The 42985-nt window shown below is 71.8% G+C and carries 43 protein-coding genes and 2 pseudogenes; 24 read left to right on the top strand and 21 right to left on the bottom strand.

Going from position 1 to position 42985, the window contains the following annotated elements; translation table 11 throughout:
• Window positions 1-174 precede the first annotated feature (174 nt).
• Window positions 175-651: a hypothetical protein gene (locus J7E97_RS07560; RefSeq protein WP_215023683.1), complete on the top strand. Its 477-nt coding sequence runs from the start codon at window positions 175-177 to the stop codon at window positions 649-651.
• 165 nt (window positions 652-816) lie between these two features.
• Here the strand turns inward: J7E97_RS07560 and J7E97_RS07555 are convergent, their stop codons facing one another.
• Window positions 817-1467 carry an HD domain-containing protein gene (locus J7E97_RS07555; RefSeq protein WP_215023681.1) on the bottom strand — a complete coding sequence of 217 codons (651 nt, stop codon included), beginning with the start codon at window positions 1465-1467 and terminating at the stop codon, window positions 817-819.
• 240 nt (window positions 1468-1707) lie between these two features.
• Between J7E97_RS07555 and J7E97_RS07550 the strand changes: the two genes are divergently transcribed.
• From J7E97_RS07550 to J7E97_RS07540, 3 genes and pseudogenes are all read left to right on the top strand, one after another.
• Window positions 1708-2016, top strand: coding sequence for a MiAMP1 family antimicrobial peptide (locus tag J7E97_RS07550; protein ID WP_215023679.1), 309 nt, complete (start codon window positions 1708-1710; stop codon window positions 2014-2016).
• A 92-nt stretch (window positions 2017-2108) separates the two neighbouring features.
• Window positions 2109-2358: pseudogene (locus J7E97_RS35620) on the top strand (SDR family NAD(P)-dependent oxidoreductase); the annotation flags it as partial.
• A gap of 190 nt (window positions 2359-2548) precedes the next feature.
• On the top strand, window positions 2549-3832 hold the full coding sequence (locus tag J7E97_RS07540) for a hypothetical protein (RefSeq protein WP_215023677.1): 1284 nt from the start codon (window positions 2549-2551) through the stop codon (window positions 3830-3832).
• A gap of 173 nt (window positions 3833-4005) precedes the next feature.
• Here J7E97_RS07540 and J7E97_RS07535 read toward each other — a convergent pair whose 3' ends face one another.
• The 4 genes from J7E97_RS07535 to J7E97_RS07520 form a co-directional block, all read right to left on the bottom strand.
• The gene (locus tag J7E97_RS07535) at window positions 4006-4608 is read right to left on the bottom strand and encodes a TIGR03086 family metal-binding protein (RefSeq protein ID WP_215023675.1); all 603 of its coding nucleotides are present in this window, start codon (window positions 4606-4608) and stop codon (window positions 4006-4008) included.
• A gap of 561 nt (window positions 4609-5169) precedes the next feature.
• Window positions 5170-5916 carry a hypothetical protein gene (locus tag J7E97_RS07530; RefSeq protein ID WP_215023673.1) on the bottom strand — a complete coding sequence of 249 codons (747 nt, stop codon included), beginning with the start codon at window positions 5914-5916 and terminating at the stop codon, window positions 5170-5172.
• Window positions 5917-6175: 259 nt separating this feature from the next.
• Window positions 6176-10570: a hypothetical protein gene (locus tag J7E97_RS07525; RefSeq protein WP_215023671.1), complete on the bottom strand. Its 4395-nt coding sequence runs from the start codon at window positions 10568-10570 to the stop codon at window positions 6176-6178.
• Between the two features lie 7 nt (window positions 10571-10577).
• On the bottom strand, window positions 10578-11153 hold the full coding sequence (locus tag J7E97_RS07520; protein ID WP_215023669.1) for a hypothetical protein: 576 nt from the start codon (window positions 11151-11153) through the stop codon (window positions 10578-10580).
• Between the two features lie 202 nt (window positions 11154-11355).
• On the opposite strand from J7E97_RS07520, the gene J7E97_RS36585 reads away from it, so the two are divergent.
• Entirely contained in the window at window positions 11356-11478 is a 123-nt protein-coding gene (locus J7E97_RS36585) for a hypothetical protein (RefSeq protein ID WP_285427954.1), read from the top strand.
• 578 nt (window positions 11479-12056) lie between these two features.
• Here the strand turns inward: J7E97_RS36585 and J7E97_RS07515 are convergent.
• The gene (locus tag J7E97_RS07515) at window positions 12057-12833 is read right to left on the bottom strand and encodes a maleylpyruvate isomerase family mycothiol-dependent enzyme (RefSeq protein ID WP_215023667.1); all 777 of its coding nucleotides are present in this window, start codon (window positions 12831-12833) and stop codon (window positions 12057-12059) included.
• Window positions 12834-13113: 280 nt separating this feature from the next.
• On the opposite strand from J7E97_RS07515, the gene J7E97_RS07510 reads away from it, so the two are divergent.
• The 3 genes from J7E97_RS07510 (at window position 13114) to J7E97_RS07500 (ending at window position 15886) form a co-directional block, all read left to right on the top strand.
• Window positions 13114-14100, top strand: a complete 987-nt coding sequence (locus J7E97_RS07510; protein WP_215023665.1) for an NAD-dependent epimerase/dehydratase family protein — start codon at window positions 13114-13116, stop codon at window positions 14098-14100.
• Window positions 14101-14324: 224 nt separating this feature from the next.
• Window positions 14325-14732, top strand: a complete 408-nt coding sequence (locus tag J7E97_RS07505; RefSeq protein ID WP_215023663.1) for a YciI family protein — start codon at window positions 14325-14327, stop codon at window positions 14730-14732.
• 8 nt (window positions 14733-14740) lie between these two features.
• Entirely contained in the window at window positions 14741-15886 is a 1146-nt protein-coding gene (locus tag J7E97_RS07500; protein WP_215023690.1) for an RNA polymerase sigma factor, read from the top strand.
• A gap of 152 nt (window positions 15887-16038) precedes the next feature.
• Here the strand turns inward: J7E97_RS07500 and J7E97_RS07495 are convergent, their stop codons facing one another.
• Window positions 16039-17757, bottom strand: coding sequence for a peptide-N4-asparagine amidase (locus tag J7E97_RS07495; RefSeq protein WP_251054042.1), 1719 nt, complete (start codon window positions 17755-17757; stop codon window positions 16039-16041).
• Window positions 17758-17985: 228 nt separating this feature from the next.
• On the opposite strand from J7E97_RS07495, the gene J7E97_RS07490 reads away from it, so the two are divergent.
• Window positions 17986-19125, top strand: coding sequence for an ABC transporter substrate-binding protein (locus tag J7E97_RS07490; RefSeq protein ID WP_374224122.1), 1140 nt, complete (start codon window positions 17986-17988; stop codon window positions 19123-19125).
• Between the two features lie 151 nt (window positions 19126-19276).
• Entirely contained in the window at window positions 19277-20365 is a 1089-nt protein-coding gene (locus J7E97_RS07485; protein WP_215023661.1) for a YihY/virulence factor BrkB family protein, read from the top strand.
• A gap of 300 nt (window positions 20366-20665) precedes the next feature.
• Here J7E97_RS07485 and J7E97_RS07480 read toward each other — a convergent pair whose 3' ends face one another.
• A complete protein-coding gene (locus J7E97_RS07480; protein ID WP_215023659.1) occupies window positions 20666-20908 on the bottom strand; it encodes a protealysin inhibitor emfourin in 243 nt (80 codons plus the stop codon).
• Between the two features lie 351 nt (window positions 20909-21259).
• Between J7E97_RS07480 and J7E97_RS07475 the strand changes: the two genes are divergently transcribed.
• Window positions 21260-22318: a vWA domain-containing protein gene (locus J7E97_RS07475; RefSeq protein ID WP_215023657.1), complete on the top strand. Its 1059-nt coding sequence runs from the start codon at window positions 21260-21262 to the stop codon at window positions 22316-22318.
• 186 nt (window positions 22319-22504) lie between these two features.
• On the opposite strand, the gene J7E97_RS07470 is transcribed toward J7E97_RS07475, so the two are convergent.
• Complete coding sequence (locus tag J7E97_RS07470) at window positions 22505-23206, bottom strand: NUDIX domain-containing protein (protein WP_215023655.1); 702 nt, start codon at window positions 23204-23206, stop codon at window positions 22505-22507.
• 59 nt (window positions 23207-23265) lie between these two features.
• On the opposite strand from J7E97_RS07470, the gene J7E97_RS07465 reads away from it, so the two are divergent.
• Window positions 23266-24024, top strand: a complete 759-nt coding sequence (locus J7E97_RS07465) for a DeoR/GlpR family DNA-binding transcription regulator (protein WP_215023653.1) — start codon at window positions 23266-23268, stop codon at window positions 24022-24024.
• 282 nt (window positions 24025-24306) lie between these two features.
• Here the strand turns inward: J7E97_RS07465 and J7E97_RS07460 are convergent, their stop codons facing one another.
• Window positions 24307-25539: an FAD-dependent oxidoreductase gene (locus J7E97_RS07460; protein WP_215023651.1), complete on the bottom strand. Its 1233-nt coding sequence runs from the start codon at window positions 25537-25539 to the stop codon at window positions 24307-24309.
• A 172-nt stretch (window positions 25540-25711) separates the two neighbouring features.
• Here J7E97_RS07460 and J7E97_RS07455 point away from each other — a divergent pair, with 172 nt between their 5' ends.
• From J7E97_RS07455 to J7E97_RS36580, 3 genes are read left to right on the top strand one after another with little or no spacing between them, the layout of a single operon-like run.
• The gene (locus tag J7E97_RS07455) at window positions 25712-26314 is read left to right on the top strand and encodes a hypothetical protein (RefSeq protein WP_215023649.1); all 603 of its coding nucleotides are present in this window, start codon (window positions 25712-25714) and stop codon (window positions 26312-26314) included.
• Between the two features lie 59 nt (window positions 26315-26373).
• Window positions 26374-26634, top strand: coding sequence for a hypothetical protein (locus tag J7E97_RS07450; protein WP_215023647.1), 261 nt, complete (start codon window positions 26374-26376; stop codon window positions 26632-26634).
• Window positions 26631-26978 (top strand): DUF6233 domain-containing protein, encoded by a 348-nt coding sequence (locus J7E97_RS36580; protein ID WP_215023645.1) that lies wholly within the window; start codon window positions 26631-26633, stop codon window positions 26976-26978. The genes J7E97_RS07450 and J7E97_RS36580 overlap by 4 nt, the downstream gene beginning before the upstream one ends.
• An 88-nt stretch (window positions 26979-27066) precedes the next feature.
• Here the strand turns inward: J7E97_RS36580 and J7E97_RS07440 are convergent, their stop codons facing one another.
• Window positions 27067-28002, bottom strand: coding sequence for a LysR family transcriptional regulator (locus J7E97_RS07440; RefSeq protein WP_215023643.1), 936 nt, complete (start codon window positions 28000-28002; stop codon window positions 27067-27069).
• Between the two features lie 153 nt (window positions 28003-28155).
• On the opposite strand from J7E97_RS07440, the gene J7E97_RS07435 reads away from it, so the two are divergent.
• Window positions 28156-29466, top strand: a complete 1311-nt coding sequence (locus tag J7E97_RS07435) for an MFS transporter (protein ID WP_215023641.1) — start codon at window positions 28156-28158, stop codon at window positions 29464-29466.
• Here the strand turns inward: J7E97_RS07435 and J7E97_RS07430 are convergent.
• Both J7E97_RS07430 and J7E97_RS07425 read right to left on the bottom strand, forming a co-directional pair.
• Window positions 29378-30034 (bottom strand): fasciclin domain-containing protein, encoded by a 657-nt coding sequence (locus tag J7E97_RS07430; RefSeq protein ID WP_215023639.1) that lies wholly within the window; start codon window positions 30032-30034, stop codon window positions 29378-29380. The genes J7E97_RS07435 and J7E97_RS07430 overlap by 89 nt on opposite strands.
• A 112-nt stretch (window positions 30035-30146) precedes the next feature.
• Window positions 30147-31736, bottom strand: coding sequence for a molybdopterin-dependent oxidoreductase (locus J7E97_RS07425; RefSeq protein WP_215023637.1), 1590 nt, complete (start codon window positions 31734-31736; stop codon window positions 30147-30149).
• Between the two features lie 245 nt (window positions 31737-31981).
• Between J7E97_RS07425 and sigK the strand changes: the two genes are divergently transcribed.
• Window positions 31982-32566 (top strand): ECF RNA polymerase sigma factor SigK, encoded by a 585-nt coding sequence (gene sigK / locus J7E97_RS07420; protein ID WP_215023635.1) that lies wholly within the window; start codon window positions 31982-31984, stop codon window positions 32564-32566.
• Complete coding sequence (locus tag J7E97_RS07415; protein WP_215023633.1) at window positions 32563-33363, top strand: anti-sigma factor domain-containing protein; 801 nt, start codon at window positions 32563-32565, stop codon at window positions 33361-33363. Before sigK ends, J7E97_RS07415 begins: the two co-directional genes overlap by 4 nt.
• 143 nt (window positions 33364-33506) lie before the next feature.
• Here J7E97_RS07415 and J7E97_RS36575 read toward each other — a convergent pair whose 3' ends face one another.
• Together J7E97_RS36575 and J7E97_RS07410 are read right to left on the bottom strand one after the other, a co-directional pair.
• On the bottom strand, window positions 33507-33638 hold the full coding sequence (locus J7E97_RS36575; RefSeq protein ID WP_285427953.1) for a hypothetical protein: 132 nt from the start codon (window positions 33636-33638) through the stop codon (window positions 33507-33509).
• 93 nt (window positions 33639-33731) lie between these two features.
• A complete protein-coding gene (locus J7E97_RS07410) occupies window positions 33732-33989 on the bottom strand; it encodes a hypothetical protein (protein ID WP_215023631.1) in 258 nt (85 codons plus the stop codon).
• A gap of 174 nt (window positions 33990-34163) precedes the next feature.
• On the opposite strand from J7E97_RS07410, the gene J7E97_RS07405 reads away from it, so the two are divergent.
• A complete protein-coding gene (locus J7E97_RS07405; protein WP_215023629.1) occupies window positions 34164-34976 on the top strand; it encodes a class I SAM-dependent methyltransferase in 813 nt (270 codons plus the stop codon).
• Between the two features lie 99 nt (window positions 34977-35075).
• On the opposite strand, the gene J7E97_RS07400 is transcribed toward J7E97_RS07405, so the two are convergent.
• The 3 genes from J7E97_RS07400 to J7E97_RS07390 all read right to left on the bottom strand — a co-directional run bounded on the left by J7E97_RS07400 (window position 35076) and on the right by J7E97_RS07390 (window position 37478).
• Window positions 35076-36020: an LD-carboxypeptidase gene (locus J7E97_RS07400; protein WP_308346422.1), complete on the bottom strand. Its 945-nt coding sequence runs from the start codon at window positions 36018-36020 to the stop codon at window positions 35076-35078.
• A gap of 153 nt (window positions 36021-36173) precedes the next feature.
• Window positions 36174-36941: a YitT family protein gene (locus tag J7E97_RS07395; protein WP_251054037.1), complete on the bottom strand. Its 768-nt coding sequence runs from the start codon at window positions 36939-36941 to the stop codon at window positions 36174-36176.
• 132 nt (window positions 36942-37073) lie between these two features.
• Complete coding sequence (locus J7E97_RS07390) at window positions 37074-37478, bottom strand: hypothetical protein (RefSeq protein WP_215023626.1); 405 nt, start codon at window positions 37476-37478, stop codon at window positions 37074-37076.
• 181 nt (window positions 37479-37659) lie between these two features.
• On the opposite strand from J7E97_RS07390, the gene sigJ reads away from it, so the two are divergent.
• Complete coding sequence (gene sigJ, locus J7E97_RS07385; RefSeq protein ID WP_215023624.1) at window positions 37660-38730, top strand: RNA polymerase sigma factor SigJ; 1071 nt, start codon at window positions 37660-37662, stop codon at window positions 38728-38730.
• A gap of 14 nt (window positions 38731-38744) precedes the next feature.
• Here the strand turns inward: sigJ and J7E97_RS07380 are convergent, their stop codons facing one another.
• Both J7E97_RS07380 and J7E97_RS07375 read right to left on the bottom strand, forming a co-directional pair.
• On the bottom strand, window positions 38745-38969 hold the full coding sequence (locus tag J7E97_RS07380; protein ID WP_308346421.1) for a hypothetical protein: 225 nt from the start codon (window positions 38967-38969) through the stop codon (window positions 38745-38747).
• Window positions 38970-38991: 22 nt separating this feature from the next.
• A complete protein-coding gene (locus J7E97_RS07375) occupies window positions 38992-39225 on the bottom strand; it encodes a hypothetical protein (protein WP_215023621.1) in 234 nt (77 codons plus the stop codon).
• Between the two features lie 395 nt (window positions 39226-39620).
• Here J7E97_RS07375 and J7E97_RS35610 point away from each other — a divergent pair.
• From J7E97_RS35610 to J7E97_RS07360, 4 genes and pseudogenes are all read left to right on the top strand, one after another.
• Window positions 39621-39956: pseudogene (locus J7E97_RS35610) on the top strand (CopD family protein); the annotation flags it as partial.
• A 402-nt stretch (window positions 39957-40358) separates the two neighbouring features.
• Window positions 40359-40805 carry an SRPBCC domain-containing protein gene (locus J7E97_RS35605; RefSeq protein WP_251054044.1) on the top strand — a complete coding sequence of 149 codons (447 nt, stop codon included), beginning with the start codon at window positions 40359-40361 and terminating at the stop codon, window positions 40803-40805.
• Complete coding sequence (locus J7E97_RS07365; protein ID WP_215023618.1) at window positions 40805-41170, top strand: helix-turn-helix transcriptional regulator; 366 nt, start codon at window positions 40805-40807, stop codon at window positions 41168-41170. The genes J7E97_RS35605 and J7E97_RS07365 overlap by 1 nt, the downstream gene beginning before the upstream one ends.
• 67 nt (window positions 41171-41237) lie before the next feature.
• Window positions 41238-41378, top strand: coding sequence for a hypothetical protein (locus J7E97_RS07360; protein WP_251054036.1), 141 nt, complete (start codon window positions 41238-41240; stop codon window positions 41376-41378).
• A gap of 203 nt (window positions 41379-41581) precedes the next feature.
• Here J7E97_RS07360 and J7E97_RS07355 read toward each other — a convergent pair whose 3' ends face one another.
• Window positions 41582-42799 carry an IS701 family transposase gene (locus J7E97_RS07355; RefSeq protein WP_308346420.1) on the bottom strand — a complete coding sequence of 406 codons (1218 nt, stop codon included), beginning with the start codon at window positions 42797-42799 and terminating at the stop codon, window positions 41582-41584.
• Window positions 42800-42985: the final 186 nt, after the last annotated feature.

Raw genomic sequence — 42985 nt, 5'->3', positions numbered from 1 at the left:
TCTTCGGCGGCCTGGGCGGCGGTGGCGGCGCCGGAGGCGGCAGCATCTTCTAACCCCTGAACCCCGGAACCGGATCGACGGGGTGGAGGCCCCCGGGCCTCCCCCCTCCCCCCACCCTTTCTCAGCCCCGTTCCCACAGGCAGCACCCCGTGATCACGAAATTGGAGAAGTCTCATGTTCACAAGCTCCTGGCAGCGTCCGATCATCCTGGCCGCCGCTTCCCTGGCCTTCTTCACCGGTACGGCGTGCGCCGCCCAGGCCTCGCAGTCCCACACCCCCACGGGCGCTGTCTCCTCGGCTCCGGCCGGCGACTCCACGCACTGCGCGGCGGGCGGCGAAGGCGGCAAGGGCGGAGAAGGTGGCAAGGGCGGCAGGGGCGGCCGGCCCGGCGAGCCCGGTGAACCCGGCAAGCCCGGCCGAGCCGGCTGCTTCCGCTTCGAAGACCTCCCCGACAAGACCGCGTCGGAACTGACGGTCGTGGACCGCGTACGCATCGTCGTGACCCTGATCGCCGACGACTCCGACAAGACAAGGGACAAGATCATCAAGAAGTACAAGATCTCCGAGAAGCAGCTCGACACCTGGAAGAAGAACTACGTCGACGGCGACTGGTTCGCCCTGATGGGGATCAACTCCCCCATCCCCACCTGAGCAGAGGTACGGGGCCTCTCGCACAGGATGCGCAGGGTGCGGCCCGGGGTCGGAGCGTCGGTGATGCGGTTGGTCAGCCGGAGCTCCGGCCCCGACCCATGACTCCATTCGCCGTCGGCCACACCCGGCCCCGCCCGCCACGGCCGAGGCGCAGGCCCTCGGGGGCTATTCGGCCCACGGGGAGTCCAGGACCGTGCGTACGAAGTTCCCGCGCTCGAAGCCCGGCACGTAGTGCGCGAGTACGTCGGCCTTGACGTTGCCGAACGTGGTCTCCGGTTTGGGCCGGATCCCGTCGGCGAAGGCCTGCAGGATCCGCTCCTTGAAGCCCGGGCGCGGGTGCAGGGCGACGACCGCGGCGCGGTCCGCCTCGTCGACGTCGTGGTAGCCGATGCCGAGGACGTCGTACTCGACGCCCGCCGTCAGCAGTGCCACCTCAGGCTCCATGAACTCGGGGATGCCCGGGGTCGTGTGCAGGGCGATGGCGGTCCACACGCGCCGGATGTCGTCCTCGGGCAGCTGGTGCGTCCGCAGGAAGCGGCTGGCCGCGTCGGCGCCGTCGACTTCGAAGCGTCGCCCGCTGCCGCGGAACGGCTCGCCGAGGCCGAGGTCGTGGAACATGGCGGCGACGTAGAGCAGTTCGGGATCGAAGCTGCGCTCCTGGTCGCGGCCTCGGAGGCTGCCGAAGAAGTACACGCGGCGGGAGTGGTCGTAGATCAGGTCGCTCACACTGTCCCGTACGAGCTCGGTCGCCTCTCGCGCGAGCTTGGAGTCCGGCACGCGCACTGTGGCGGGTACGGAGAATCCGTTTCCAGTCACTCTGATCACCTGGTCCTTTCGGCTGCCCTACCGGCCCCTCCGGCGGCACCTCCAGTCTCCGAGCCGAAAGATCGCCACACCATGACTATCCGGCTACGTATCCCACAGATACGGACAGCACCGAAGCGCCCGTGCGACTGCTCAGACGGTGGGAAGCGCGTCGTCAGCCGTGCACTGTGGGTAGCTGATTCACTACTCTCTGCATCGTTGTGTTGTCGATCAACGCTCAGGAGTCATGTCGTGAAGAGGTTTCCCGTCGCCCTGGCCGCCGCGGCCATGTCGGTCGTCGCTGCCGCCGGCAGTGCCGCGGCGTCACAACTCGTCGTCTACGAAGGCGAGGGCTACTCGGGGCGCAGCCACGTCATCACCGCCTGCGGAGCCTCCAATATCCCGTACCACGGGTCGTACAAGTGGTACGGCGACGGCCAGTCCGGGCGCATGTACAACCAGCCCAACGCTCAAGGCGTCGCCCACTTCACGCTCCCGTCCGATCGCAACGCGGGGCAGCGCACTCCGATCGGCTGGCGGAGCATTTTCATCGTCTGCTAGCCGCTGCCCGTGGGGGCGCCCCGGCCTTGCCCGGCCCTGGGAAACATCGGTACAACCATGGGCGCCTCACACGCCAAGGCCCGGACGCTCCCGTGCTCAAGACACACGGCCGGCTGGACGTCCTGGTCAACAACGCCGGCATAGTGCGCAGCGGCGCCCTCGGCACGCTGACGCCACAGATGATCTCGGCCGGTCTACCCGGCGACCAAGACCGCCCTGGAGCCGCTGCCCCGCAGCTGGACGGTCGAGTTGGCACCCCGCGGGATCCGAGTGGCGGCGGTTGCCCCCGGCGCGATCGACACCCCCATCGGTGAGGGCCCCCAACGACTACCGCATCTACGACGAGCGGGCCGTGGTGCGGGTTCGTAACATCCGCTACCCGCTGGTGGGTCACGTCTCGCTGCCGTTTTCCAAGGCCCGCAGCCGACTCGTACGCCTCGGTCCGTCGCACAGCGGGCCCCCACGAACACTCTTGACTGATCCTCATCCAAGGTTTGCGCCGACGAGTTGCGACGATCTAGATTTTCGCCGCATGACCATGTCACGCAGGACGATCATCAAGGGAATGGCTGCCGCGCCGTTCGTCACCGCGGCCGGCGCCGCCTTCGCCCCCGCCACGGCGCAGGCGGGAACCGTCACGCCCGGCCAGTTCACTCTGGCCGAGCGGACCTCGAACGCCTCGGGGCAGTTCGCGGACCACATCGCGGGCCTGGCCCGGTCCCTGCCCACGGCGGGGGTCTCCGAGGTGCTGGCCACCGCCAACCGCCCCGCGACCAAGCTCTCCTCGGCGCCGGCCGGCGTAGGCGGGCTCTCGCACGGCTTCACCTGGAACTCGGGCGACCAGGACGCGGTCGAGTGGATCCCGCAGGGGATCACCACGAGCGCCGACGCGCTCGGCGCCGGGCTGTGGCCCGCGGGCGGCAAGCGGGTGGTCCTGGTGTCGTGGTACTTCGAGACCGACCCGGACGAGGACCAGGTGGACGAGTTCGCGATCGACAAGGGCATCCGCCTCAGCTTCGTGGACTACAGTTCGGCCTCCGCGCCCGTGTACCGGCACGTCCTGCTCGTCGAGCCGGTCCGTGCGAGCGACGGCACCTACACCTACCAGCCCGTCCGCAAGCACGCGGGCGGGATCATGTGGTATGGCAACCGGCTGTACGTCGTCGACACGTACAAGGGCCTGCGGGTCTTCGATCTGGACCGGATGTTCGAGGTCAGCACCGGCCTCCCGGACGTCTGCGGGATGCACACGGACGGCCGCTACTACGCGTACGACTACCGGTTCGTCGCTCCGCAGATCGCCGCCTACGACAACACCGGCACCCTGCTGCGCTTCTCGGCGATCGGGCTCGACCGGGCGTCGAGCCCGGACAGCCTCACGATCACCGAGTACGCCGCCAGCCTGGACGCCCCCGTCGTGGACTACTCCGGGCCCGGGTGGAACGGCAACGGAACCCAGGTCAAGATGCCCAAGATCGTGCGGTGGCCGCTCGACTACACGACGCGCGGGCTCGCCTCCACCACCGCGACCGAAGCCGTCACGGTGCAACAGGGCAAGATCCAGGGCGTGGTCTCCCGCCAGAACAAGCACTACCTGTCGCGCAGTGACGGCCCTTCCTCCAACGGCTACCTGCGGACGGTCGCCTCCGGCACCGACACGCCCTCCACCGTAGTCCGGCTCGGTGTCGGCTGCGAGGACCTCAGCTTCCACAGCGGCACCACCACCGACTGGGCCTACCGCGAGTCCGTGATCTGGAACGTGAGCGAGTACGCGGGCCGGCGGTCCGTGTACGCCGTCTTCGCCGACGGCTCCTGACGGGTTCTGATCGGCGGCCGCGATCGGCAGTCGCGAGCGGCGGCCGCGACCGGTGATTCCGATGAGCTGTGGTGGGGGCCTTCCCCGACGAGACCGAGCCGAACGGGAAACCCCTCACGCCCGACCCCCGGAACGGCGGCGCGGGTCTGGCCGATCCGGCTCTCGCGCCTCCGTCACCGGGTCGTCGGCGGCGTCCAGCCCGGGTCACGTCCGCTCAGCCCGACGGCCCGGTCCAGCAGTGGGGCGCCGTCCCGTACGGGCACGACGGGTCCGAAGATGCCCCCGCCACGGCTCTCGTCCTCGGCGGCCGCCAGCAGGAAGGCGTGCGCGGCCTGGAGCGCGGACTGATCGGGTGCGTACTGCTGGCCGGTGGCCCGCGCCAAGTCCCAGCCGTGCACCACCAGTTCGTCGATGACCACCGCACCCGCGATGTCGCCGGGCAGGTCCACGCCGCCCGCGCGGGTCATGCCGCTCCAGGCGGCCGGATCCTCCCAGGCTTCGGCCAGTTCGCCCAGGACCCGGGGCAGTTCCCCGCGCCAGGAGGCGGGCAGCGAGGGCGCGGCCGAGCCGGGGGCCGTGTCGGTCGTGGGGCCCAGGTCCTTGCGGGCGGCATCGCGGAAAGCGACGGCGAGGCCCGCGAGGTGGCCCAGCAGGTCGCCGACCGCGTACTCGGGACAGGGCGTCGGGTCGGCGAGCCCGCCGTCGGGAACGCCCGCCGCGAGACCGGCCACGATCCGGGCTTGTGGCCCGAGGTCGAGAATCGTCGTTTCGGTCATCTGCCACTCCTCCGGGACGATGGGTCTGAAGGGTAGACCGGCGGCGGAGCCCGTTCTCATCGCGACGCGGACCGAAAATCCACCCGGCCGGGCAGCCCGCCCCCTACCGCGGATCGGTGGGCGCCCGGCCAGGACAACCCGCCTACCTGAGTCCAGCAAGGCCGCCAACGTCCGGGTGGAAAGCTGATCCGGATTCGGGTAACCATCTCGGTGGGCGCCCGGCCGTTTGGTGGGATTCTGGGTATCGGGCGTGTCGCCGTCGCAGTCGAGTCATGATCGCCATCGCGCCGGTTCGGCAGCAGCCGGTTCGGGAGTGGAGGGCCTGGACGCAAAGCCGCGCCGAGGCGCCGTCGGCTTGCCGGACGCCGCCCGATGGGGCGCGCAGATATGCGATGCCCTGGCAGAGGCCCACCATGCCGGAATCATGCACCGGGACATCAAGCCCTCGCCCGCGCCCGAGACGGCCCACACCGCCGTGAGCACGCCGTGGGGCGAGTAGCGTCACCGCTCCACCCGATTCGTGGATCCCCATCGGTCGAGCAGCCGGGGGCACCCGGCCGTTCAGGCCAGGGCGTTCCAGGCGGTGGTCAGCCCGTCCAGCCACGCGGGCGGCAGCTCGGCGGCGTCCCACTCCTCGCGCAGCGCCTGCGGCGCGGTGGCGAGGCGCTCCAGTACGGCGATGCTCGTGACGGAATGGACGAGCGAGAAGCGACCGTGGACCGTGATGGCGCTGCCCGGTCCGAACTCCGCGAACAGTCGCTCCAGCCGGTCCCGGTGAGCCCTGGCGAACGCCGTCAGCCGTCCGGCGTACGCGGCCCGCTGCCGGGGGCTCATCGTGCCGAGGACGGCGGTGAGCACCTCCTCGGTGACCTCCGGATCCAGTTCCGAGACCGCCGTGAACGACAAGTACAGGGGCGTGAGCGCCACTTTCGCCCGCTCGACCTCCATGCGCCCGGCGCGCGTACGTTCCCCCGTCCGGCCCTCCTGCCCGTCCGGGCTCACGACCCGCAGCAGGGCCCGCTCGGCGACTGCCCCGAGCTCCGCCAGCACCTCCCCGGCGCCGTCGAGCCAGCCCGACTCGTACGCCTCGCCCTTGTCCCCGGGCACGCTCCGGCCGCTGCCGCTGCCGCTGCCGCCGCTCAGCTGCTCGTGCGCGAGAGCCAGCGCCCCCGCTTCCAGGAGCCCGATCAGTTCCCGCGCGTCGTCAGCAGGGACCCCCGCCCGCGCGAGGAGCTGGAGCAGCGTCGTCCTCGCGTTGTCGACACTGACCTCGTCCGGCCACTGCCGTCCCTCGTCGGCCGTGTTCATCGCGTCCTCCTCATCGCTGCTGGTCCGGCCCCAGGTCACGATATCCCCCCGGCAACGAGTGGGGCCGAGGCAGCACGAAGCGGCTCTCCGAAGCCTCGTAGGACACCTCGATCCGGAGCCTCGGGAAGTCCGTCCAGATCCGATGAAGGCTATCGAGTACGCCAGTCAGGCACCGAGGTTCCGGTCCGGCCTCCAGTCCGGATCGGCCGCCGTGCAGCGGCCGTCACGGACGTGTGCAGATGACCTCGCGATCCGCCGCTCAGGACGCCGGCCGGCGGAGTCCGTCCACCGTGTCGGGCTCCGTGCCGTCGGGCGAGGTGCACCGCAGGGCGCGCTGGATCGCCGTGTGCAGGATCGTGACGGTGTCGGGGCCGAGGGCGTCGAGGAGCTGCTCGCAGCCGTGTTCCAGCAGGGCCGTCGCCTCCTCCCAGCTGTCGGTGACGGCGTCGTGGAACTGGCGGAGCGCGGCGGACGGGTGACGGGTCAGTTGCACGGGGAACAGCAGGTGGCGGGCCTGCTGGGGTACCCACGGCTGGCCCGTGGTCGGCACACCGGGGCGGGTGGTCTCCCGCAGCACGTCCGTGGGGTCGACCAGGTCGGTCAGGGCCGGGGACAGCGCGAGACGCGCGAGTGCGGCGAGCCGGGTGACCGGTGCCGTCCGCTCCGTCGCGGCGATCACCTCGGTGGCCAGTGCGCGCACGTGCTCGGTGTCGGCGGGGTGGACTTCCGCGGCGAACGCGGTCAGTTGGGCGGCGGCTACGACCCGGCCCTTGGCGATCAGGTCGCGGATCCAGGAGAGGGCAGCCGGCGTGGGGCCCTGCCCGCCGGCCGGTGACACCACTTCCGCGGCGGCCGCGTAGATCGGCTCCTGGATTTCGTGCGGCCGCGGCGAGGGGGGAACGTGAACGGGCTGGCCCGCGGCGGCCGCCGTGTGTTCGTAGAAGGCCGCGGCCGCCCGGGTCAGGTCGACGAGCAGATGGTCGCTGTCCGGGCGCCATTCGGATCCGAGCGTGCGCTCGTGCGTCTCCCGGGCCTCGGAGTCGTAGCGGGCCTTGCCCAGCATGCTGTCCGCGAAGGTCCGCGACGCCCGGGCGGTGCGGTGCAGTTCGAGGACGAACGACAGGAAAGCGGCGCCCGCCACCAGCTCGCGGGCTCGGTGGCGGAACGGGGCGGTCCGCAGGGCGACCTCGAAGCGCACGCGGTGGTCGGGGCGCTCGTAGGCCCAGGCCTCGGCGTCGGAATCGCCCGCGAGCCATTCGTAGGCGGGTACGGCGGCGAGCGCCTCGTCCAGCCTGTCCGACAGGAGCGCCTTCGCGCGCCGGTTCCGCGGGGTGGCGCAGCGGAGGAGTCCGGCCAGGCCGATCGTGTGCTCGTCCCAGTCGGTGAGGGCGTCCACGACGGCGGTGGCGCGGGGCAGGTGCCGCGGGTCCCGTCGTGCGAGGGCCTCGGCGAGGGTCCGGGCGGTGCGGCCCCAGCTGTAAGGGCCTAGCGAGACGGTGCGGACCACGTCGGCCGGGTCCCGATGGAAGTAGTTGTTGGCGCGCGCCGCCCACTCGTGGGTGCTGTTGTAGTGGTGGGCGACGGCCTGGAGGTAGGTGGGTCCGATCGGCATGGCGGGTCCGTCGGTGGCAGGCCGGTAGAAGCCGGACGGCCTGCCGCCCACCAGGGTCGGGACGCCTTCGTCGGCGCGCAGGCACTCGGCCAGGAGTGCCTGCGCCTGTGCGGTGTCTCCGCGGTCGAGGCACTCGTGGGCGATGCGGACCAGCGTGGAGTATCCGTCCGATGCGTAGCCACCACCCGCGGTACCGGCCAGTTCACGGGCCAGTTGGGCCGCTCGCGCGGTGTCGTACCGGATCATCTCGATGGCCAGCTGCTGGAGCTGGTGCGCGCGCATGCTCCGTTCGTCGGGGTCGTCGGCCGATGGGAGACCGTCGTAGGCGCGTTCCAGCATCCGGAGCGCGGCGCCCCGGTCGAAGGTGCCCAGGGCCGCACCCGCATGGATGACTTCGTGCCTCTCGGCGGCCACCACCCGGTCGATGAGGACGCGCGCCCGCTCCGTCTCGCCCCAGGAGGCGAGCAGCCGGGCCATGTGCAGATGGGCCAGGTTCGTGATCCCGTTCAGCGGTTGCTCCGCCACGCGTCGCAGCAGGTGGCGCGCCGTGTCGAAGTGGGCCCCGGCGGTCTCGGCCGCGGCGTCGACCAGCGCGTGGGCGAACCCCAGGGGGTCCCGGGGCTCTTGGTCCGCCTCGGCCCGCAGCGCGGCGAGGACCCGCTGCGTCTCGGTCCGGTCGTACGGGGCCCAGGCGGCCGCCAGCCTCGCCAGGCCGCGCAGCCGGGTGGTCTTGCTCGCCCTCGCCAGACCCGGCTCGGCCAGCCGCAGCAGGCCGGGAACCTCGGCGGCCCCGGTCCCGGCCCGCGCCGCGAGGTCGAGGTACGCGTTCGGCTGGTCCTGGCCTCGGTCGAGGCCCAGTAGGTTCATTCCGGCCGCGGTGGCGCTGATCGAGGCGATCAGGGCGCTCGCCCTGGCGGTGTCCTTCTCGGCTGCGGCGGCGGCGAAGTAGACGGGGTCCGGCGGCTCCTGGAATCCGGGCGCGCCCGTGCCGCGGTCGGCGAAGTCGATGTCCCAGGCGTGCCGCCACAGGCGCAGTGCCCGGTCCAGGTCGTACGGGGCCAGGCGTTTCGCGGCGGTGCGGAAGGGCTCGGTGGACCGCCAGACCCGCCCGTAGCGGTCCGTGCTCGGCGGGATGGCGTAGGCGGTCTGGATCAGCAGTTCCAGCAGATCGCGGCGGACGGGTTCGCCGTCGCCGGGCCGTGCGTGCTCCAGGATCGCGAACACCGCCTGGAACTGCTGGTGGGAGGGCTCCATGGCCGCCATGTGCTCCAGTGCCTCCTCGGTGCGTCCAAGGCGGGCGAGCAGTCCGAGGGTCGGCGGGGCCACGGTGCGGCTGGTGCTCAGGAGTTGGCGGCGGACGATGCCGAGGTACAGGACGGCCGGCAGGCCGGTCTCGAGAGTGAGGTGCTCGATGGCGTGGTCGGCGAGAAGGGCGGCGAGGCGTTGGAAGTGGCGGTGGTTGCCGAAGGTCCGCCGGATCGCCTCCAGCAGGCCGGGGCAGGCGAGTTCACCGACGGCCTCGCCTGCGATCGCGGGCCCGCTGAGCAGCGCGTGGTCCGCGAGGTGGAGCAGCCCGTAGCCGTCGACGGCGTCCCAGGGCACCTCGGCCCAGCCGCGGGCGGCGCCGCGGTAGTGGCGGACGATCCGCTGGTGCCATTCGACGGCGTCGATCCAGCTGTCGGGGTGGTCGTGGCGGGTCCGCTCGGCGGTGAGGAACTCCCCGATCGACGCGTGGTAGAGGCTCGTCCGGCCGTCCCGTTCGTCAAGGAGCCAGCGCACCCGGGCCAGGACGTTGCGTACGGCCCGGGGCCACACCCGCAGACCGGCGAGCGCGGTCAGCTGCTCGACGGTCAGCGGCTCCCGTGCGACGGCGAGGACGCCCAGGAGGGGCTGGCCGACGCCTTCCCAGGCGGGTGTCAGCGTATCGGCGGGGCCGCGGGGCTCGCGGACCTCCAGCATGCCGAGGCTGCCGAGGTCGGCGCGGGCGGTCTCGACGAAGTAGGCGTACAGGCCGGTCAGGCCGTGCGGGAGTTCGGCCAGGTCGAGCAGGCGGGCGGTGAGCCCGCGGTCCGCGGCGGTGACGGCCCCGGCCAGGGCGCGGGCGTAGGTCGAGAGGTAGAGGAAGTTTCCGCCGGCGCGGCGTACGACGTCGCGGTGGAAGGCGTCCGGGTAGAGGCCGGCGGCCTCGGCCGCGGCGCTGAGGGGCTCCGTCGACAGGACCTGGGCTGCGAAGGCGAGCAGGTCCTCGACGACCTGCGGGGAGGTGGGGTCGATCGGCAGTTCGGTGGCCCGGTGCCGCAGGGGCGCCAGGGCGGCGTGGGGCCGGGAGGTCATGACGAGCGTCACGTTGGGGGGCAGTTCGGGTCCCTGTGCCAGCCACCGCAGCAGGCTGGTGGGTGCGGGACCCGCGCCGAACTCGTCCAGGGCGTCGAGCAGGATCACGATCCTGGCCGTCGGATCCTCGGCGAGCAGGGCCTCCGCCGGGCCGATCAGTGCCAGGTAGGCCAGGTTGGCGGGTTCCAGGAGTCGTGGTTCGACGCCGGCGGTGCCGATCTCGATGCCGCTGACGGCTCCGGCCGCCTCGGTGACCCGCTGTTCCACGTGCAGGCTCGCGGTCCGGTAGAACGGTGAGACCTTCAGGTCGTCGATCCTGATCCCGACCACGCTGCCGTCGGGCAGGAGCGTATCGACGTGCTGACGGACCACCACTTCCAGGCGCTGCGGCTGGAAGAGGCCGGGGCGGTGGCGGGCGAGCTGGTGGCCGATCGCGAGGAGGAAGGACTGCACGTCTCCACCGGCGAGCGCGCTGCGACTGTCCCTCCGGGCGAAGTAGCGCAGCCAGTCGGGGTGGGCGCGGGCCAGACCGGCGAGCAGACTCGTCTTGCCGGCTCCGGGCTCGCCGGTGACCAGGAGATGGCTCTCCCTCGCCCGTTCGATCCGTTCCTGGAGCCAGCGGCGCTCGATGAAGTCGGATCCGGTGCGGGCGCGGACGAGGTCGTCGAAGTTCCGGTCGGTTCGGTCGGTTCGGTCGGTTCGGTCCACGGTGGATCTACCGCCTGGGCCGCTCGGTTCCGAGGTCCACCCCGATGACCTCTCCGCCCTGTCCCACCCGCTTCGCCCGCACGTGGCCCTCGATCGTGCCGGTCGCCTGCTCGGCGCGTACGGCGGCCACGTAGCCGGCCACCTCCTCGATCTCGACCCGGCCACGCACCACGGCCGACTCGCCCGGTCCGCCCTGCTCCCCCCGCTCCCCCTGGCCCCCCGACTCGTCAGGCTCTCCGGCGAAGAGCAGCGACGTGCCGTGGATCGCCTCCAGGACCCGGCGCAGGGCATCGACGCGGACCAGGAGGTCCCGGTCGGCGGGGGTCACGGGGTCGACGCCGCAGGCGTATTCGTGGAGATCTGCCCGCAGGCCCCGCAACGCCACCTCGAACCGCTCCACCAGGACCGGATCGGCGGCCGGCAACTCGTGCGGCTCTGCGACGACCGGCGGAGTGGGCGAGTCCGCCTCGGCCGCCCGCTCGCGGCGGCGCGCGAGCAGCGCGCCCGCCTGCTCGTAGAGGAACCTGACGCCTTCGGTCAGGGCGGTCGCCGTCAAGGCGGCGAGGGGCAGCTCGTCAGACACGGTCCGAGCCTAGCCAGAACCCTTCGCTCGCACTGTTCGATTGACGATACGTCACATTTCGTCGCCCTGGCACCTTTAGGCCCTCGGGCACCCGACCTGCCCGCACCTTCCACGTCTTCCCGCGAAGCCGGTGGCGGGGAGCGGCCAAGGGCGACCGGCACTTGCGGTGCGTCGAACCGGCCGATGCGGGCAGGAGCGCAGCATGACCTCTCAACACCTCACCTCGCTGGCCTTCGACTCCGCGCCCGGCCCCGCCTGGGTGCACCTGCTCGTCATGGCGTTCGCACTGTTCGTGCTCGTGCGCTCGCTCAACCGGCACCACTAGCGCCGCGGCCGGAGCCTCACCCCCGGGAGCCGTCACCGTACGGTGCCTCGCGCCGGCCGCGGCCTGCGGGACCCGTCAGCGGCCGCGCCCCGTCGGCTCGCCTTCCGTGGCCCGGGGCCGGGCCGACGAGGATGCGCGGCAGGGCAGGGCGCGTCCGGGTGTTCTCGGGGCGTCGCCTCGGTGACGGCGAGGTCCCAGGCGCGCCCGTCCGTACCACCGAGCCCTCGCCACGGCCCCCGAGGTCGGCATGCCTTCAGCCGGGGTTTCAGTCGGGGGGTTCCTGCACCGGGGGCGGCTCGCCGGGCGAGGGCTGATCGGGAGCCGGACGGGGCTCACGGGGCTCCGGGCCGGGATCCGCGGGCACCGGATCGCGGGGTACCGGATCGCGGGGCATGGGATCCGGCCGCTCCGGAGTGGAGCCGGGGCCTTCGGGTGGGCGTTCTATGGTCCAGTCCATGTGGTTCACCTCGAAGTGTTCACCTCGAGTGTTTCACCTCGGGTTGGCTTCCGCCGTGCGAAGTGCGGGGACGCGATCTGCTCCCGGGACCGGCCCACGGCGGCGACCGCGCAGATCGGGGCTAGAAGGCCGAGTGGGCGAACCAGTGGGCGAGCAGGTCGGGGTCGCCGAGGAGGTGGAAGGCACCGCTCCGATGGTCCAGGCGGCCGTAGAGGAGCAGGAGGAGGTCGGCGGCCGTCCCCCGGGCCGTGGCGTCCGCCGTGCGGGGCTCGGCGCGGTCGGCCATCAGCGCGAAGCCGTCGGGGCGCAGGCCGATCAGCCAGCCGCCCTCGCCGCCATCGCCGTCGCCGTCTGTGCAACTGAAGCGAATGGTCCGGTCAGGGGCGCGCAGCTGGGCGGTGAGCGGCGCGAAGGGGGCGGCGAAGGGGAGGTTGGTGAGGAACTCGTCGATGCCGTCGACCGCCAGTACGCGGTCGACGTGCGGTGAGAGCCCGAGTGCGAGTTGGGCGTCGACCCGGTGGACGAGGGTCTCGAAGAGCATGCGCCGGACCCAGAACCGGGCGTGCTGGTCCACTCTCCACGCCCACATCGGCGCGTTCAGGTCGATGGCGGCGAACACCTCGGCGGCCTCCGCCGCGCTCGCGGCGAGCCAGTCCGGCAAGGCGTCGGGGCGCTCCGGCAGCCGCAGGTCCACCTCACGGCTGGTCGGCGGCTGCTGGATGCGCCGGCGAAGCAGCTCCGTGAACCAGCGGTGCACGCTGCCGACGTGCTGCGTGAGGTCCCCGAGGGTCCAGCCGGGGCAGGTCGGCACCGTGGTGGAGGGATCGGCTCCCCTGACGACGGCGACGAATCCGGCGGCCTCGGCCGCGACGGCCGCTGCGTGCTGGGCGGGGTTCATTGGCTGTGCCCTTCCACTGATGGCGCTGTCCCAGGCGGCGAGACTGCTTAAGAGGTTAGATGATTGAGGTCATGAAGTAATTCGACGCTAATTCCCCACGGGCGAGCATGTCAACTTCCGGTCCCGCGCCGAAGCGGATCCCGGCGCCCGCTGTGCGCAGAGGGGGTCGGAGTCCGCCTCCTCAAAGAGGAACACCGAAACCACGACTTCCCCCGGCCGACCGCTCCGCTCTCGGCGAAGCGGGGGCCGGCAGCCGCAAAGCCCGTGTTCTAGTGGGCTGATGGACATCTTGGTTTTGGGTGGAACGGCATGGTTGGGACGCGAGATTTCGCGGCAGGCGCTGGAACGCGGCCACGGCGTGACGTGCCTGGCTCGCGGCGAGAGCGGCGAAGTGACCGAGGGCGCGGCGCTGGTCGCCGCGGACCGGCGCGATCCGTCGGCGTACGAAAGCCTGGCGGGCCGGGACTGGGACGCGGTGGTCGAGGTGTCGTGGCAACCCGGCTTCGTACGCGGCGCGCTGGCGGCGCTCGGTGACAGAGCGGGCCACTGGTCGTACGTGTCGTCGGTCAGCGCCTACGCCTCACACGCGCAGCTGGACGCGGACGAGTCGACGGCACTGCTCCCGGCGGCCGAGCGCGACGAGGTCGACCGCGAGGAGTACGGGGAGGCCAAGGTGGCCTGTGAGGAGGCCTCGGCGGCCGCGGTGGGCGACCGGCTCCTCATCGCGCGGGCAGGACTCATCGGCGGCCCCGGCGACCACAGCGGCCGCACCGGCTACTGGGTCGGCCGAGCGGCCCGTGCGCCGCTGGCGCCCCTGCTGGTGCCGGCGTCTCCCGGCCTTGCCACGCAGGCGGTCGACGCGCGGGACCTCGCGGCGTGGCTGCTCGACTGCGCGGAGAAGCGGACGACCGGGACGTACGACGCGGTCGGCCCGGTCGTGCCCTTCGGAGAGTGGGTCGCTCTCTCCCGGGAGATCGGCGGGCATACCGGGGCGGTGGTGGAGGCCGACGCCGACTGGCTGCTGGCGCAGGGCGTGGCGGAGTTCATGGGACCGGAGTCGCTCGCGATGTGGGCGGCCGATCCGGACTGGGCGGGCTTCAGTGCCCGAAGCGGTGCTGCGGCCGGAGCGGCCGGGCTGCGGCACCGGCCACGGGCGGAGATGCTGGCCGACACCCTGCGCTGGGAGCGGGAGCAGGGCCTGGACCGGCCGCGCCGGGCCGGCTTGAGCAGTGAGCGGGAGCGCGAACTCCTGAACGCGTTGGGATAAGGAGACCAGGAGGGGTCGGGCGCGCGCGGGGGGCCGGACGGGCCGTGCCGGCGAGGGCCGCGAGGCGCCCGCCCGACCCATCCAGAGCCGTCCAGAGCCGTCCAGCCCCGTCCGCGAGACCCGAAAAAAATAGTTCCGGCGATGATGTCGAGAACCCGTGGCCGGCTCCGTCCCCGCTGCGAAGGCGACCAGAACGGGTCGCACCGGTACCGAGGAGAAATACGATGGCCAAGTACCTGCTGCTCAAGCACTACCGCGGCGCCCCGGCCGCGGTCAACGACGTGCCCATGGCCCAGTGGACCCCGGAGGAGATCTCGGCCCACATGCAGTACATGCAGGGCTTCGCGGACCGGCTCGAGAAGACCGGCGAGTTCGTCGACGGTCAGGCGCTGGCCCCCGAGGGAACCTTCGTCCGCTACGACGGCGAGGGGCGCCCGCCGGTCACCGACGGCCCGTTCGCCGAGACCAAGGACCTCATCGCCGGCTGGATGGTGATCGACGTCGACAGCTACGAGCGCGCCCTCGAACTGGCCGGGGAACTGTCGGCCGCCCCCGGGGCGGGCGGGAAGCCGATCCACGAGTGGCTCGAGCTGCGCCCCTTCCTGACCGCGCCGCCCACCATCACGGAGTGAGCGCCGAGGTGAACGAGATCCTTCTCCGGAGCCTCACACCGAACGTGCTCGCGATCCTCGTCCGCCGCGGAGCCGACTTCGCGGCGGCCGAGGACGCCGTACAGGACGCGCTGGTCGAGGCGGTCCGCGTCTGGCCCACCGATCCCCCGCGGGACCCGAAGGGCTGGCTGATCACCGTGGCCTGGCGGCGCTTCCTCGACGCGACCCGAGCGGACACCGCTCGCCGTCGGCGCGAGGACCTCGTCGACGAGGAGCCGGCCCCCGGGCCCGCGTCCACGGTGGACGACACGCTCCAGCTCTACTTCCTGTGCGCCCACCCGTCGCTGAGCCCGTCGTCCGCGGTCGCCCTCACGCTGCGCGCGGTCGGCGGCCTGACCACCCGCCAGATCGCCCAGGCCTACCTGGTCCCCGAGGCGACCATGGCGCAGCGCATCAGCCGGGCCAAGCGCACCGTCTCGGGCGTGCGGTTCGACCGGCCCGGCGATGTCGCCACCGTGCTGCGCGTCCTCTACCTGGTCTTCAACGAGGGCTACTCGGGCAACGTCGACCTGGCCGCCGAGGCCATCCGGCTCACCCGGCAGCTCGCGACCCAGGTCGACCACCCCGAGGTGGCGGGGTTGCTCGCCCTCATGCTGGTCCACCACGCCCGGCGCGCCGCCCGGACCGCCCCCGACGGCAGCCTCGTGCCGCTCGCGGAGCAGGACCGCGGCCTGTGGGACACCCGGTCGATCGCCGAGGGCGTCGCCATCTTGCAGGTGGCCCTCGCCCGCGACCGCTTGGGCGAGTTCCAGGCCCAGGCCGCCATCGCGGCACTCCACGCCGACGCGCGGACCGCGGAGGAGACCGACTGGGTGCAGATCGTCGAGTGGTACGACGAACTCGCGCGCCTGACCGACAGCCCGGTCGTCCGGCTCAACCGCGCGGTGGCCGTCGGCCAGGCCGACGGACCGCGCGCCGGCCTGGCCGCCCTCGCGGCGCTGGACGAGGCACTGCCCCGCCACACGGCGGTGGCGGCGTACCTCCACGAGCGCGACGGCGACCTGGCGACGGCGGCACTGCTGTACGCCGAGGCGGCCCGGAAGGCGCCCAACCTCGCCGAGCGCGACCACCTGACCCGCCAGGCCGCCCGGCTCAACGCCCTCGGGAATCGCTGACCAGTCGGCTCGGAGCGGAAGTGCGCCCTCGCCCGTGCGATGCGTGCGTGGGGGCGCGGGCTGGGCGGGCGGTGCGTTGTCCCGCGCACAGCGCGCGCACAGCCGCTCGCGCACCGCCACGCACGTCCGCGCGCCGCCGCGCACCGCGCGTGTCAGCAGCGGCGGCGGTCCTGAGTGACGGTGCCCTGCACGGTGGCCACCGTACGGTCGTAGCACCCGCCCGGCGCCCCGGTCCCGTAGAGCCGGTACCGGGCCGAGGTGGTGGCGACGGCGTGCCGCTGCTCGCGCGGGACGTTCGCCGTGTAGCTCGCGTCGCCCGTGTACTCGTCGTCGAGCCGGGACCGTTCGACCTCCCGGCCGCCGCGCAGGACGACGGTGTCCGCACGGTCTCCGAGGGTGATGACGGTACGGAGCCGGTCGCCGGTACCGAGGGTGGTCTCGCCGTCCATGGCGTAGGTGCGGTGGGTCCGGGTGGTGGTCGCCCCGCGCGTCACGCTCTCCTCGTCGGTCCAGGTGGCGGTCAGCCCGTCACGGTCCTCGCCCTCGGTCCAGCGGTGGACGGAGGTGTTGTGGACGGCGCGGGTGACCGTGGTGGTGACCCGGCCGTGCGAGGTGTCCAGGTATCCGGCGACGGTCAGCCGGTGGCCGCCCTCCGTGTCCAGGCGGTGTTCGGTGCCGGGTGAGGCGGGCGTCCAGCGTGAGGAGTTGGCCGGATCGCTCTGCTCCTCGCGGGTGAGGCCGCCGGTGACGACCTCACGGGCGGTGTCCTGCCAGAGCAGCAGATTGGCCGGGGTCGCCCAGCCCGTCTGGCCTGCCGGTACTCCGGCGACGGAAACCTCGATGCGGTGCGCGCGGCCGTCGTTGAGGAGGGCGGCGTACGGCGTGAGGTCGTAGCGGACCGGCTGCACGTCGAAGGCGCGGGGGCCGGGGGTGACGTACCAGAGGAAGGGGTTGGACCAGCCGCCGGTCCAGACGTTGGGGAAGGGTGCGGCGATGCCGGCGAGCCGGCCGTCGACGGAGATCCGGACCTCCCGGTACGGGCCGTCGGCCGCCTTGCAGGAGTACGGGGCCGGGTCCGGAGTGGTCATGTACCAGAACTCTTCGCAGCCGCCGCCGGACCCCGTGGCGTAGACCTCGGCGAGGAGCCGTTCGGTATTGCGCGGGAGGGTGACGGCCGGCGTGGTGAGCGGGAGGACGCGGTCCGGTGTGCGGCCGGGGCCCGGGTCGGGGCGGCCCTGGGCGGCGTAGAAGGTCAGGGTGACCTTGACGTCGATGACGCCGGTGTAGGTGTCGTTGACGACGTTGCCGATGAGCATTTCGACGGCCTGCGGGCGGCTGAAGGTGTCGCGGTAGTGGGTGACGTCCTTCTCGACGGACCAGGCGATGCCGTCCGGCGAGGGCTCGGGCGTGGAGGTGTGGAAGATCTCCACGCCGCCGACGGAGAGGTGCCCGAGGCGGTCGAACTGACGCCCCTTGACCTTGCCGTCGAGGCGGAGCACCACCTTCGCCCAGTTGGCCGTTCCGCAGGCGGTGGGGGGTACGTATTGGCCCTGGTACGGGGTGAAGTCGCGGAACTGCACCTCGGCGAGGGTCACTTGGCAGGACCGGGTCCCGGGACGGGCCACGGGCGGGGCGGGGGTGAGGGGGTCGTGCCAGTCCGTTCCGAACTCGGCGGGCGGCGGCTGCGTGCCGGGTGCCGCCGGTGCGGGGACGGCTGACGCGGGCACGCCCGGTGCGGGAACGGCCGCTGTGTGGAGGGCCGTTGCAGCTGCGCCGCCGGGTTCGGCCGCGGCTGCCGGGCCCGCGGCGGCGAGGGTGGCCGCCGCGAGGGTCAGCGCGCCGAGCGCGCCCATGATCCGGTGTCGTCTCATGAGCCCGCAGTGAAACCGGGCCGGGTGGGGGGCGCCAGGGCAGCGCGTCCGCCCTGGCCGGATTCCGCCGCCGACGGGCCCCGCCCCCGTACACCGGCCCGGCTCCTGCGGATGAACGGTACCCACGCCTTCCAGGACCTTGACGCCGGCCGGCTCCAGGACGTCGTGGCAGCTCAGCGCACGAATATCCGGTTGCTTCTCGGTGATGGTGGCGGATGCAATGACGGCGTGATCACGCCGCCCTTGCCACCAGTGCCTCCAGTGCCGCCCGTGCTATTTGACACGGAGCCGACCGCCGGAACAGCCATCCGGATCGGCGCCCTCGTGCCGCTGACGCGGCCCGGCTGGGTCGAGGCGGGCCGGCACTTGCTCGCCGGACTCGAGCTCGCCGTTCGCGATGTCAATGACGCCGGCGGGATCGGCGGAAGACCACTTGAGCTGGTGGTCCGGGACACCGCGGCCGATCCGCGTAAGGCCGCGGCGGCCGTGGACGAACTGGCCCGCCTGGGTGTGGCCGCCTTGGCCGGGGAGTATCACAGCGCCGTCGCCCGCGCCGTCGCCGCCAGGGCCGACGCCCTCGGCCTGCCGTTCCTCTGCTCGTCGGCGGTTCTCGACGCGCTCACCGAGCAGCCGACCGAATGGGTCGCGCGGCTCGCCCCCGCGCAGTCCCGCGGCTGGCAGATCTACGCGGACTTCCTCTTCGGCGCGGGCCACGCGCGCATCGCCGTAGCGGCCGAGCCGAGTGTCTACTGGGCGTCCGGGACCCGCATCCTGCGGGACCACCTCGCTCCACGCGGCGGCACCGTCGTCGAACTCGACGCGCGCTCGCTCACCCCCGCCGCGCTGTGCGATGAACTCGTCGATCACGGCGCGACCGCGCTCCTCCTCCTGACCGGCCACCCGGATCCGGCCGTGCCGATCGTCACGTCAGTCCGCCGTGACGAGCGCCTCGCCGAGATCCTGATCGGTGCTCCGGCCGGGCAGCCGGAGTTCGCCGAATGGGCGACGCTGCTGGGCGAGGACAGCCCCGCGATCCCGTTCCTGCGCTACCTGCCCGAGCATCTCGGCCCGCTCGGCGCACGGGTCGAGACGGCCCTGCGCGGGCGACTGGCCGAAGCGCCCTCCTTCGTCGCCTTCGAGGGCTACGACACGGTCACCGTCCTCGCAGATCTGCTGCGCACGCACGGGACGGACCGGGCGCGCATCGCCGAATCCTGGCCGTGCGTCGCGGTCGAAGGCACCCGGGGGCAGATCCGGTTCTCGCGCACGCCGGACATCAGCGTGTGGCAATGGGTCTGGGCGCCGGTCCAAGTCGTCGACCGGGATCCGGCGGAACCCCATCGCTTCCGGATCCTTCACGCCGGCTGAGGGAGCGCGGAGGTCAGACCGCCGGATTTCGACCTGGACGGGCCGCGGAGTGATCGACGCGTGCGGCCGAGCGCCGCGTCGGCGCCGCAACCGGCGTCACCCTGATGTCCTCCACAGACATGAGTGCCGCCAAAACGGCAATCCGGAAGGTATGACACGCCTCTCGAAGAGAAACCGCACTGGCGGACACGAACGTACGGGCAGCCCCGGTGGCGGGGGCGCGGGGCCGCCCGAGGGCCGCGCGGGGGCCGAGGGAGCAAAGGAGGTCCAGGGGGCCGAGGAGGCGGAGGAGCGGGCTCCCGATCGGCCGTCCGCGCTGCCGGGACGGTCGTGGTGGGTCGTGCTGCGCGGCACCGTCAAGGAATTCACGAACGACGAGCTGAGCGACCGCGCCGCGGCGCTGACCTACTACGGCGTTCTGGCCCTCTTCCCCGCGCTCCTCGTCCTCGTGTCCCTGCTGGGGATGGCCGGGGAGTCGACGACCGAGAAGGTACTGGACAACCTGCGGTCCCTGCCTCCGGGCTCGGCCCGGGACATCATCAGCGATGCGGTCGAGCAGTTGCAGGGCCACAGCGGCATCGGGTCGCTGCTGGCGGTCGTCGGCCTGGTCATCGCCCTGTGGTCCGCCTCCGGCTACATCGCCGCGTTCATCCGCGCGGCGAACGTCGTCTACGACATTCCCGAGGGGCGGCCGGTGTGGAAGGTCTTGCCGCTGCGTCTCGGGCTCACCGTGACACTGATGGTCCTCTGCTGTGCGAGTGCGCTGATCGTGGTCTTCACCGGCGGCCTGGCACGGCGGGCGGGCAGCGCCCTGGGAATCGGTGACAGTGCACTTACGGTGTGGTCGATCGCGAAGTGGCCGGCCCTGGTCCTCCTCGTCACGGTCATGATCGCGCTCCTGTACTGGGCCGCGCCGAACGCCAAGGGCCGCGGATTCCGGTGGGTGACGCCGGGCAGTCTCCTCGCCCTGGCGATCTGGATCGTCGCCTCGGCGGGCTTCGCGTTCTACGTGGCGCACTTCGCCTCCTACGACAAGACGTACGGGACCGTCGCGGGCGTCATCGTCTTCCTGGTGTGGCTGTGGATCACCAACCTCGCCGTCCTCCTCGGGCTGGAGTTCGATGCGGAGCTGGCCCGCCAGCGCGCGATCGCCGGCGGGCTGCCCGAGAACGAGGAGCCCTACGTCGAGCCCCGCGACACCCGCGCCTGGAGCGCCGAGGAACGCCGCCGCATGCGGTGAGCCCGCCGGCATCCTCGAAAAACGCGTCTCCGCGAAAGGCCACGGGCCCTCGACAGCCGAGACGGCTGTCGAGGGCCCGTGTTCCGATGGCCCGGGGAGGGTGGGTCACATCGTCTGGCCGGGGCCCCGGCCGCGTGATGGCGGGGGGGTGCCACCACGCGGCTCGGGCCCACTGGGACCCCGCGCCGCTCACCGTCGCGGACTCCCGTGTCCACTCGTATGACCCGTCTCCGGCGGCCCAAACACTCTGAGTACATTATTTTTCGTCCGGGCCGGGCTTCGTGCCCGTAGCGGTCCCGATCAGGCTTCTTCCCCGAGGACCGCACGGATCAGTTGCCGTTGGTCACCGGTCAGGGCCGTCTCAGGGAGGTCGATCACCTGATCGTCGACCGTGATCCGGTAGTGGAAGCCGTCCGCCACGGGCGGCAGGACGCGACGGGCGAGGCCTTCCCATTCCTCGGCGTCCCGCCGGGCGGAAGTGTCGACCTTCCGCACCTTGTCGACGCCGGTGAAGCCCCCCGAGCGACTGACGGTGATCAGCATGGTCGTTCTCCTTCGGAAGTCGGATCTTCCCTCGAAGGGGACTGCGGGCCGGCCCTTCGGCCGCGGCCGCGCCCCGCGAGGCCTCGGGCTCGCCTGCCCCTGATCCGCCGGGCCTCCCCCACCGGGTACCGGAAGCGACGTCAACGGCTCGATTTCACCGGTTCCTGGCCGACAGGCACCAGACGTGAGGGCCGACGCCCCGACGCCCACCACGGTGACCCGCGTCAGCAGCCGGGACCTGCGGACCGGCGGACCGGCGGACCTGCGCGTGATCCTCCGTCAAACTCCGTTGTCAGTGCCTCCCCATAGCGTGGAGACATCACTCGGGGAGCTCGGAGAAGGAGCAGAAACGTGTCCACCAACAAGATCCAGCACAAGGTGAACCACGTCGCACTGGTCGTGGACAGTTCGGGTTCCATGCGTCAGCACCAGGGCCAACTCATCCGTGTCGTGGACGAGTTCGTGGCGGGCTTGAAGTCCGAGTCGGACAGCCTCGGCCATGAGACCCGGATCAGCCTCTACTCCTTCGACCACAAGGTGGAGAACCTGGTGTGGGACATGGACGTGAAGCACCTGCCGTCCATGCGGGGTCTGTACAAGGTCAACAACGGCGCCACGGCCCTCATCGAAGCCTCGCTGAAGTCACTGGACGACCTTGGCCACATCTGGGAGGAGTACGGCGAGCACAGCTTCCTCCAGATCGTGGTGACGGACGGCGAGGAGAACGCCTCCGGCGGCGACCGGCGGCACGACGGCGACATGGCCATCCTCGGCCCCTGGCTCGACAAGATCGCGGCGAAGATGGGTGCGCTTCCGGGCCACTGGACTTCCGCGATCCTCGTTCCGAACTCCCTGGCGAAGCGGACCGCCCAGAACTACGGTTTCCCCGCCGGAAACATCGCCATTTGGGACGCGGATTCCCAGGAAGGCGTCGAGGAGGCGATCGGCACCGTACGCGCCGCCGCCACCAGCTTCCTCCGTGGCCGCGAGAAGGGCGTGCGCGGGACGAAGAACCTCTTCGCGGTCGGCCAGGACATCTCGGTCGACGACGTGCGGGCGAACCTCGAACCGGTCCCGGCCGACAAGTACCGGCTCCTGAAGGTCGACGCGGAGGTCGAGATCCGGTCCTTCGTCGATTCGCATCCGGGCGTGACGTACGAACGCGGGGCCTGTTACTACCAGCTGGGCACCCGGGTCCAGGTCCAGCCCGACAAGGAAATCATCGTGGTCGAGAAGGACACCGACCGCGCGTACACGGGCGAGGCGGCTCGCAGCCTCCTGTTCGGCACGGGTGTCCAGGGGACCGTCTCCGTGAAGGCCGGGCGCAATCCCAAGCTGGAGGTGTACGTGCAGAGTCGTTCGGTGAACCGAAAGCTCAAGCCCGAGACGCGCCTGCTCATCATGGTCTGAGGTCCCGGGCTGGAGCGGTCCGGCCTCCGCTCGCGCACGGCCGCGGCCCCCGCCCCCGCAGGACGAGCACCACGTCCGCGGAGGCGCCCGGCTCGCGGTCGACCCGTTCGGCACGTTCGACCCGTTCGGTGCGGTCCGCCCGGTCGGTGGGATCGGCGCGTGTGCTGCACGGCGACGCCGACGCAGTCAGTGGGCGCCGTGGACGGCCGCGAGGGGAGCGAAAGGTCCGTCCAGGGCCGCCCATTGCAGGAGCAGGATGGTCTTGCCGTCGGTGATGCGTCCGTCGCGGGTCATGGCCAAGGCTTCGGCGAAGGGCAGTTCGAGGACCTCGATGTCCTCGCCGTCTTCCTCGAGTCCGCCGCCGGCCCCGGTCCGGTCGGCCGGGGTGTAGGGGGCGGCGAAGAAGTGCAGCCGCTCGGTCACGGAGCCGGGGCTCATGTAGGCGTCGAGGACGTGGGTGAGCGGGCCGAGCGTGATGCCGAGTTCCTCGGCGCTCTCGCGCCGGACGGCGGCCTGCGGGTCGTCCGCGTCGAGCAGCCCCGCGGCGGCCTCGACGAGCATGCCGTCGGGGTGGTCGTTGACGTAGGCCGGGAAGCGGAATTGGCGGGTGAGGAGGACACAGCGGCGTTCGGTGTCGTAGGGGAGGACGACCGCGCCGTTGCCCCGGTCGTAGGTCTCGTGCCGCTGGGTGATCCAGCGTCCGTCGCGGCGGCGGTAGTCGAAGGTGGTGCGGCGCAGCACGTGCCAGCCCTGGGAGGTGAGCTCGACGTCGCGCACCACGACGTCGGGGTTGCGGTCCAGGTCGCGGCCCGCACGGTCGAGGCCGGTCCGGCCACGGTGGTCGGGGGCGTCGATGCCCGGCCGGGTGATCGGGGACTTGTCGGTCATGAGGCGCTACGATACACACGAAACTACGCAGAATCATGCAGGAACAGGAGAGAACGCGGATGCTGGCTGCTGAACGGCGCGACCACCTGCTGGGTCTGCTCACCCGCGAGGGCAAGGTCGTCGCCAAGGACGTCGCCGCCGAGTTGGGGATCTCCGAGGACAGCGTGCGGCGCGATTTGCGCGATCTGGCCACCGAGGGATTGTGCCAGCGGGTCTACGGCGGGGCGCTCCCCGTCTCACCGGCCGCGGCGGACTACACCGCCCGGCACTCCGTGGCGGCCGAGGGCAAGCGGAAGGTCGCCTCGGTGGCCGCCGGCCTGGTGCGGCCGGGCAGCGCGCTGATCCTGGACGGCGGCACCACCGCCCTCGCCGTCGCCCGCGCGCTCCCGCAGGATCTGGACTGCACCGTGATCACCCACAGTCCGACCATCGCCTCGGCCCTGCTGGACCATCCGCGGGCGGAACTCTTCCTGCTCGGCGGCCGCGTCTTCAAGCACTCGGCGGTCGCCTGCGGTGCGGCCGCGGTCGAGGCCGCGCAGAACGTCTCCGCCGACCTCTGCCTGCTCGGCGTCGCCGGCGTCCACCCCGAGGCGGGCCTGACCACGGGCGACGCGGAGGAGGCGGCGATGAAACGCGCCCTGGCCGCTCGCGCGGCGGACACCTACATCCTCGCCTCCTCCGAGAAGATCGGCACGGCTTCGCGGTTCCGCGTCCTGCCGTGGGAGGGAATCAGCGGACTGATCACCGACGCCGACCCCCGCGACCCCGTCCTCGAGGAACTCGCGGCGCTCGGCGTGGAAATCCTCCCGACCGACTGACCACTGAGGCCCCGAGCGCCAAGCCCCGAGAACTGACGCCCGACGCCTGACGCCTGAGACACCTACGGGACGAACGGCCTGCGCGGGGCGCCAGTCTGCAGGTCCCTCCCGAGCCGCGAGCTTGCCGGAGAGGCGGACGATGCGGCCCAGGCCGCGGGGGACGACACGGGATGCACATGGCCACCACGTCGCCGATGGCGGCTCCGGCCGGGGAAGGCGACCCATCGGTCCAGCGTGCCAGCCCGGTTCCCGAGCTCCGGGCCCGGTCTGACCGGCAGTGGTTCAGCGCAGCGATTGCCTCGGGGGACGCTCGCGCAGGGCCCCGTAGGCGAGGAAGTAGGCCGGAATCCGGTTCAGCCACGGCGAGTTGGTGACGAGCTGTGTCATCCGCTCGGCCCGTCGGGGATCGCCGAACGCGGTGCGTCCGGCCAGCAGCGGTTCGATGACTTGCGTGTGCGCGAGGCGCTGGAGGCCTTGGGTGGCCACGGTGGTGAGCCGGCGGCGCCGCTGGATACGGCGTACGTCGCGCAGTCCGACGGTGCCTTCGCGCAGTGGACCCACGAGGTGGCGGGCCGCGGCGACCGCGTCCTGTACGGCGAGGTTGATGCCGATGCCGAAGACGGGTGACATCGCGTGGGCGGCGTCGCCGATGCACAGCAGCCCGGGGCGGTGCCAGCGACGCAGGCGCTCGAGCCGTACGTCGAGCAGTTTCACCTCGTCCCAGGAGGTGACGGTGTCGCTCCGGTCGGCCAGCCACGGGGCCGCGGCGGTGAACCGGGTCATGAAGCGGTCCAAGCCCTCGGCGCGGCGCTCGGTGTCGGTTCCCTTGGGGATGAGCGCGGCGCACTGCCAGTAGTCGCCGCGGTCGATCAGCGCGGTGAAGAACCGGTCGCCGAGCCCGCCCACCAGTCCGCTGGGGTCGTCCTCGCGGCGCGGCAGGCGGAACCACCAGGCGTCCATGGGGCACGGGAAGCTTTCCAGGCCGAGTTCGGGCAGGGCTCTGGCCAGTGAGCCACGGCCGTCGCAGGCCACGGTCAGGGTGGCCCTGAGCTCGCCGGTGGTGCCGTCCGCGGCGCGGTAGCGCACGCCGGTGACCCGTCCGCCCTCCGTGAGGAAGGAGGTCGCCTCGGTGTTCGTGCGCAGGTGGAAGGAGGGTTCCTTGCCCGCTTCGTCCGCGAGGAGGTCGAGCAGGTCCCACTGGGGCACCATCGCGATGTAGTTGTACTTCCCGTGCAGCGCCCCGAGGTTCCCGATGGTGACCAGGGACCGGTCCGGCCCGATGGGCAGCTGGACGGAGGTCACCCGGCGCTGCGGCAGACGGGCGAACCGTTCGGCGAGACCGATGTCGTCCAGCAGCGACAGGGTGGAGGGGTGGACGGTGTCACCGCGGAAGTCGCGCAGGAAGTCGCCGTGCTTCTCCAGCACCGTCACCTCCACCCCGGCCCGGGCCAGGAGCAGTGCCAGCACCATCCCGGCCGGCCCTCCTCCCACGACGCAGCATGTCGTGTGCTCCACGGCAACCACTTCCCTTCGCGGGGATCGGGTGACCCCACGAGAGATATACCGCACAGGGGCCAACGGAGGCCGCAACAACGGGATTCCGGCGCACCCCCACCTCATCGACCCCCACCGCATCGACGCATGGAGGCGGGAGAAGAGGGGGAGAAGGTCGGGAGAAGATACGGCCATGACTCAAGCACTCGGCGCCGTACCGCCTCGCCGTCGCACAGGGGACGAGCCCGTTCACTTGGACGGCGCCGCCCACGGCAATCTGCTCGGCTTCTGGGCGTGGGCGTACTCGGGTCTGGTCGGCAACACCCTGCGCGGAGCGCTGGCCGAGTACATCGTCGCCCTCGCGCTCGGTGTCGCGCACGGCACGCGCGTGGACTGGGACTCGGTGGACATCCGACTGCCCGGCGGACGCCAGGTCGAGGTCAAGTCGGCGGCATACCTTCAGGAATGGGGTCAGTCCAGACTGTCCGGCATCTCCTTCTCCATCGCCCCGGCCGAAGGCTGGAACGCGGTCACCGGAGAAGTGGAGCCGAACCGTCTGCGCCGCGCGGACGTGTACGTGTTCTGCCTCCTCAAGCATCAGGACAAGGAGACGCTGGATCCCCTCGACCTCACCCAGTGGACCTTCTACGTCCTGCCCACCGCCGTCCTGAACGAGTACAGGCGCGACCAGCGCACCCTCACGCTCTCGTCGCTGCTCGCCCTGGACCCGGTCCGCTCCGACTTCGCCGGCCTGCGCGCCGCCGTACTCGCTCCGGGGCACGGCCACGCTCCGTAGCTGGTCGGCGACCGCATTGCGACTCGCACAAATATTCGAACAGCTGGTTCAATAAGGGGATGGCGCACTTCCCCTTCCCTGATGACCTGGTCTCCCTCAAGCGACAGCAGATCCGGATCTACGGCCGGCTCGCCCTTCAGCCCGCCCTCGGGACGGCGGAGCTGCGGCGCGAGTTGATCCGGCTGTCCTGCCTGATCAGCTCGCATCCGTACTGGGAGCGGGGCGGCTGGAGCACCGCGGGCCAGGTCGAGCTGCACCGGGCGGCCTCGACCGGGCTGATCTCGGCCCGCGAACCGGCCCCGGGGGCGCGATCCTCGTGAAGGAGCCCGACGTCCGTCTGGAAGCCCGGTTGGAGAGCTGGCGAGCCGTGCGGGACTGGCTCGCGTGGCAGCAGCGACAGGCCGAGCGCACGATCCGCACCTTGGAGGCGGAGCTGGCAGCCACCGCACCGCGCCGGGCGGCCCCCGCGCCCGCGCCGCCGGACTGGAAGCTGGAGTCGATCCGGACGGGGCACGGCCCGGAGGCGCTGTCGGTGCACATGGGCGACTGCTCCATGGGGGACGGCAGGGCGATCACCCGCGAGGAGGCCCGGCGCCTGCTCGCCGACGGTGTCGGGCCCTGCCCGTTCTGCAGTCCGGACAATGCACTCGGCATGACCGGCTGAGCATCCGGGTCGGCGGTCGCCGCGAGGGCCGAGACGTCCGGCCAAGGCGAGACCGGCCGGATCGGGTGACGCGAAGGGGGGTGCCGCGTCAGGAGCGTGCGCGGGCCCAACTCGGCGTCCAGGCTTCGGCCCGCGGCGTCGGCCGCGCTTGGACGAGGTGCCTGCGCAGCGCCGCGAGGGTCGGGTGCGGGTTGGCCGTCCGGTACAGGAAGGAGTGCGGGTAGACCAGCGCCGGCCCTTCGATCGGGATGCGTCGCAGGCCGTGGGCGGCCGGCCACACGTACCGGTCCCCGGTTCCCACGAGCGTGGCCAGTGCCGCGGAGTCCGCGATCGAGTCCATCAGCGCCTCGCTCCCGAAATCGGGGCCGACCGCGTCGATGCGCAGGTCGAAGGTGGCCGTGAGCTCGTCGTAGTACGCGGCCCACTCGGTGCCCTGCTTGATCCCCGGGATCCAGATCCGGTGCCCGGTCAGGTGCGCCGGGGTCAGTGACTTGGCGGAGGCGAGCGGGTGGCCCGGTCCGACGAGCAGCTGGAGCGGGTCGTCCAGGACGCGCTCGGCGCTGATCCCTTCGGGCAGGTCGCCCGCGGGTACGGCACGGAAGGTCGCGTCGACCTCGCCCGCCAGTACGGCTTCGATCGCTCTGGTCGCGTTCGCGTCCGAGAGCGTGACCACGTCGAGGTCGGTGCCCGGGTGGGACTGGTAGAAGCCTTGCAGGGCCGAGGCCGGGGCGATGCGCCGGTTGAGGACGTCCACGCGCAGCACCCGCTCGCCGGGGCGCACGGAAGCGGCCGCCCGCTCCACGGCCCGCAGGACCTCGCGGGCGTGCGGGAGGAACGCCTGCCCGTCCAGCGTGAGCCGCGCACCGCGGGCGGTGCGGACGAACAGGGCCACCCCGAGGGCGCGCTCCAGGCCCACCACGCGCTTGGAGACGGCCTGCTGGGTGATGCGCAGATCCACGGCGGCTTCCCGGAACCGACCGGTCTCCACGACGGCGACGAAGGTGCGCACGGCATTGATGTCCACACCGGAACCCTACGTGCGCACAACCTGTGGTTGTGGCTCATGGGTGGTGCGGTTGTTGGACCGGCGGCCCGTCGACCTGGTCGAATCCGCCGTGGACGACGGGTGACGGGTCACCGTGACGGGTGACGGGTGACGGGTGACGGAAGGTTCTTCATGGCGCGGCACGATCTCGGACGCTCGTTCCGATGGCTGTGGTCGGCATTCGCCGCGTCCAGCGCCGGCACCTGCCTGGGGTTCGGCGCCTTCCCCCTGATCGCGATCCAGGTGCTCCACGTCGGCCCGACCGCCGTCGCGGCCCTGGCTGCTGCCGGCATGGGGGTCGGCGCGGTCCTCGCGCTCCCGCTCGGTCCGTGGGTCGACGCCCGGCGAAAGAAGCCGGTCATGATCGCCTCGGACCTGGTGCGGTCCGGCGCCCTGCTGACGATCCCCGCCGCCTACTTCGCCGGCTGCCTGACCTATGCGCAGCTGCTGGTCGTCTCCGTGATCAGTTCGACGGCGAACATCGCGTTCACCGCGGCCGGCGGCGCCTACCTCAAGCAGCTCGTGCGCCCGGACCACCTGCTGGTGGCCAACGGCCGCTTCGAGTCGACCACCTGGACCGCCACGGCGGTCGGCCCGCCCTTGGGCGGGGCGGCGATCAGCCTGCTGGGGCCCGCGGTCACCGTGATCGCCAACGCCGCCGGGTTCCTGCTGTCCGCGCTCGGGATCGGCGCGATCCGGCACGAGGAGGCCCGTTCCGAGCGGGTCCGGGCCGCGCAGCTCCGGCCTTCTGACCTGGTCGAGGGCTGGAAGTTCATCCACGACGACCGGCTCCTGCGCCCGCTGTTCTGGAACACCGTGGCCGTCAACGCGCTCATCATGGCCACCGAACCGCTGTTGGCCGTCCTACTGCTGGGCGACCTGGGCTGGGCGGCGTGGCAGTACGGGTTCGCTTTCGGCCTGTCCTGCGTCGGCGGATCCGTCGGCGCCCGGATCGCCCCTCGCCTGGCGGCCCGCTTCGGGCACCGCCGCACGCTGATCACCTCCGGGGTGCTGCGGGCCCTGTGGCCGGTCGGGCTGTTCTTCGTCATGCCCGGGACCGCCGGCGTGGTCCTGGTCATCGCCGTCGAGCTGATCCTGATCACCTGCATCGGCGTGTTCAACCCGCTGTTCGCGACCGAGCGGCTCCAGCGCGTCCCCGCCGAGCGGGCCGGACGGGTCCTCGTGGCCTGGAGAGTGACCAGCACCGGCGCGATCGCCGCGCTGACCGCCCTCTGGGGCGCCCTGGCCGCCGTCACCGACGCGCGCACCGCGATCGGCATCGGCGGCGTCCTGCTCCTGACCACCCCGCTCCTGCTGCCGGGACGGCGCCGACCGCGGGCGCACGGCGGGACGGTTACTTCGGCTTCAGGACGGTGTCGACGATGTAGACGTTGGCGTTGGCGGTCCTCACGTTGCCGCAGACCACGTTGGACGTGTCGTTGACCTGGTAGGTCTCGCCCGATCCCCTGGTGGTGACCTTGCCCTTCTCAAGGGTGTCGAAGGAGCCGTTGGCCAGCCGCTTCGGGGTGATCCGCTCCCCCACGACGTGGTAGGTGAGGATCTTGGTGAGAGTGGCCTTGTCGGCGAGGACCTTGTCCAGGTCGGCCTTCGGGATCTTGGCGAAGGCGTCGTTGGTCGGCGCGAACACCGTGATGTCCTCGGCGTTGTTGAGGGTGTCGACGAGGCCCGCCTTCTTGACGGCGGCGACCAGGGTGGACAGCGCCGGGTTGTTGGAGGCGGCCGTGGCGACCGGGTCCTTGGCCATTTGGTCGAAGCTGCCGGCACCGTCCTTCGGGACGCCCGAGCAGGCCGGCCCGAACGGCTCGTCCATCGCCGTCGACGCGTCCGCGGTCCCGGCCCGCGAGGGGGCGGAGGCGGCGGCGCTCTTGTCGGCGGTGGAACCCGACGCGGAGTCGTTCTCGGAGTCTGAGCAGGCGGTGAGCGCGAGCGGCAGGACGGCCGCCGCCGCGACGGCGAGGGCGGTACGACGCATGCGCGAAGTGCTGGTCATGATCGATGTCTCCTGGGTGGTTGCTGGATTTCGGAACGGTGGTGGGGGTGGGTTGGAGGTGGGGGTGGGCTTTCGTCCGGCCCCCGGAGTGGCCAGGCCTGTAGGTCCCGGGTTATCCGGTGGTCACGAACACGCTGTGCCAGCCGCTCGCTCCGTCGGGGATGGTCCGCGTGCGCTCTTCGGTCTGGACTTGGCCGGTGCCGTCGGTGGCGCGGACCGTGAGGGTGTGGCCACCGGGGGCGGACTTCCAGGGGTAGGACCACTGGCGCCAGGTGTCCGCGCCGGCCTGGGTGGCGAGGTCGGCGTCCTGCCACGCGCCGTCGTCGATACGTACCTCGACCCGGGCGATGCCGCGGTGCTGGGCCCACGCGACCCCGGCGACCGCGACCGTTCCGGCCGCCGGGCGGGCGAAGGGTTTCGGGGTGTCGATGCGGGCCTGCGTCTTGATCGGTCCCCTGCGGGACCATGCGCGCTTGACCCAGTACGCGTCGTACGAGTCGAAGGTGGTGAGCTCGACGTCCTCGATCCACTTGCAGGCGGAGACGTATCCGTACAGCCCCGGTACGACCATCCGCACCGGGAAGCCGTGGTCGAAGGGCAGCGGCTGACCGTTCATCCCGACGGCCAGCATCGCGTCACGGCCGTCCATGAGGTCCTCGACCGGGGAGCCGAGGGTCATGCCGTCGACGGACCGGGCCACCAGTTGGTCGGCCGGTCCGCCGTTCGAAGGCGGTTTCACACCGCACTCGTCCAGCAGGTCGGCCAGGCGTACGCCCAGCCAGCGGGCGTGGCCGACGTAGGGGCCGCCGACCTCGTTGGACACGCAGGTCAAGGTGATGTCCCGCTCGATGAGGGGGCGGCCGAGGAGCTCCTGGTACGTGTAGGTCCGGGGCCGGGCCACTCCCTTCCCGTGGATCTTCAGCCGCCACGTGCCGGCATCGACTTTGGGTACCACCTGAGCGGTGTCGACGCGGTAGAAGTCCTCGTTCGCCGTGGTGAAGGCGCTGATGTCCGCCACCTTGAGCTGCACCGAGGCGGGCAGTACGGGCGCCGGCGACGCGGGAGCGGGCAGCCTGACCGCGGCCCGGGAGGCGGCGGCGCCCTCGCCGCGCCGGCCGGTCAGCGCCCGGCCGACGGCCCCCGCCCCCGTGGCGGCCACGGCCGCGACGGATGCCGCCAGCAGGAAGCCCCTTCGTGAGGGGCCCGAACCGGGCCCACGGGTACTGAGAACCGGCGCGGCGCGGGACACCGGTTCTCCGGAGAGGTAGTGGAGGACCGCGGCGGACACGGCGGCACCGGCCAGGGAGGGCAGGGCGTCCACCGGGCCCTGCGCGTCGGGGCGCGTGAGCGCTGCGGCCGCCCCGACGACGCCGAAGAGGAGGACTCCCGCGGCTCCGCAACGGCGGTAACGCAGCGAGGCGATGCCGAGGGCCGCGGCGAACAGACCGAGGACGGACAGGATGCCGAACTGGAGCACGAGTTTGTCGTTCTCGCCGAAGGTCCGGATCGCGTAGTCCTTCAGCGCGGCCGGCGTCCGGTCGATCGCCGCACCACCGACCACGGTCACCGGTCCGGCCCGCGGTCGCACCAGCGAGGCGACGAGCTCGGCCACCGCCAGGGCCGTGTATGCGGACACGAGGCCGGATACGGCGCCCAGTGCGCCACGGATCAGGGAGGTGCGGAAGGTGCTCACACCGGCCATTCGGTGTGCTCCGTCCGGCGGATTGGTGCGTCCTGCCGTTGCCCGGGACGTGGACCAAGCCGCGACCGTGTCCGCTACGAAGGATGTTCAGGACCACCGGAGCGATGTCCGCGACCGGCCCCCACACGGGCAGGAGCCGGTCTACCGTCCGTCAGTGAAGGACTGTTCATGTCATGGATGTACAAGGACGGCCACCTCGGCACCGGGCCACCGCTGCCGGCTCGACGATGCGCGAGGGAGCGCCGATGAGGCAGCAGCCGTACTTCGGCGGCGCCGAATCCGGCGGCCCGCGGCTGGAAGACGTCATGGAACAGGTGGGCCGCGGCGACAAGAACGCCTTCTCCATCCTCTATGACGCGGTGGCGAACACCGTCTTCGGGATCGTCGTCAAAGTCGTGCGCGACAGGGCGCAGTCCGAGGAGGTGGCGCAGGAGGTGATGATCGAGCTGTGGCGCCAGGCCGGCCGCTACCGCCCCTCGCAAGGCTCGGTGATGACGTGGGTGGCGACGATCGCGCACCGGCGGGCCGTCGACCGGGTCCGCTCCGCCCAGGCCTCGGCCAACCGTGACAAGGCCGCGGCCGTGCGCGATCAGCAGCGGCCGTTCGACGAGGTCGCCGAGCAGGTCGAGACCCGGCTGGAGAGCGAGCAGGTACGCCGGTGCATGCGCGCGCTGACCGAACTGCAGCGCCAGGCAGTGACCTTGGCCTACTACCAGGGCATGACGTACCGCGAGGTCGCTGAATCGCTGCAGGCCCCGCTTGCGACCATCAAGACTCGAATGCGCGACGGACTGATCCGGCTGCGCGACTGCATGGGGGTGACCACGTGAAGAAGCACCGGCAGCAAGAAGACGCGCACGCCCTCATCGGCGCGTACGCCCTGGACGCGCTCACTGACGGGGAACGCCGTGCCTTCGCCGCCCACCTCGAAGGGTGTGCCGACTGTGCGCGTGAGCTCGCCGGCTTCGCCGCGACGACCGCCCGGCTCGCGGCCGCGGTGAGCGTGCCCGCACCCCCGGACCTGAAGCTTTCCGTCATGCGGGACATCGACAGCGTCCGCCAGTTGGCCCCACACACCGGTGCGGACCGGGCGGACCGACTGGGCTGGCCGGACCTGCGAGACGTGCGGGATCTGACGCGCCGACGGGCGGGGCCGTTCCCGCTCCTGCCGCGCCGGGTGGGCCCCTTCGTCGTCGCGGCCAGCATCGCCGCGGCCGCCGCCTTCGGCGCCCTCGCCGTCTGGCAGCACCAGGAAGCCCGCACCCAGGTCCAGCACGCCGAGGCACAGGTCAGGGAGGCGTCCGCCGTGTTGGCCGCGGCCGACGCACGGACCGTGCACGGCCGCACGAGCGGCGGGGCGACCGCCTCCGTGGTGACGTCCGCGCGGCTGAACAAGTCCGTCTTCGTCGCCTCGGGGCTGCCGCCCGCGCCCGTCGGGAAGACGTACCAGCTGTGGTTCGACGACCACGGCACCATGCGCCCCGCAGGCCTCGTTCACCAGGACGGCACCCGCCTTATGCAAGGAGATCCCGGCCGGGCACTCGCCGTCGGACTGACCCTGGAACCCGAGGGCGGCTCACCCCGTCCGACCAGCAGCCCCCTGATCCTGCTGAGCCTCCCCGCGTGACCTGACCTCTGCCCGCGTCAGGCCGTTCGGACGATGCGGTCGAGCAGCTCGGTGAGCAGCAGGTTCTCCCCCGGGGTCAGCGCCGCGGCCTGGGGACGGCGGGCCCGCAGGGCGATCGCGGCGTCGGCGGGACCGGGGGACGCCTAGCTGGGGGCGTCCGTGGTGATCGCGGCGATGACCGCTTCCCTCGCCAGCGGGGAGACGCTGAGGTCCCGCCGGTCCGCGGAGGTGGCGACGAGCGCGAGAGTGGTGCCGCCGCCGGCGGCGGCGTGCACCAGCTGGGCGGCACGCCGCCCCCACCGGCTTCCGCCAGTGGTGCAAAGACGTGCTCAAGCCCGCCGTCCTGGCCTGAGTGGACCGGCACGTACTCACGGGACGTCACGGGGCACCGCCCCCGGTCGGCGGGGAGCCGACGCCGACGCGTCCACATCGGTTCGCCGCCGCCCCCGGCTCGCACCGTACGTGTGCGGGTCGTCCTCGGGCCGCAGGCCGAGCATGTCCAGCAGCAGCGCCAGATCTCCGGGGTCGGCGGCGTGGGAAGCGACGGCGCGGCGCGCCGCCGCCCGGTCCGTGGTCCCGCAGGACGCCAGAAGAGCCGGTTCGTCACAGCCAAAGGGATCTTTCACCTCGCCGATCCCACCATGCCCGCCCACCGTGTGCAGCCGGACTGCTCCACCTGCCCCACGGCCCGCCCGTGGCCGCCCGGCCGCCCGTTCCGGTTCCGGCCGATGCCGGACCGCGGGGCCGGGGGGCCCGCGCGCCCTTCAGCCCCGCGGGTCCCGATCGGGGATCGTGGTGGCATGAAGGAGCAGCGGTTCGACACGTGGGCGGCGGGGGACGCGTACGAGCGGTACATGGGCCGGTGGAGCCGTCCGGTCGCGGAGGAGTTCGTGGCGTGGCTCGGCTGCGGGGAGGGCCTGCGGTGGCTGGACGTGGGCTGCGGTACGGCGGCGTTGACCGCGGCCGTGGCCGCCCGGTGCCGCCCCCGGATGGTCGTGGGGTGCGACCGGTCCGCCGCGTTCGTGAGGACCGCGCGTGCCGCCGTCCCCGCGCCCGCGTGCTTCGTCGTGGCCGACGGTGTGTCGCTACCGGTGCGCGAGGCGGCGTACGACGTGGCCGTCAGCGGGCTGGCACTCAATTTCTTCCCCGCACCGGGTACGGCCGTGGCCCAAGCCTCCCGCGCCGTGCGGCCGGGCGGGCTCGTCGCCTCGTACGTATGGGACTACGCGGAGGGCATGGCCTTCCTGCGCCACTTCTGGGACGCCGCGGTCGCGGTGGACCCGTCGGCCGCCGCCTCGCACGAGGGCCGCCGTTTCCCGCTGTGCCGCCCGGATCCGCTCCGGGCGCTCTGGACGGGCGCCGGCCTCGTCGACGTGTCGCTCTCGCCGATCGAGGTGGCCACCGTCTTCTCCGGCTTCGCGGATCTCTGGGAGCCGTTCCTCGCCGGGCAGGGCCCCGCCCCCGGCTACGTGTCCGCTCTCCCCCAGCCCGCCCGGGACCGCCTGCGCGACACGCTCCGCGAGACCGTACCGACGCGACCGGACGGTTCCATCGCTCTCACCGCCCGGGCCTGGGCGATCCAGGGCCGAAAGCCCGCCCGCGCCGGAACGTGACGACTTCCGGCAACAGGCACAGCGGGCGTGCTCGGATCCGACAGCGGCCCGGCTCCGAAAGGGGCCCGGCTCCGACAGCGGCCCGGCTCCGACAGGGGCTCAGCTGTCCGAGACCGCCGGTTCGAGCAGGGACAGCGTCCGGTTGTCCGCGTCGACCTCTGCGCGGACGCCGATCGGCAGTGGCAGGTTCGGCGAGGCGTGACCGAAATCGACCTGGGCCAGGACGGGAATGTCACGCTGCGCCAGGACGTCGAGAACCGCCTCGCGCAACCCGACCGGGTCGCCGCCGCGCTCGTACGGCGTGACGTCACTGGGGAGGCCGATCACCATGCCCGCGATCCGGTCCAGCACGCCGGACAGCCGCAAGTTGTGCAGGTCGTTCCAGATCCGCGTGACCGGCCGGTCCACCTCCTCCCAGAACAGGACGGCGCCGTCGAAGTGTTCCGGGGCCAGGGCGAAGGGCGTCGCCTGTAGTTGGACCAGGCGGTTCAGCAAGCCGCCGACCAGTGGTCCCTGTGCGCGCCCCGGCCGCCAGGCTTCCCAAGTGCCCTGCGCGGGCAGCATTCCCGGCGCCTCGGCCTTGGTGAGCACGCGGGCATAGAGGTCGACGAGCTCGGCCCGTCGGGCCTCGTCGCCCAAGGTGTACCAGTCTCTGCCGAAACCATGGGTTGCGAGGTCGGTGTGGAAGCCGATGAGGCCGGTCTTGGCGTGCAACGCCATGTGCAGCAGCGAGACGTCGCTGTAGCCGAGGATCGGCTTCGGGTCGGCCCGGATCGCGTCCAGATCGACCAGATCGAGGTAACCCATGGTCGTTTGACCGCCGGTGTGCGCCACGATGGCCCGCACCTCCGGGTCGCGGAGCAGCCCGTTGAGCTCGGCGGCCTGCTCCCCAGGCGTGCCCGACGCCCACCAGCGGCGCCGGGCCGGGTCCACCATCGGGCTGACCCGCACCCGGAAACCCATGCGCTCCAATACCGTCACGCCGCGGGCGAGCAGCGGCTCGTCACCCGGGTCGAGCGGACCGGAAGGCGCGGTGACGACCACGAGATCGCCGGAGCGCAGCGCACGGGGACGAAGGTACATGGGCACGAATCCTCCTAGTTGATCGACAACGGCCGTCAACCACGTGGGTACCGGCCCTATTCCGCCTCCGCGACCGGTCAAGCTCATTGGCCCGCACCGGCCTTGGGAGCGTGGTCAGCCCGCGGTCGTTCCCGCGCGCGGCCCGGACGGCGTCGCCGCGTCGCGGTGGTCCGCGGGGCTGGCGTAGGCGAAGCGGGGCATGAGGAACTGGGTGACCGGTCCGACGGCGAGTGCGTACAGCACGGTACCGGCGCCCACGGTCCCGCCGAGCAGCCAGCCCACGGCGAGCACGGTGATCTCGATCGACGTGCGGATGAGCCGGATGGACCGGCCGGTGAGGGCGGACGCACCGGTCATCAGGCCGTCCCGGGGCCCGGGCCCGAAGCGTGCGCCGACGTAGACGGCGATGGACAACGCGTTGAGGAGGATCCCGCCGAAGAGCAGAGCGAACCGGGTGGGCAGACCGAGCTCCTCGGGGATGAGCCAGAGTCCGAGGTCGGACGAGAACCCCAGGACGACGATGTTCGCGAAGGTGCCGAACTTCGGACGCTGCTTGAGCGGAACCCAGAGGACCAGCACGAGCGCGCCGACCAGCGCGGTGATCGTGCCGAAGCTGAGGGACGTGTGCTTCACCAGGCCCTCGTTCAGGACGCTCCAGGGGTTCAGGCCGAGCGAGGCCCGGACCATGAGCGCGAGGCTGAATCCGTACAGGGCGAGTCCGACGAAGAGTTGGGGCAGACGTCGCACGGGCCGCTCGCCGAAGCGGACATAGGAGAGCCGGGGCATGGACGGGCGCGGAGCGGGCCGCGCCGGAGCCCCGCCTCGCGCCACTGCTCGGCGCTCTGTCCCGCGCCCGTAGCCGTCGGTGGTCTCCTGCTGCATTCCGCTCGCCTCCGCATGGGTCTGCCGGCCTTGTTCCGGGCCAGTGAGGTGAGTTTGCCGGGTGACCGGCCGTGAGGGCATGGCCAATTCCAGAGAAATGGCTGGTGGGCGACTCCGACAGCGCTTCGCGCGCTACCGCCGGATGCCGGCGCGGTGCGGGGAGCGGGTCGACAACACCTGGCCCAGCGCCAGCACGCTCAGGCCGAACATCAGGACGCCCAGGGGGACATGGAGCGAGGGCACGTGCGCGATGCCCAGCACCACCTGCGCCGAAGCGAGTACGAGGAAGCCCGAGGCGTACAGGACGGGGCGGGGCGAGGCGCCGCCCGGCCGCCATGCCAGGATCGCGGCGAGCACGTACAGCATCGACGCGCCGTACATCACGCGCGCTCCGACGCCGTGCAGTGTCTCGCCGTAGGACGAGGACAGCAGCAGGCCGGCGGTGGCCGCCTGGAAGAAGATGGCCAAGGTCTGCAGGGCTATCGCGACCTGCACGAAGGTGCTTCCGCGCTGCTCTGCCGTCGTCTGCGTGGCCATGAGGTGGCCCCCTCTTCTGCCTCGCGGCGGTGGATCGGTAGTGTCTCGGTAGTCCGACGACGCGGCCCCGCGAAATGTGAGGCCAAGCACCGAACCAACCCGGCATCCGGTGCGGTGTGTTTCGTCGAGGCAACCAGAGCGGCATCGGCAGACGAAAACGGACCAAGTGGAGCTCGCGACCATGAACACCCCGTCCGAACCGGAGCACGACCGGTTCCCCGGGCCGGACATGAGCGTCGTCGTCGGCGAGCGGCGCCGGCTGATCAACCTCTCCTACCGGCTGCTCGGTTCGCTGGCCGAGGCCGAGGACGCGGTCCAGGAGACGTACGCCCGCTGGTACGCGATGTCACGGCAGGGGCGGGAAGCCATCGAGTCGCCCGGCGCGTGGCTGACGACGGTGGCCGGCCGCATCTGCCTGGACGTGCTCGGCTCGGCGCGGGTCCGGCGCGAGCGCTACGTCGGTCCGTGGATACCCGAGCCGCTGCCCGACCGTACGGAGTGGTTCAGCGGGTCGGCGGGCGGCGGCAGGAGCGAACCGGCCGACCCCGCCGACCAGGTCACCCTGGACGAGTCGGTGGACATGGCCTTCCTCGTCGTACTGGAGGCGATGACGCCGGCCGAACGCGTGGCGTTCATCCTGCACGACGTCTTCCGGTACCCCTTCACCGAGATCGCCGAGATCGCCGGCCGGACGCCCGCGGCCTGCCGGCAGCTGGCGTCCTCGGCCCGCCGACGCGTTCGCGCCGAGCAGGCTCCGGCCGCCCCGGCGGCCGGACAGGCCGCTCTGGTGCGGCACTTCAAGGAGGCGTGGGAGGCCAAGGACATCAGGGCGCTCGTCGGCCTGCTCGATCCCGAGGCCACGATGACCGCCGACGGCGGCGGCCTGGTCGGTACCGTCCTGCGCCCGGTCGAGGGCGGCGCGCGCATCGCCCAGTACCTCATCCACATCGCCGATGTGGCCCCCGGGCTGACGCTCCTGGAGCGGACGGTCAACGGCCAGCCCGGCCTGGTCGCCCAACACGCCGGCGTCACCGTGACCGTGGCGGCGTTCGGCCGCGCCGACGGCCGCATCAGCCGCATCTGGGCGGTCCGCAACCCGGAGAAGCTCCGTCCGTGGACCGAGAACGCACCGAACGGATCGGGCGGGTCGGGCGGGTCCGGCGGGTCCGGCGGGCCGGGCGGGCCGGGCGGAGCAAACGGATTGAGCGTCGCCGCCCCCCAGGAGTTCTCGAGGTCGCAGGGGGATCTCTAGGGCTCCGAGTGCCCTTACGCCTCTATGTAGGCGACCACGGTGATCGTCTTCAACGCCGTGACGTAGAAGACGACCCGTACGCCGTCGACGTCGTCGACGTAGTCCCGCAGCAGCGTGCCGGGGATCCGCTTGCCGAGATCCGGGTTGACGGAGATCGCGACGATCGCCCGGTCCAGGCGGTGCGTCTCGCTCGCGGTCAGCTTGGTGAGCTGCGTCAGCGCGGGCTCGACCGTGATCACCCGTGAGCGGCGGGGTCCGGGGTCAGGCGACACGGGCCTGCTCACCGGCGAGGTCGGCGAGCTCGGCGAGGTGGCCGTCGCGGGCGGTCTCCCACGGGACGCCGCCGTCGGGCGAGGGGTAGCCGTTGGCCGCGATGTCCTCCAGGACGCTCGCGAGGAGGTCGGTCTTGGCCCGCTCGTTGGCCGCGTACGCGCGGACCGCATCGGCGGCGGCGGCATCGAGCGGCTGGCGTTCGGGGGCCGGCTGTTCGCTCATCGGGTCCTCCTGGCGGCTTCTCGCGTGGTGCGACCACGGTAGCGCCAGCCGGGGCGCGGAGACCGCAGGTCGGATGATCCGGGCTCCGGCACGGGCCGAGCCCGACGAACACAGGCCGGGAATGGCTGGAACTCACCTATATCACCCCAGGACATGCACAGGTAAACGTCGCACCGGCGGCCAAGGGTGCCTGGATCGCCCAGGGCACGATCCACCTCGTGCAGAACGTCTTCCTGGTCGTCACCGCCACCACCCTGATCGCGCTCTTCCTTCCCGCCGCGCGTCGGCATCTCAACGCCCTGGCGCTGACCGCACTGCCCCTGAGTCTCGCGGTGACGCTCGTCGCGGCGGTCCCGGCGACCAAGCCGAAGGACGCAGAGAAGGTACTGGACCTGATGTTCGGTCAGGTGCACATCATCAGCGGCGTGGTCTGGGTCGGCGGCCTGGCCCTCCTCGCCGCCCTCGCCGCCTCCCGCGCCCGGCTGAGCGGGAGTGCGGGCGTGCTGTGGGCGGACATCTGGCGCCGCTTCGCCCTCGTCGCACTCGTCTGCGTCGGCGCCGTAGTGACCTCCGGCCTGTGGATGAGCTGGAAGCACGTCGGCTCCGTCAGCCAGCTGTGGACCACGACCTACGGGCTCTTCCTCCTCGTCAAGGTCCTGCTGGTCCTCGGCATGGTGGCTGCGGGCGCCGTCAACCAGTTCTGGCTGATGCCCCGCATCACCAAGGCCCGCCGGAAGGACGACACGTCCTCGCTCCTGCACCTGACCCTGGCGCCACTTCCCCAAGGTGGTCTGGGGCGAGGTGGTCCTCGGGATCGCCGTCCTGGCCGTCGTCCCCTTCCTCGGCGGCTCCGCCCGCACGGAGGCCGGCAGCCCTCCCGCCGTTTCGAGCGGCAGCGTCCTCGCGGCGGGCGCCGTCCTCGTCCTCACCCTTGTCGCATCCCTCTACGTCACGGTCCGGACGTCCGACGCCCTGGCCCGACGGGCCACCGCCTCGGCCACGGCCTCACCTGGACGCAAGACGCCGAGGGACGCCGCAGACCCGTCACGACGCAACCTCCAGGTTGCGCCTCAGGCCGTGAGGTGCAATCCTGGAGTTGCACGTCACATAGCGGCGATGAACGGAGTCAGCTCATGAGCGAGGACCGGATCGAACGCGAGACCCTGATCGCGGCACCTCTGGAGCGCGTCTGGTCACTGGTGGCCCAGCCCGGGTTCTGGGCAGCCGACAAGGCGAGTCTGCCCGGCACCGTGGCCCGGGAAGGCGAGTCGATGATCGCGAAGCACCCCGAGCACGGGGAGTTCCCGGTGCGCGTGGAGAAGGTCGAGCCGCCGACGTACTTGGCGTACCGCTGGACCAGCGCGTTCCCCGGAGAGGAGCTGCGCGAGAACAACAGCACCCTCGTGGAGTTCACACTGACCCGAGAAGGCGACCTGACGCGGCTGTGCGTCGTCGAGAGCGGTTTCTCGGCTCTGGCCGGGTCCGAGGAACTGCGCACGCGGAACCTCCAGGACCACAGCGAGGGCTGGCCGCTGGAGCTCGACGCGCTCAGGACGCGCGCCGAACAGACGTCCGCGTGATGGAAGAACGTCCCGGCGCCGACGAGGCCGTCACCAACGTCCTCGTCGCGCTGGCCGACCCGACGCGCCGCCGGCTGCTCGATCTGCTCGCCGCGCAGCGCGGGGCCACCGCGACGATGCTCGCCGACGGGCTCCCCGTCACCCGCCAGGCCGTGGTCAAGCACCTCGCCGTCCTGGACGCCGCCGGACTGGTCTCGGGCAGCCGGGTCGGCCGCGAGGTCCGGTACACGGTGCGGCCGGCGGCGCTGGACGCGACGGCACGGTGGATGGCCACGCTCGCGACCGAATGGGACCGCCGACTGGCCACCATCAAACGTGTCGCGGAGGCAGCCGAGCGGGAAGCGGGTCCGACGCGACCCGACTGACTGGGAGCGAGCAGGCGGCGAGGTCGGGGCCCATCTCGCCGCGATACCAGGCGACGTCATGCGACGGATGGCCGAGAACGCCCACGCGGGAAACACCACCCACAAGGCAGAAGACACCGCCCTTGCCGCCGAACGAGAGCGAACCCTCTACCAAGCAGTCAAGGATTTCCGACTCGCGGCCCGCAGCACTACCGGCAAAACCAACTGACCCAGGAACTCCGAGCCCGCCCCCTAGTACTCCAGCCGTATTTCTCTATTACTGCTGGTCAACGGCTTGGGTGTGGGGAGTGTAGCGGGGTGGCGAGGGGTGCGGGGCGGTCTTCGCGGACCGTCCCGCGAACGTGTGACCACGGCGCATGTAGTGGCAGTTCCGGGCGCGCGCTTGGTGGCGGCGGCGCCATATCGACCAGTTCACCGCATGTACGCGTGGTGAAGGACGGCGGTGGGGTTCAACTGCCAGCAGACGACGGATTTCTGCCGGGGTGAGGTCCACGAGGTCGGGTGTGTCGGCCTCACCACCCCCTTTTCGCGCTCCTGGACGGCCATTGCCGCGAGGAAGATGTGGGCGAGCATGGCGAGCGTGATGTGCCGGTACCAGCCGATGTAACGCCGGACCTCGTAGCGGTCCAGGCCGCACTCGTTCTTCGCGCTCTGGAAGCACTCCTCGACTTTCCAGCGGCAGCCGGCGACCCGGACCAAGTCGCCGACGGTGGCTTCCAGCGGAGCACAGGCAAGGTAGTAGGCGATCTCGTCGGGCTTGTTGATGCGGCGTCGGGCCAGCATCCACCGCTGACGGGTGGGTTCGCCGCCGTCGAACTCCCAGACCGAGGGCAGACGGGCGGCTGCCCAGTCGTAGAGGCGTTCGCCCTTCGCGCCGGGGCCGGCGGACAGCCGCTGCCAGGCTTCGGGCGGGGCCTGGGCGATGAGGTGGTCGATGCGCGGGCCGTGGACCTGCTGGGACTTGGGCACCGCGACGACGTAGGAGAGCTGGGTGTCTTCGAGGAAGCGCCGGAAGCGGGAGTCCTGGCCGTAGGCGGAGTCCGCGGTGACCCAGGAGAAGTCGAGCGTGGAGGCCTGAGCGCGCAGGACCATGGTTCGGGCGAGGTCGTTCTTGGTGGTGAAGTCGCGCTCGTCGGGGATCCGGGCAGCTCGGCATCGTTCCCGGTCGTTCGTCCAGGACGTGGGCAGGTAAAGCTCGCGGTCGACGAGGGCATGGCCGCGGCTGGTGGCATACGCGGCGAAGACGCCGATCTGGCAGTTCTCGGTCCGGCCCGCGGTCCCGGAATATTGCCGCTGCACCCCCGCCGAGGTGATGCCCTTCTTGACGAAGCCCGTGTCATCAATGATCAACACCCCCTCCGGGGCGCCGAGTTGCTCAGCGGCATAGGTCTGCAGGTCATCGCGAAGGCGGTCGGCGTCCCAGCGGGACCTCGCCAGGAGATACTGCAATCCATCCGGAGTGGCGTGACCGGCGTATTCGGCGAGCTGCCAGCCGTTCTTGCGGCCCACCGGTCCCAGCAGTCCGCGCACGTAATCCCGCATCCTGCGCCGGGGCTCCACCCGGCCGAAGCGAGCCCCCGCCTTCAGAAACAAGTTCTCGAGTTCATGGCCCCAGGCACTCACGGGCACGTCATTGATCACACCCGTGAACTGCTCCGTTCGCTATCACTACATGCGCCGTGGTCACACGTTCGCGGGATGGTCCGCGAAGACCGCCCCGCACCCCTCGCCACCCCGCTACACTCCCCACACCCAAGCCGTTGACCAGCAGTAATGGAGAAATACGGCTGGAGTACTAGTGTCCTGAGTCTCGGA

The organism is Streptomyces sp. ISL-66 (assembly GCF_018614135.1).
In the GTDB taxonomy this organism is placed as follows: Bacteria; Actinomycetota; Actinomycetes; order Streptomycetales; family Streptomycetaceae; genus Streptomyces.
This window is presented reverse-complemented; position numbering and strand designations above follow the sequence as displayed.

Excerpts from the sequence above, each read along its gene's own strand:
- J7E97_RS07560 (WP_215023683.1), top strand. The coding sequence starts at position 175 with ATGTTCACAAGCTCCTGGCAGCGTCCGATCATCCTGGCCGCCGCTTCC.
- J7E97_RS07540 (WP_215023677.1), top strand. The coding sequence starts at position 2,549 with ATGACCATGTCACGCAGGACGATCATCAAGGGAATGGCTGCCGCGCCG.
- J7E97_RS07535 (WP_215023675.1), bottom strand. The coding sequence starts at position 4,608 with ATGACCGAAACGACGATTCTCGACCTCGGGCCACAAGCCCGGATCGTG.
- J7E97_RS07530 (WP_215023673.1), bottom strand. The coding sequence starts at position 5,916 with ATGAACACGGCCGACGAGGGACGGCAGTGGCCGGACGAGGTCAGTGTC.
- J7E97_RS36585 (WP_285427954.1), top strand. The coding sequence starts at position 11,356 with ATGACCTCTCAACACCTCACCTCGCTGGCCTTCGACTCCGCGCCCGGC.
- J7E97_RS07515 (WP_215023667.1), bottom strand. The coding sequence starts at position 12,833 with ATGAACCCCGCCCAGCACGCAGCGGCCGTCGCGGCCGAGGCCGCCGGA.
- J7E97_RS07510 (WP_215023665.1), top strand. The coding sequence starts at position 13,114 with ATGGACATCTTGGTTTTGGGTGGAACGGCATGGTTGGGACGCGAGATT.
- J7E97_RS07505 (WP_215023663.1), top strand. The coding sequence starts at position 14,325 with ATGGCCAAGTACCTGCTGCTCAAGCACTACCGCGGCGCCCCGGCCGCG.
- J7E97_RS07495 (WP_251054042.1), bottom strand. The coding sequence starts at position 17,757 with ATGAGACGACACCGGATCATGGGCGCGCTCGGCGCGCTGACCCTCGCG.
- J7E97_RS07485 (WP_215023661.1), top strand. The coding sequence starts at position 19,277 with ATGACACGCCTCTCGAAGAGAAACCGCACTGGCGGACACGAACGTACG.
- J7E97_RS07480 (WP_215023659.1), bottom strand. The coding sequence starts at position 20,908 with ATGCTGATCACCGTCAGTCGCTCGGGGGGCTTCACCGGCGTCGACAAG.
- J7E97_RS07470 (WP_215023655.1), bottom strand. The coding sequence starts at position 23,206 with ATGACCGACAAGTCCCCGATCACCCGGCCGGGCATCGACGCCCCCGAC.
- J7E97_RS07465 (WP_215023653.1), top strand. The coding sequence starts at position 23,266 with ATGCTGGCTGCTGAACGGCGCGACCACCTGCTGGGTCTGCTCACCCGC.
- J7E97_RS07455 (WP_215023649.1), top strand. The coding sequence starts at position 25,712 with ATGACTCAAGCACTCGGCGCCGTACCGCCTCGCCGTCGCACAGGGGAC.
- J7E97_RS07450 (WP_215023647.1), top strand. The coding sequence starts at position 26,374 with ATGGCGCACTTCCCCTTCCCTGATGACCTGGTCTCCCTCAAGCGACAG.
- J7E97_RS07435 (WP_215023641.1), top strand. The coding sequence starts at position 28,156 with ATGGCGCGGCACGATCTCGGACGCTCGTTCCGATGGCTGTGGTCGGCA.
- J7E97_RS07430 (WP_215023639.1), bottom strand. The coding sequence starts at position 30,034 with ATGACCAGCACTTCGCGCATGCGTCGTACCGCCCTCGCCGTCGCGGCG.
- J7E97_RS07425 (WP_215023637.1), bottom strand. The coding sequence starts at position 31,736 with ATGGCCGGTGTGAGCACCTTCCGCACCTCCCTGATCCGTGGCGCACTG.
- sigK (WP_215023635.1), top strand. The coding sequence starts at position 31,982 with ATGAGGCAGCAGCCGTACTTCGGCGGCGCCGAATCCGGCGGCCCGCGG.
- J7E97_RS07405 (WP_215023629.1), top strand. The coding sequence starts at position 34,164 with ATGAAGGAGCAGCGGTTCGACACGTGGGCGGCGGGGGACGCGTACGAG.
- J7E97_RS07395 (WP_251054037.1), bottom strand. The coding sequence starts at position 36,941 with ATGCAGCAGGAGACCACCGACGGCTACGGGCGCGGGACAGAGCGCCGA.
- J7E97_RS07390 (WP_215023626.1), bottom strand. The coding sequence starts at position 37,478 with ATGGCCACGCAGACGACGGCAGAGCAGCGCGGAAGCACCTTCGTGCAG.
- sigJ (WP_215023624.1), top strand. The coding sequence starts at position 37,660 with ATGAACACCCCGTCCGAACCGGAGCACGACCGGTTCCCCGGGCCGGAC.
- J7E97_RS07375 (WP_215023621.1), bottom strand. The coding sequence starts at position 39,225 with ATGAGCGAACAGCCGGCCCCCGAACGCCAGCCGCTCGATGCCGCCGCC.
- J7E97_RS35605 (WP_251054044.1), top strand. The coding sequence starts at position 40,359 with ATGAGCGAGGACCGGATCGAACGCGAGACCCTGATCGCGGCACCTCTG.
- J7E97_RS07365 (WP_215023618.1), top strand. The coding sequence starts at position 40,805 with ATGGAAGAACGTCCCGGCGCCGACGAGGCCGTCACCAACGTCCTCGTC.
- J7E97_RS07360 (WP_251054036.1), top strand. The coding sequence starts at position 41,238 with ATGGCCGAGAACGCCCACGCGGGAAACACCACCCACAAGGCAGAAGAC.